At 69.5% G+C, this 46,295-nt stretch carries 46 protein-coding genes and 4 pseudogenes; 40 read left to right on the top strand and 10 right to left on the bottom strand.

Features of this window, described 5'->3' with window-relative positions; all coding sequences use genetic code 11:
- From ASD25_RS11665 to ASD25_RS11655, 3 genes and pseudogenes are all read right to left on the bottom strand, one after another.
- Window positions 1–200: pseudogene (locus ASD25_RS11665) on the bottom strand (5-aminolevulinate synthase); the annotation flags it as partial.
- A gap of 116 nt (window positions 201–316) precedes the next feature.
- Window positions 317–922, bottom strand: a complete 606-nt coding sequence (gene fixJ / locus ASD25_RS11660) for a response regulator FixJ (protein WP_055829013.1) — start codon at window positions 920–922, stop codon at window positions 317–319.
- Window positions 912–2,432 (bottom strand): PAS domain-containing sensor histidine kinase, encoded by a 1,521-nt coding sequence (locus ASD25_RS11655; RefSeq protein ID WP_082560044.1) that lies wholly within the window; start codon window positions 2,430–2,432, stop codon window positions 912–914. Before ASD25_RS11655 ends, fixJ begins: the two co-directional genes overlap by 11 nt.
- 114 nt (window positions 2,433–2,546) lie before the next feature.
- Here ASD25_RS11655 and ASD25_RS11650 point away from each other — a divergent pair, with 114 nt between their 5' ends.
- From ASD25_RS11650 to ASD25_RS11590, 13 genes are all read left to right on the top strand, one after another.
- Complete coding sequence (locus tag ASD25_RS11650) at window positions 2,547–3,236, top strand: alternative oxidase (RefSeq protein ID WP_055829015.1); 690 nt, start codon at window positions 2,547–2,549, stop codon at window positions 3,234–3,236.
- Window positions 3,237–3,264: 28 nt separating this feature from the next.
- Entirely contained in the window at window positions 3,265–4,629 is a 1,365-nt protein-coding gene (hemN, locus tag ASD25_RS11645; protein WP_055829018.1) for an oxygen-independent coproporphyrinogen III oxidase, read from the top strand.
- 130 nt (window positions 4,630–4,759) lie between these two features.
- Entirely contained in the window at window positions 4,760–7,042 is a 2,283-nt protein-coding gene (locus tag ASD25_RS11640; RefSeq protein WP_055829021.1) for a nitric-oxide reductase large subunit, read from the top strand.
- A 72-nt stretch (window positions 7,043–7,114) separates the two neighbouring features.
- Entirely contained in the window at window positions 7,115–8,296 is a 1,182-nt protein-coding gene (locus tag ASD25_RS11635) for an NnrS family protein (RefSeq protein WP_055829023.1), read from the top strand.
- A 50-nt stretch (window positions 8,297–8,346) separates the two neighbouring features.
- Window positions 8,347–8,802 (top strand): YbaN family protein, encoded by a 456-nt coding sequence (locus tag ASD25_RS11630; protein WP_235561719.1) that lies wholly within the window; start codon window positions 8,347–8,349, stop codon window positions 8,800–8,802.
- 64 nt (window positions 8,803–8,866) lie between these two features.
- Window positions 8,867–10,639 carry a pyridoxal-dependent decarboxylase gene (locus ASD25_RS11625; RefSeq protein ID WP_055829026.1) on the top strand — a complete coding sequence of 591 codons (1,773 nt, stop codon included), beginning with the start codon at window positions 8,867–8,869 and terminating at the stop codon, window positions 10,637–10,639.
- Between the two features lie 47 nt (window positions 10,640–10,686).
- A complete protein-coding gene (locus ASD25_RS11620; RefSeq protein WP_055829028.1) occupies window positions 10,687–11,190 on the top strand; it encodes an SCP2 domain-containing protein in 504 nt (167 codons plus the stop codon).
- 1 nt (window position 11,191) lies between these two features.
- Complete coding sequence (locus ASD25_RS11615; protein WP_055829031.1) at window positions 11,192–12,184, top strand: peptidase U32 family protein; 993 nt, start codon at window positions 11,192–11,194, stop codon at window positions 12,182–12,184.
- The gene (locus tag ASD25_RS11610) at window positions 12,181–13,086 is read left to right on the top strand and encodes a U32 family peptidase (RefSeq protein ID WP_200943608.1); all 906 of its coding nucleotides are present in this window, start codon (window positions 12,181–12,183) and stop codon (window positions 13,084–13,086) included. The genes ASD25_RS11615 and ASD25_RS11610 overlap by 4 nt, the downstream gene beginning before the upstream one ends.
- A complete protein-coding gene (locus ASD25_RS11605; RefSeq protein ID WP_055829032.1) occupies window positions 13,083–13,418 on the top strand; it encodes a chorismate mutase in 336 nt (111 codons plus the stop codon). The genes ASD25_RS11610 and ASD25_RS11605 overlap by 4 nt, the downstream gene beginning before the upstream one ends.
- Before the next feature lie 148 nt (window positions 13,419–13,566).
- A complete protein-coding gene (locus ASD25_RS11600; protein WP_055829035.1) occupies window positions 13,567–15,627 on the top strand; it encodes a TonB-dependent receptor domain-containing protein in 2,061 nt (686 codons plus the stop codon).
- Window positions 15,628–15,973: 346 nt separating this feature from the next.
- Window positions 15,974–17,020: a copper-containing nitrite reductase gene (gene nirK, locus ASD25_RS11595; RefSeq protein ID WP_055829730.1), complete on the top strand. Its 1,047-nt coding sequence runs from the start codon at window positions 15,974–15,976 to the stop codon at window positions 17,018–17,020.
- 76 nt (window positions 17,021–17,096) lie between these two features.
- Window positions 17,097–18,299: a hypothetical protein gene (locus tag ASD25_RS11590; protein ID WP_055829038.1), complete on the top strand. Its 1,203-nt coding sequence runs from the start codon at window positions 17,097–17,099 to the stop codon at window positions 18,297–18,299.
- 286 nt (window positions 18,300–18,585) lie between these two features.
- Here ASD25_RS11590 and ASD25_RS11585 read toward each other — a convergent pair whose 3' ends face one another.
- The gene (locus ASD25_RS11585; RefSeq protein WP_055829040.1) at window positions 18,586–20,823 is read right to left on the bottom strand and encodes an adenosylcobalamin-dependent ribonucleoside-diphosphate reductase; all 2,238 of its coding nucleotides are present in this window, start codon (window positions 20,821–20,823) and stop codon (window positions 18,586–18,588) included.
- 113 nt (window positions 20,824–20,936) lie between these two features.
- Between ASD25_RS11585 and ASD25_RS11580 the strand changes: the two genes are divergently transcribed.
- Both ASD25_RS11580 and ASD25_RS11575 read left to right on the top strand, forming a co-directional pair.
- Window positions 20,937–21,575, top strand: coding sequence for a hemerythrin domain-containing protein (locus ASD25_RS11580; RefSeq protein ID WP_055829044.1), 639 nt, complete (start codon window positions 20,937–20,939; stop codon window positions 21,573–21,575).
- A 64-nt stretch (window positions 21,576–21,639) separates the two neighbouring features.
- Window positions 21,640–22,086, top strand: a complete 447-nt coding sequence (locus ASD25_RS11575; RefSeq protein WP_055829048.1) for a pseudoazurin — start codon at window positions 21,640–21,642, stop codon at window positions 22,084–22,086.
- 72 nt (window positions 22,087–22,158) lie between these two features.
- Here ASD25_RS11575 and ASD25_RS11570 read toward each other — a convergent pair whose 3' ends face one another.
- Window positions 22,159–22,866 carry a Crp/Fnr family transcriptional regulator gene (locus tag ASD25_RS11570; RefSeq protein ID WP_055829050.1) on the bottom strand — a complete coding sequence of 236 codons (708 nt, stop codon included), beginning with the start codon at window positions 22,864–22,866 and terminating at the stop codon, window positions 22,159–22,161.
- Window positions 22,867–23,106: 240 nt separating this feature from the next.
- On the opposite strand from ASD25_RS11570, the gene ASD25_RS11565 reads away from it, so the two are divergent.
- Together ASD25_RS11565 and ASD25_RS11560 are read left to right on the top strand one after the other, a co-directional pair.
- The gene (locus tag ASD25_RS11565) at window positions 23,107–23,709 is read left to right on the top strand and encodes a helix-turn-helix domain-containing protein (protein ID WP_162246619.1); all 603 of its coding nucleotides are present in this window, start codon (window positions 23,107–23,109) and stop codon (window positions 23,707–23,709) included.
- Window positions 23,706–24,098 (top strand): response regulator transcription factor, encoded by a 393-nt coding sequence (locus tag ASD25_RS11560; protein ID WP_200943607.1) that lies wholly within the window; start codon window positions 23,706–23,708, stop codon window positions 24,096–24,098. Before ASD25_RS11565 ends, ASD25_RS11560 begins: the two co-directional genes overlap by 4 nt.
- A gap of 31 nt (window positions 24,099–24,129) precedes the next feature.
- Here ASD25_RS11560 and ASD25_RS11555 read toward each other — a convergent pair whose 3' ends face one another.
- Entirely contained in the window at window positions 24,130–24,360 is a 231-nt protein-coding gene (locus tag ASD25_RS11555) for a hypothetical protein (RefSeq protein WP_156376930.1), read from the bottom strand.
- 353 nt (window positions 24,361–24,713) lie between these two features.
- Between ASD25_RS11555 and ccoN the strand changes: the two genes are divergently transcribed.
- The 9 genes from ccoN (at window position 24,714) to ASD25_RS11510 (ending at window position 33,865) form a co-directional block, all read left to right on the top strand.
- The gene (gene ccoN, locus ASD25_RS11550) at window positions 24,714–26,201 is read left to right on the top strand and encodes a cytochrome-c oxidase, cbb3-type subunit I (protein ID WP_369816578.1); all 1,488 of its coding nucleotides are present in this window, start codon (window positions 24,714–24,716) and stop codon (window positions 26,199–26,201) included.
- A 10-nt stretch (window positions 26,202–26,211) separates the two neighbouring features.
- The gene (ccoO, locus tag ASD25_RS11545; protein ID WP_055829062.1) at window positions 26,212–26,949 is read left to right on the top strand and encodes a cytochrome-c oxidase, cbb3-type subunit II; all 738 of its coding nucleotides are present in this window, start codon (window positions 26,212–26,214) and stop codon (window positions 26,947–26,949) included.
- A complete protein-coding gene (locus ASD25_RS11540; protein WP_055829065.1) occupies window positions 26,946–27,119 on the top strand; it encodes a cbb3-type cytochrome c oxidase subunit 3 in 174 nt (57 codons plus the stop codon). Before ccoO ends, ASD25_RS11540 begins: the two co-directional genes overlap by 4 nt.
- Complete coding sequence (gene ccoP / locus ASD25_RS11535; protein WP_055829733.1) at window positions 27,112–28,011, top strand: cytochrome-c oxidase, cbb3-type subunit III; 900 nt, start codon at window positions 27,112–27,114, stop codon at window positions 28,009–28,011. Before ASD25_RS11540 ends, ccoP begins: the two co-directional genes overlap by 8 nt.
- Window positions 28,008–29,498, top strand: coding sequence for a cytochrome c oxidase accessory protein CcoG (gene ccoG / locus ASD25_RS11530; protein WP_055829067.1), 1,491 nt, complete (start codon window positions 28,008–28,010; stop codon window positions 29,496–29,498). Before ccoP ends, ccoG begins: the two co-directional genes overlap by 4 nt.
- On the top strand, window positions 29,495–29,983 hold the full coding sequence (locus ASD25_RS11525) for a FixH family protein (protein ID WP_055829069.1): 489 nt from the start codon (window positions 29,495–29,497) through the stop codon (window positions 29,981–29,983). Before ccoG ends, ASD25_RS11525 begins: the two co-directional genes overlap by 4 nt.
- On the top strand, window positions 29,974–32,148 hold the full coding sequence (locus ASD25_RS11520) for a heavy metal translocating P-type ATPase (protein ID WP_055829072.1): 2,175 nt from the start codon (window positions 29,974–29,976) through the stop codon (window positions 32,146–32,148). Before ASD25_RS11525 ends, ASD25_RS11520 begins: the two co-directional genes overlap by 10 nt.
- Window positions 32,145–32,351, top strand: a complete 207-nt coding sequence (gene ccoS / locus ASD25_RS11515; RefSeq protein ID WP_055829075.1) for a cbb3-type cytochrome oxidase assembly protein CcoS — start codon at window positions 32,145–32,147, stop codon at window positions 32,349–32,351. The genes ASD25_RS11520 and ccoS overlap by 4 nt, the downstream gene beginning before the upstream one ends.
- A 110-nt stretch (window positions 32,352–32,461) precedes the next feature.
- Window positions 32,462–33,865, top strand: a complete 1,404-nt coding sequence (locus tag ASD25_RS11510; protein WP_082560047.1) for a dicarboxylate/amino acid:cation symporter — start codon at window positions 32,462–32,464, stop codon at window positions 33,863–33,865.
- Here the strand turns inward: ASD25_RS11510 and ASD25_RS11505 are convergent.
- Window positions 33,862–34,353 (bottom strand): VOC family protein, encoded by a 492-nt coding sequence (locus tag ASD25_RS11505; RefSeq protein ID WP_055829077.1) that lies wholly within the window; start codon window positions 34,351–34,353, stop codon window positions 33,862–33,864. The genes ASD25_RS11510 and ASD25_RS11505 overlap by 4 nt on opposite strands.
- A gap of 101 nt (window positions 34,354–34,454) precedes the next feature.
- On the opposite strand from ASD25_RS11505, the gene ASD25_RS11500 reads away from it, so the two are divergent.
- A complete protein-coding gene (locus ASD25_RS11500) occupies window positions 34,455–34,805 on the top strand; it encodes an arsenate reductase (RefSeq protein ID WP_055829737.1) in 351 nt (116 codons plus the stop codon).
- Window positions 34,806–34,942: 137 nt separating this feature from the next.
- Window positions 34,943–35,503: a DUF2726 domain-containing protein gene (locus tag ASD25_RS11495; protein ID WP_162252072.1), complete on the top strand. Its 561-nt coding sequence runs from the start codon at window positions 34,943–34,945 to the stop codon at window positions 35,501–35,503.
- A 21-nt stretch (window positions 35,504–35,524) separates the two neighbouring features.
- On the opposite strand, the gene ASD25_RS11490 is transcribed toward ASD25_RS11495, so the two are convergent.
- Complete coding sequence (locus ASD25_RS11490; RefSeq protein ID WP_200943606.1) at window positions 35,525–37,804, bottom strand: glycoside hydrolase family 3 N-terminal domain-containing protein; 2,280 nt, start codon at window positions 37,802–37,804, stop codon at window positions 35,525–35,527.
- A gap of 86 nt (window positions 37,805–37,890) precedes the next feature.
- Window positions 37,891–38,130 (bottom strand): DUF2188 domain-containing protein, encoded by a 240-nt coding sequence (locus tag ASD25_RS11485; RefSeq protein WP_055829083.1) that lies wholly within the window; start codon window positions 38,128–38,130, stop codon window positions 37,891–37,893.
- Window positions 38,131–38,309: 179 nt separating this feature from the next.
- Here ASD25_RS11485 and ASD25_RS11480 point away from each other — a divergent pair, with 179 nt between their 5' ends.
- The 3 genes from ASD25_RS11480 to ASD25_RS11470 are packed head-to-tail and all read left to right on the top strand — an operon-like array spanning window position 38,310 to window position 39,576.
- Window positions 38,310–38,729, top strand: a complete 420-nt coding sequence (locus ASD25_RS11480) for a hypothetical protein (RefSeq protein WP_055829740.1) — start codon at window positions 38,310–38,312, stop codon at window positions 38,727–38,729.
- A gap of 21 nt (window positions 38,730–38,750) precedes the next feature.
- Window positions 38,751–39,290: an RNA polymerase sigma factor gene (locus ASD25_RS11475; RefSeq protein WP_055829086.1), complete on the top strand. Its 540-nt coding sequence runs from the start codon at window positions 38,751–38,753 to the stop codon at window positions 39,288–39,290.
- A complete protein-coding gene (locus ASD25_RS11470) occupies window positions 39,280–39,576 on the top strand; it encodes a hypothetical protein (protein ID WP_055829088.1) in 297 nt (98 codons plus the stop codon). The genes ASD25_RS11475 and ASD25_RS11470 overlap by 11 nt, the downstream gene beginning before the upstream one ends.
- Here ASD25_RS11470 and ASD25_RS11465 read toward each other — a convergent pair.
- A complete protein-coding gene (locus ASD25_RS11465; RefSeq protein ID WP_055829092.1) occupies window positions 39,563–40,381 on the bottom strand; it encodes an endonuclease/exonuclease/phosphatase family protein in 819 nt (272 codons plus the stop codon). The genes ASD25_RS11470 and ASD25_RS11465 overlap by 14 nt on opposite strands.
- A gap of 141 nt (window positions 40,382–40,522) precedes the next feature.
- Here ASD25_RS11465 and ASD25_RS11460 point away from each other — a divergent pair, with 141 nt between their 5' ends.
- The 9 genes and pseudogenes from ASD25_RS11460 to ASD25_RS11425 all read left to right on the top strand — a co-directional run.
- Window positions 40,523–40,921 (top strand): DUF6249 domain-containing protein, encoded by a 399-nt coding sequence (locus tag ASD25_RS11460; protein ID WP_055829096.1) that lies wholly within the window; start codon window positions 40,523–40,525, stop codon window positions 40,919–40,921.
- Between the two features lie 25 nt (window positions 40,922–40,946).
- Window positions 40,947–41,507: an RNA polymerase sigma factor gene (locus ASD25_RS11455; protein ID WP_055829743.1), complete on the top strand. Its 561-nt coding sequence runs from the start codon at window positions 40,947–40,949 to the stop codon at window positions 41,505–41,507.
- On the top strand, window positions 41,497–41,910 hold the full coding sequence (locus ASD25_RS11450) for a hypothetical protein (RefSeq protein ID WP_055829100.1): 414 nt from the start codon (window positions 41,497–41,499) through the stop codon (window positions 41,908–41,910). The genes ASD25_RS11455 and ASD25_RS11450 overlap by 11 nt, the downstream gene beginning before the upstream one ends.
- A 75-nt stretch (window positions 41,911–41,985) precedes the next feature.
- Window positions 41,986–42,736, top strand: a pseudogene (gene panB, locus ASD25_RS11445) (3-methyl-2-oxobutanoate hydroxymethyltransferase); the annotation flags it as partial.
- A gap of 1 nt (window position 42,737) precedes the next feature.
- Window positions 42,738–43,021, top strand: a 284-nt coding sequence (locus ASD25_RS29350) for a 3-methyl-2-oxobutanoate hydroxymethyltransferase (RefSeq protein ID WP_235562710.1), incomplete at its 5' end; no start/stop codon positions are given.
- 92 nt (window positions 43,022–43,113) lie between these two features.
- Window positions 43,114–43,890, top strand: coding sequence for a tetratricopeptide repeat protein (locus ASD25_RS11440; RefSeq protein WP_055829106.1), 777 nt, complete (start codon window positions 43,114–43,116; stop codon window positions 43,888–43,890).
- 23 nt (window positions 43,891–43,913) lie between these two features.
- Window positions 43,914–45,344 (top strand): PQQ-like beta-propeller repeat protein, encoded by a 1,431-nt coding sequence (locus ASD25_RS11435; protein ID WP_055829109.1) that lies wholly within the window; start codon window positions 43,914–43,916, stop codon window positions 45,342–45,344.
- 33 nt (window positions 45,345–45,377) lie between these two features.
- Window positions 45,378–45,604, top strand: a pseudogene (locus tag ASD25_RS11430) (GTPase); the annotation flags it as partial.
- A 140-nt stretch (window positions 45,605–45,744) separates the two neighbouring features.
- Window positions 45,745–46,295 (top strand): annotated as a pseudogene (locus tag ASD25_RS11425) (GTPase); the annotation flags it as partial.

The following is a 46,295-nucleotide window of genomic DNA, read 5'->3' as shown; positions in this document are numbered from 1 at the left end:
AGCACGGCCGGGTGCTGGCCCATGCCGAGATAGTCGTTCGAGCACCAGACGATGACGTCCTGCTCGGACCCGTCCTCGCGACGGCGGACCGCCTTCGGGAACTGGCCGCGCACGCGCTTGAGGTCGGCGAAGACGCGATAGCGCCCCTCGCCCCTGACCTGCTCCACGGCGGTCCCGAATGCGGCCTTGTAGTCGTACATCAGGATGATCCCGCGGCGAGTGAGCCTCCTCCTCCCACCCCCGTCCCTCCGCGTCACCTCCGGTAAACTCCTGAGACCGTCGGCGCGCGGTCCTGAAGGAGGAGGGGGCCGGCGGCCTATCTGGCCAGGATCGTCATCCGGACCAGTTCGGACAGGCTGCGGGCCTGCATCTTGGTCATGACGTTGGCGCGATAGACTTCGACGGTGCGGGGGCTGATCTCGAGATCGTAGGCGATCACCTTGTTGGCGCGGCCCGCGACCAGGCCCTCGAGCACCTGACGCTCGCGCGTGGACAGGGAGGCGAGGCGATCACGCACCTCGGCGTCCTGCCCTTCACGCTCGGCGGTTCCCGCCTGGTCGGCGAGGGCCGAGCGGATCGACGACAGCAGGGCCTCGTCGTCGAAGGGCTTTTCGATGAAGTCCTTGACCCCGGCGCGGACGGCCTCGATGGCCAGCGGAACGTCGGCGTGGCCGGTCATGACGATGACCGGATGGCGCACCCCCATCTCGGACAGCCGCCGAACCATCTCCAGCCCGTTCATGTCCGGCATGCGGACGTCGGTGACGATGCACCCCGGAGCGAGGGTGTCGGCGTGGGCCAGCAAGGCCGCGGCCGACTCATAGGTTCTGGAAACCAGGTCCGCGGTGTCCAGCAGGAAGGCCAGGGAATCCCGGATCGCAGGATCATCGTCCACCACATGGACGATCGGCTCATTCGCCATCGTAAAGTTCCTCCTCGCCTACAGAACGCAGCGTAAAGCAGAATCGCGTACCGCCGCCGGGATTTGGCTCCACCCAGATACGGCCGCCGTGAGCCTCGACGATGGTGCGCGAAATCGACAGTCCGACGCCCATGCCGGTCCGCTTGGTGGTGACGAACGGCTGGAACAGCTGATCGGCGATGTCGGGGCTGATGCCCGAGCCGGTGTCGGCCACGGTGACCTGGGCGTATTCATCGGCGACGGGGTCGAGGCGGATTTCAAGCACCTTGCGCTTCGCCTCCTCCATGGCCTCGATCGCATTGCGGATCAAATTCAGCACGACCTGCTGGATCTGGACCTTGTCGGCGAGCACCAGGTCGATCTCGGGCGAGAAGCGGAACAGCACGCGGACGCCATGTTCCTTGGCCCCGACCAGGGCCAGGGCGCTGGCCTCCTCGATCAGCTTGGGCAGGCTTTCGACCCGCCGTTCCGCCTCGCCGCGGGCGACGAAGTCGCGCAGGCGGCGGATGATGTCGCCGGCCCGCAGCGCCTGGTCCCCGGCCTTGTGAATGGCGTCGCGCAGCCGGTCCCGGGGGATGGCCTCGGCGTCGAGAAGGCGCAGCGAGCCCTTGAGATAGTTGGCCATCGCCGAGAGCGGCTGGTTCAGTTCATGCGCCAGGGCCGAAGCCATCTCGCCCATGGCGGTCAGACGGGAGATGTGGACCAGCTCCGACTGCAGCTCCTGGAGCCGCTGCTCGGTCTGCTGGCGTTCGCTGAGGTCCCGGACGAAGCCGGTGAAGAAGCGCTGGTCGCCCGAGATCATTTCCCCGACGGACAGTTCCATCGGGAAGGTCGAACCGTCCTTGCGTTCCCCGACCACGACGCGGCCGACGCCGATGATCCGTCGCTCGCCGGTCGTCAGATAGCGGTCCAGATACCCGTCATGCTGTTCGCGATAGGGTTCGGGCATCAGCATCTTCACGTTTCGGCCGATCACCTCGCCGGGGGTCCATCCGAACAGGCGCTCGGCCGTGGGACTGAAGGACTGCATGACGCCGCGCTCGGTGATGACGACCATGGCGTCCGGCACGGTGGCGAGGATCGACTGCAGGTGGGCTTCGCGCGCGCGCAGATCCCGGTTCACCAGGACGGCCCGGGAGCGCATGTTCTGGAAGGCCTCGCCGCCCGCTGAAATACTCGCTCCCAGCAGGAGGAAGACCGCCGCGCCGGCTACGTCGCCCCCGGTCAGGGCGCCGGTCGACCAGGTGACGTAGAGGCCGCAGGCGAACCCCAGCACCGTCGCCACAATGCCCGGCACGGCGCCCCCGAGCGCCGCGGCCACGACCACGGCCGGGACGAAGAACAGCAGCGCCAGCCGGTCCTCCAGCCACGGCGTCAGGGCCAGGCGCAGCGCCAGGCCGCCCGCGGCGCCGAGGACGGCGGTCGCCAGGCCGTAGCCGGTATGGCGGGTCGCCAGCATCCAGTCCCAGGGGGTCCGGGCCTCCAGCGCATCCGTCGGGGTGGTCGTCATCGTGGCCTCCGCAACACCCCGTAGGTGAAACACCGGAATTTCACCAGACGCAGCCGGCGGTTACTCCACCGCCATCGGGCCGCCGGCCCAAAGTTCACTGTTTCGGAAGCCGCCATGATCGCTCCCCTCGTCGACCTGTCCGTCCACCACGCCCCCAGGGGCCTGTCCGACCGCACCGCCTGGGGCTTCGTCAAGGCGCTGCGCTTCTTCGCCGACACCTTCTTCGCCAAACGCTACGGCCACCGCGCCGTGGTGCTGGAGACCGTGGCCGCCGTGCCCGGCATGGTCGGCGCGACGCTGAATCACCTGAAGGCCCTGCGCCGGATGAAGGACGACAACGGCTGGATTCGCACCCTGATGGACGAGGCCGAGAACGAGCGGATGCACCTGATGACCTTCATCGAGGTGTGCAAGCCGACCCTGTTCGAACGCTTCATGGTCATCGCCGTGCAGTGGGTCTTCTACCTGTTCTTCTTCGGCCTCTACCTCGTGTCCGCGAAGACGGCGCACCGCGTGGTCGGCTATTTCGAGGAGGAGGCGGTGCTCAGCTACACCCACTACCTGGCCGAGATCGACGAGGGCCGCAGCGAGAACGTCGCCGCGCCCGAGATCGCCCTCCGCTACTGGAACCTGCCGGCCGACGCCACCCTGCGTGACGTGGTGCTGGTGGTGCGCGCCGACGAAGCCCACCACCGCGACGTCAATCACGGCTTCGCCAACGAACTGTGCGGCGCGGCGCCGATCGCCATCGCGCCCTGCCCGGTGCACGTCGAGCTGCAACCCAACTGGAAGGCGGCGGCGTAACAGCGAACCACAGACCGAGGCGTTCCGCATGTCGCTCCGCACCCTTCCACCCGCCTGGCGCTCCCACGCCGAGCGCAACCTGCCGCGCTACACCAGCTATCCGACGGCGGTCGCCTTCGAGACCGCCGCCGGGGAGGGGCAGGCGCGGGAGTGGTTGGCGGCGACCCGCGCGGACCAGGCCATCTCGGCCTATGTCCATGTGCCCTTCTGCAAGCGCCTGTGCTGGTATTGCGGCTGCCACACCAGCGTCTTCCACGAGTACGACAGGGTCCGCGCCTTCTTCCAGACCCTGATGCTGGAGGTGGACCTCTGGGCGGACGCCATCGGACCGCACGCTGGCGCCGCCCATCTGCATTTCGGCGGCGGCAGTCCCAACGCCCTGTCGCCTGACGACTTCCTGGCCCTTGTCCGGCACATGGCGGACCGGTTCGCCCTGCGTCCCGGCGCGGAAGTGGCGGCCGAGCTGGATCCGGGCATGCTGTCGGACGCCTTCATCGATGCGGCCGGCGAGGCGGGTGTGACCCGGGTCAGCCTCGGCGTGCAGACCTTCGACCCCGACGTCCAGGCGAAGGTCAACCGCATCCAGCCGTTCGACATGGTCGCCGCCGCCAACGACCGTCTACGCAAGGCCGGCGTAGCCGCGATCAATTTCGACCTGATGTACGGCCTCCCCGGCCAGACGCCCCAGAATGTCGCGGCCTCCACGAAGGCGGCGGTGACCCTTCGGCCCGACCGGGTCGCCGTGTTCGGCTACGCCCATGTGCCGTGGATGAAGAAGCACCAGGTGATGATCCGGGAGGCCGACCTCGCGGACGGCGACGGCCGCTGGGCCCAGGCCGAGGCCGCCGACGAGACTCTGCGCGCGGCCGGTTATGTCCGCATCGGCCTGGATCACTACGCCTTGCCGGAGGACCCCCTGGCCATCGCCGCGGCCTCGGGAGGGCTGCGTCGGAATTTCCAGGGCTACACCGACGACCCGGCGCCCGTGCTGGTGCCGATCGGTCCCTCCTCGATCGGACGTTTCGCCGAGGGGTTCGTGCAGAACGCCATCACGACCGACCGGTGGGGCCACGAGGTCGAGGCCGGACGCCTCCCGGTCGCGCGCCGCCTGGCCGTCGATGCCGAAGACGAACTGCGCGCCGCCGTGATCGAGCGGCTGATGTGCGACCTCACGGTCGATGTCGCGGAGGTCTGCCGGGCGCACGGCTTCGCCGACGTGACGCTGGACAGCGCGATCGTCGCCGCGAGCCGGCTGCAGGCCGACGGCCTGTGCGAGGTCAGCGGCCGAACCATCCGGATCCCGGCCGAGGCCCACCGCGTCATGCGCGTGGTGGCGGCCTGTTTCGACGCCCGTCTGCCGGTCGCCACGAGCCGGCACGCCCGGGCTGTGTGATCCCGGGACAACCCCCACTGGGGGAATCCCGGAGTTTGTCGGCGCACAACGTCCGGCCACGCTGATCGACGGAATGGAAGCTTCAATTGGCCGGATTCGGGACCTCCCGAGTGGCCGCAAGGATATCGCGATGACAACCAAACGACTTTGGATCGTCCTCGCCCTGATCATGGCGACATCGTTCGCCGTGCTGGGGATGATGGGACGGGAGATAAACCGGCAGGCGCCGCCGATACCGGCGCAGGTCGTGGACACGACCGGGGCGGTGCTGCTGACCCGCGAGGACATCCAGACCGGCCAGCTGGCCTGGCAGTCCATGGGCGGCCAGCAGGTCGGCTCGGTCTGGGGCCACGGCGGCTATGTCGCGCCTGACTGGTCGGCCGACCAGTTGCACCGGGAAACCACCGCTCTGCTGGAGATGTGGTCGCAGCGCGAACACGGCCAGTCCTGGGCCAGCCTGGACGTTGAACGCCAGGCGGCGTTGAAGGCCCGGGTCAAGCGCGAGATGCGCACCAACACCTATGATCCGGCGACCGACACCATCACGGTCTCGGCCGACCGGGCCGCCGCCATGCGCGAGGTCAAGGCCCACTACGTCGCCCTGCTGGGCGACGATCCGGCCCTGGAATCGCTGCGCGAGCAATACGCCATCGCCAATAACGCCGTGCCGGACGCCGGCCGCCGCAACCAGATCTCGGCCTTCTACTGGTGGGCCAGCTGGGGTGCGGGAACCCAGCGTCCCAACGACGTCATCACCTACACCTCCAACTGGCCGCACGAGCCGCTGATCGACAACGTCCCGACCCCGGCCAACATCGTCTGGTCGGTGGCCAGCGTCCTGCTGCTGATCTTCGGCGTCGCCGCCCTGGTCTTCTGGCACGCCCGCCAGCCGAAGGACGAGCACCTCGAACCGCCCAATGCCGATCCGCTGATGGGCATGAAGCCGACGCCGTCGATGAAGGCGGCGGGCAAGTATTTCCTGACCGTGATCGCCCTGTTCCTGCTGCAGGTCGGGCTCGGAGCCGTCACCGCCCACTATGCGGTCGAGGGCCATGACTTCTACGGCATTCCGATCTCGGAATGGATTCCCTACGCCGTGACCCGCACCTGGCACACCCAGCTGGCGGTGTTCTGGATCGCCACGGCCTGGCTGGGCACGGGCCTCTACATCGCCCCGATCGTCTCGGGCAAGGAGCCGCGGTTCCAGGCCCTGGGCGTCAACGTTCTCTGGGTCGCCCTCGTCGTCGTGGTGCTGGGCTCCATGGCCGGCGAATGGTTCGGCGTGCAGCAGATCTTCGACCTCGACACCAACTGGTGGTTCGGCCACCAGGGCTGGGAATACATCGACCTCGGCCGCTTCTGGCAGAGCCTGCTGTTCGTCGGCCTGCTGCTGTGGCTGCTGCTGGTGACCCGGGCCCTCTGGCCGGCGCTGCGGGAGAAGTCCCAGGCCAAGCCGGTGCTGGTGATCCTGTTCCTGTCCACCGTGGCCATCGCCCTGTTCTATGCGGCCGGCTTCATGTGGGGCAAACACACTCACATCAGCATGGTCGAATACTGGCGCTGGTGGGTGGTCCACCTGTGGGTCGAGGGCTTCTTCGAAGTGTTCGCCACGGCGGTGATCAGCCTGCTGTTCGTCCGCCTCGGCCTGGTCCGGCCGATGGTCGCCAATGTCGCGGTCGTGTTCGGCACCATCGTCTTCATGACCGGCGGCGTCCTCGGCACCGCCCACCACTGGTACTTCGCCGGCACGCCCACCTCGGTGATGGCCATCGGCTCGGTGTTCTCGGCCCTCGAGGTCGTGCCCCTGGCCCTGGTCGGCTTCGAGGCCTTCGAGAACTGGCGGCACACGAAGGCCGCCCCGTGGGTCAAGGCCTACAAATGGCCGATCCTGTTCTTCGTCGCCGTCGGCTTCTGGAACCTGCTCGGCGCCGGCGTCTTCGGCTTCATGATCAACCCGCCGCTGAGCCTGTATTACATCCAGGGGCTCAACACGACGGCGACCCACGCCCACGCGGCCCTGTTCGGGGTCTACGGGATGCTGGGCATCGGCCTGCTGCTGTTCTGCTTCCGCAGCCTGGCGCGCCGCGAGGCCTGGAGCGACACCCTGCTGGCCTGGACCTTCTGGCTGTTGAACATCGGTCTGGCGATGATGCTCTTCCTGTCGCTGCTGCCGATCGGGGTGGTGCAGGCCTTCGCCAGCATCGAGCACGGCATGTGGTACGCGCGCTCTCCGGCGGTGCTGCACTCGCCGCTGGTCCAGACCCTGGTGTGGATGCGCGTCCCCGGCGACGTGGTGTTCGGGGCGGGGGCCGTCACCTTGGCGATCTTCGCCGCCCGGCTGGTGATCGCGGGCCTCAAGCCAAGGCCCGGGACCGACCCCGCAGCCGAGCCGGCCGTCCTGCCGGCCGAGTAACGGGCCGACAGCGTACGGGGCGGGGAGGGGTTCGCCTCTCCCCGCCCTTTCTTTTTCAAAGGATTCCTGCCCGTGGCCACGACAGCCCAGTCCATCCGGCGATACGCCGGCCCGCCGGTGTTCAGTTTCGGTTTCCGGCCCTTCTTCCTGTTCTCGGCCGTCTGGGCGGCGGTCGCCGTGCCGATCTGGGTCGCGTCGATGTCGCTGGGCGACGGGACGGTGGGCGGGATGGACGGCCGCCTGTGGCACATCCACGAAATGCTGTTCGGCTATCTGGCCGGGGTCATCGCCGGCTTCCTGCTGACCGCCGTGCCCAACTGGACCGGCCGCCTGCCGGTGACCGGCCTGAAGCTGGCGGGCCTGTTCGTCCTCTGGGCCGCGGGTCGGGCGGCGGGATTCCTGCCGGCGTCTCTGTCCGTCCCCGCCGCCGTGATCGACAGCGCCTTCCTGGTCGTCTTCGCCGCGCTGATCTGGCGCGAGGTGCTGGCGGCGAAGAACCGGCGCAACCTGCCGGTCTGCCTGATGGTGTCGGTGCTGGCCGCCGCCAACATCGCCTTCCATCTGCGGGATCAGGTTCCGCTGTTCGGACCGGGCGGCGAGCGGGCCGCCGTGGCGGTCATCACCGGCCTGATCGCCCTGATCGGGGGTCGGGTGACCCCCAGTTTCACCCAGAACTGGACCCAGGCCCACGGGATCGCCCGGGGGCCGACCGCCTTCAACCGCTTCGACGCCGGGGTTCTGGCCCTGACCGCACTCGCCCTCATCGCCTGGGTCGCGGCGCCCTGGGCGTCCCTGACCGGCGCGGCCATGGTCCTCGCCGGCCTGGCCAATCTCGCGCGGCTGGCGCGCTGGCGCGGCTGGCTGGCCCGGCGCGAGGCGCTCGTCTGGATTCTGCACGCCGGCTATGCGTGGCTCGGCGTGGGGTTGATCCTGCTGGGATTGTCCGCGCTGGTCCCCGACTCCGTGCCGTTCACCGCCGGCATTCACGCCCTGACCACGGGCGCCATGGGGGTCGAGACCCTGGCCATGATGACCCGCGCCACCCGAGGCCATACCGGCCGGCCGCGTGTCGCCGACGGTTCGACCACCGCCATCTATCTGCTGATCCTGTCGGCGGTGGTCGTGCGGGTCTCGGCGCCGTTCCTGACGGAGTGGACCGTGGCCCTGCTGGCGGTCTCGGCGACGCTGTGGGCCCTCGCCTTCGCCGGCTTCGTCGCCGCCTACGGACCGATGCTGTGGCGCCGATCGCTGTGACATTGCGCCCGCGCAAGGCGGCGGCGACCGGGACGTGCGACAGGTCGGGCATGACCCGCCCTGTTTCCGACGGCTGCGATCCGGCGCTGTGCCCGACCGACCTGTGCTGTTTCGGGGAGTGCCAATGCGCCCCCTCGGCGGCCCAGGGCGACCGGCGGCGGCTGATGATGCAGGCGCTCGGGCTCGGCGCGGCCGCGCTGGCTGTCGCCGGCGTGGCCTTGCCGCTTCTGCCCACGACGCCGTTCGCCCTCGTCTCGGCCTGGGCCTTCGCCCGTTCCTCGCCCCGGCTTGAGGCGTGGCTGCGGAACCATGATCGACTGGGTCCGCCCCTGAAGGCCTGGGAGCAACGCGGCGCCATCCCGCGCGGGGCCAAGGCCGTCGCCGCGGTGAGCCTCCCCCTGAGTGGCCTGCTCGTTCATGCGTCAGGGGCCGGCCTCGCCGTCACGGCGTCGGTCGGAGTCGCGCTGGCCTGCGTCGGCGGCTGGATTCTGACGCGCCCGTCCTGACGGAGCTTGCGCGCCGACAACGACGCGGCGGCGGCTCTGCACCATCCATCCCGCAGGAGCTACCATGAACCCATCCCCCGCCGCCGTAATCGCCGGCGCCCTGTTCCCTGGCCCTCGTTCGGAAAACGAGACCTGGGTGCGCGGCGAATTCCAGGCGGTGCTGGATCAATGGTTCGACTGGCGCAAGAGCCTGTTCGCCGACGATCCCTGCCTCGTCGGGCCCGCGGACCGTCTGTCGCCCCAGCGGCTGGAACGACGCGAGATCCTGTCCCGGGAACTCGCCAATTTGTGCGAGACGCTGACGGCCGAGACGCCCACCTACACCCCCCGCTACATCGGCCACATGAAGGCCGAGGTGTCTATGCCGGCGCTGCTGGGCTGGCTGGCGGCCATGCTGCACAATCCCAACAACACCTCGCGCGAGGCCAGCAAGGTCGGCACGGTGATCGAGGCCGAGGCCATCGCCATGCTGGCGGCCATGGTCGGCTACGACCCGGCGACCGCGGAGGGCCATTTCACCTCCGGCGGCACGGTGGCCAATTTCGAGGCCGTATGGCGGGCCCGCTACCGCCTCGACCACTGGCTCAGCCTCGGCCTCTACATTGCTGAAAAGACCGGCGAACCGCTCGACGTCTTCGCCTCGGCCCACATGGGCTGGGACCGGTTCCGCGCGCTGTGGGCCGAGCACGGCCTGACCGACGCCGTGCTGCGCCGCTACAGCGCCGCCGTTGGCGTTCCGGCCAACATCTGGCTGCGGATCGGCCGCGCCTCGGGTCGCGACTACCTGGGTCCCGTGCTGCTGGTCCCGGGCAACAAACACTATTCCTGGTCCAAGGCCGCCAACCTGTTCGGGCTCGGGGAGGAGTCGTTGTGGGCCGTGGACCTCGACTCCGAGGGACGGCTCGACGTCGACGATCTCGAGAGACTGATCCTTCGGGCGGAGGCCGCGGGCCGGCCGGTGCTGATGGCGGTCGGCGTGGCCGGCACCACCGAGACGGGCGAGATCGACCCGATCGACGCCCTGCATGACCGGCTGGAACGCTGGGAAGCCGAGCGTGGCCTGCACATCTGGCGACACGTCGACGCGGCCTACGGCGGCTTTCTGTGCGCCATCCTCGGCGGGCCGGACGAGGATGTCCTGACCCCGGCCAGCGTCGCCGCGCTGAAAGCGATCGGTCGGGCGGATTCCGTGACCATCGACCCGCACAAGCTGGGCTATGTGCCCTACGCCTGCGGCGCCTTCCTGACCCGGGACACGGCCCGCTACGCGGTTTCGGCGTTTGACGCCCCCTATCTCGACCGGCCGGAACTCGGCGACGGCAAATGGTCGTCGACCCTCGAGGGGTCGCGCTCGGCGGCCGGAGCCGCCGCGGTCTGGCTGAGCGGGCGCACCATGGGTTTCGGCCCGTCCGGACTGGGCGCGTTGCTCGCCGAGACGGTGCGGACGCGCCGGGCGTTCGAGGCCGCCCTCGGGGCCGCCGTGCCGGAAGTCCGCTTCCTCGAGCCCGCCGACGCCAACATCGTCTGCTTCTCCGTGGCCCTGACCGGCGAGTCCCTGGCCAGCGCCAACCGTCGAACCACGGCGCTGTTCGACCTCATCCATCACTCGCCGGAATTCTCGGTCTCCAAGACCACGCTGGGCCCCGACTATGCGGCGGCGGTCGCACGCCATGTCGACGGCTTCGGCGGCGTGGTCGACGCCCCGGGCATGGTGCTGGTGCGCTGCGTCTTCATGAACCCCTACTGGGCCGCCCCGGAGTTCCGCGCCGCCCTGTTCCCGCCGTTCATCGACCTGGTCCGGGAGAGCCTCGGCGGCGGTCTCGAGGCGGCGGCGTGATGGGTCACGGCGGGACGGGGTGGCGATCACATCTCCCGCGGAGCCCTGTGCCCGGATGGGGCAAGGCCGCCACCGGCGTACTGATGGCCCTGCGCGGTCCGGTCGAGCGCCTGCTGACCCTCGCCCTGCGCCGGGTGGCGCGCCTCCGGCCTGACGTGTTCGAACGGCTCGGCGAGGCCGGCGACGTGGTCTTCATCGTCGCCCCCACGGACTTTCCGGTGGCTTTCCGTCTGCGACCCGGCCGCGGATCCGGCGAGGTCCAGGTGGTCCGCGGCGACGACGAGGCGCTCCACGCCGCCCGGATATCCGGGCCGCTGCTGACCCTTCTGGCGCTGTTCGACGGTCGTTGCGATGCCGACTCCGCCTTCTTCTCGAGACGCATCCGCGTCGACGGCGACACGCGGGCGGTGGTCGCCCTGCACAATACGCTGGAGGCCGCGGAACTGACTCTCGCGGACCTGCTGGGCGTCGCGCCGGCGTTCCGTGACCGGCTGAATGCGGGCCTGGCGGGGGCGCTGGACCGCCTGCGTCCGGCCGGTGCGGAGGCCTGAGATGGGATCGATCGAACTGGTCTGTCCGGCGGGGTCTCCCGCCATGCTGAGGGCGGCGGTCGAGGCCGGCGCCGACAGCGTCTATTGCGGTCTGCGGGACGACACCAATGCGCGGAATTTCCCGGGCCTGAACTTCTCGCCGGCCGAGCTGACGGACAGCGTCGCCTGGGCTCATGATCGCGGCGCGAAGGTTCTGCTGGCGGTCAACACCTTCGCCCGGGCCGGCGCCGGCGACCGCTGGCGCGCCTCGGTCGACGCCGCGGCGGGCACCGGCGTCGACGCCGTCATCGTCGCCGACCTGGGCGTTCTGGCGCACGCGCGCGAAGCCCACCCGGACCTGCGCCTGCACCTGTCGGTCCAGGCCGCCGCGGGCTCGCCCGAGGCCATCGCCTTCTACGCCGAGGCCTATGGGGTGAAACGGGTGGTGCTGCCGCGCGTCCTCAGCGTCGAGGAGATCGCCGCCCTGATGCGGGAGATCACGGTGGAGACGGAAGCCTTCGTCTTCGGCGGCCTGTGCGTCATGGCCGAGGGGCGCTGCGCCCTGTCCTCCTACGTCACCGGCCGATCGCCCAACCTCAGCGGGGTCTGCTCGCCGCCCGAGTCGGTCACCTACACCGAGGAGGAGGGGGCTCTGGTGTCGCGCCTCGGGGGGTTGGCACTGGACCGGTATGCGCCCGGCGAGCCGGCGGGCTATCCGACCCTGTGCAAGGGCCGGTTCGACGTGGACGGCGGCCTGTCCTACCTGTTCGAGGACCCGGTCAGTCTGAACGCCATGAGCCTGCTGGCCGCCCTGCGCCGCGCCGGCGTCACGGCGGTCAAGATCGAGGGCCGACAGCGTGGCAAGGCCTATGTGGCGCGGGTCGCCTCCGCCTTCCGCGGCGCCATCGACGCCCTCGACGAGGGCGCCGATCCGACGCCGTTCGAGAGCCTGCTGACCGATCTCGCCGAGGGCGGCCGCGAGACCGCCGGCGCCTACCGGAAGACCTGGCGATGATGGATCCAATTCAGCTGACTCTCGGACCTCTGCTGTTCAACTGGGCGCCCGACCGCATCCGCGACTTCTATGCGCGGATCGCCGATGAGGCCTCGGTCGACCGGGTCTATCTGGGCGAGGTGGTGTGCGGAAAGCGCGCGCCGCTCGTCGACGCCGCCCTGGCCGACGCCGCCGACCGGCTGACGCAGGCGGGCAAGACGGTGGTCTGGTCCACCTTGGGGCTGCCGGCCCTGAAGCGCGACCGCAAGGCCATCGCCGCCCTGTCGGCCGAACAGGAGATGCTGGTCGAGATCAACGACATCTCCGGCCTGCGGGGCCGGACCGGGCCGTTCGTGGCCGGACCCCTGCTCAACATCTACAACGAGGGGGCCGCGCGCGAACTGATGGCGCGCGGCTGCGTCCGGCTTTGCGCCAATATCGAGCTGTCGCTCGAGGCCGTTTCGGCGATCGCCGCGGCCTGCCCCGGGCTGGAGATCGAGCTGTTCGCGTTCGGACGGCTGCCGCTGGCCTTGTCGGGGCGCTGCTACCACGCCCGCCACCACGGCCTGCACAAGGACGCCTGTCAGTTCATCTGCGACCGCGACCCCGACGGACTGGCGCTCAGCACTCTGGACGGGCGCGAATTCCTGGCCGTCAACGGCGTCCAGACCCTGTCGCACGGCGTCCAGCTGATCGACGCGGCGCCGGCGACGCTCAGGGCGGCCGGGGTCAGGGCCCTGCGCCTGTCGCCCCACACATCCGACATGGTCGCCGTGGCGGCGGCGTTGCGCGACCGGGCGGACGGCCGGATCGAGGGGGCCGAGCTCGCCGCGCGGGTGAGGGCGTCGGGCCCGCCCGGCGCGCTCGTCGGCGGCTACCTCCGCGGCGAGGCGGGCCTCGGTTCAATCGAAGCGTCGTCATGAGAGAGCGGAAACTGGCTACCCTCCGGACCGAGCTGGACGCGCTGGACCGCCAGATGGTCAAGGCGTTGGCGCGGCGGCAGCGCGTCGTCGAGGCGATCGCCCGCCTGAAGGGCGACCCGGACAAGGTGCGCGATCCGACGCGGATCGAGGCGGTGCTGGCGAATGTGCTGCGGGCGGCCGACCTGGCCGGCCTGTCCCCCGCCATCGCCGAACCCGTCTGGCGTCTGCTGGTCGACCGCTGCGCCGATCACGAGGCGGCCTGGCTGCAAGCCCGGGCCGAGCCGCCGCGCGACAGCTGCTGCGGCTGTCAGGAGGATTCCGCCGTTCGCTGAGACCGGCCTTTGCCGGCGAAGGCCCTGGGCGCATCACCGTACAATTGCGGAGCCGGGCCGTTGCGTCAGCGCAAGGAGGCCGGAGGGGAGGGGGCCCAATTGGGCGCACGGTCCGATCCGGGCCGAACGCCCTTTTTCCGGTTTCGCCATGCTCCTCTCCACCGTCTCCGCCGCCGCCCTCATGCTTACAGCCGCGGCGCCTCAGGAGCCTTCGCACCTCGTCCATCTGGCGGCCGCGGACGAACCGGTGGCGATCGCCGACGTGGTGGTCACCGGGCGGCGCGATCCGATGGACCCGGCGGTCGCCGCCCGCGCCCGCGCCGCCGCGCAGGAAACGCCCGGCGCGGTCGCCGTGGTCAGCCGTGAGCAGTACGCGGACCATCTGGCCCTGCACCTCGGCGACGCCCTGCACGCGGTGCCCGGCGTCTTCGCCGAGAAGCGCTGGGGCGAGGAGGTTCGCCTGTCTATCCGCGGTTCCGGCGTGGGCAACTCGTCCCACAACCGCGGCGTGGTGCTGGCCCAGGACGGGGTGCCGTTCAACCAGGCCGACGGCTTCGGCGACTTCCAGGAGGTCGATCTGCTCAGCGCCCGCTACATCGAAGTGTTCAAGGGCGGCAACGCCATCCGCTTCGGCGGCGCGACCATGGGCGGGGCCATCCAGCTCAACACCCCGACCGGCCGCACCGCGCCGGCCCGCCACGAACTGAGGCTGGAAGCAGGTTCGTTCGAAACCTGGCGCGGCCACGGCGAGATCGCGCGCCAGTGGGGCGACACGGATCTGTGGGCCGGCGTCACGGTGCTCGGCGCCGACGGTTGGCGGGATCATTCCGCCCAGGCGTCGCAGCGGCTCAGCCTGAACCTGGGCCACAGCTTCGGCGAGGACCGCGAAATCCGGATGCTGGTCAGCGCCGCCGACATCGAGAACGAGATTCCCGGCGCCCTGACCCTGACGCAGGCGCTGAACGACCCGACCGCCGCCGCCGCCGCCAATGTCGCGCGGGACTATCGTCGCGACATGACATCGCTGCGCGGCTCGATCCTGACCCACTGGCGCCTGGACGGGGCCTGGACGTTCGAGGGCGGCGTCTATGCCGCGGTCAAGGATCTGGATCACCCCATTTCGGTGGTCATTGACCAGCAGAGCCGCAACATCGGCGCCTTCGGCCGCTTCGACTGGACCGGAACCTTCGGCGGACGAAACGCCGACCTGTTCGTCGGCGCCTGGCTGCGCGACGGTCGGCTGGACGGCCTGACCTTCCAGAACAACGCGGGAGAGCGTGGTGTCCGGACCGGCGACAACACCCAGCGCGCCACGGCCGCGGACATCTTCGCCGAGGGCCGGCTGTTCGTCACCGACCGACTGGCGCTGGTCGCCGGGGGAAGCTGGGGCCAGGCGACGCGCGACTATGTCGACCAAGTCAATCCCGTACGCAGCGCCTCGAAGGATTTCGACTGGTTCGCCCCCCGGGTCGGGCTTTTGTGGGAGGATGACGGCGGCCGGCAGCTATTCGCCAACCTGACCCGCTCGGTCGAGCCGCCGCATTTCTCCGCCTTAGTGCAGGCGCCGTATCCTGACTTCGTGCCGGTCGAGGCCCAGGAGGCCTGGACCATCGAAGTCGGCGCGCGGGGGCGGAAGGGCCCGCTGTCATGGGACGTGGCCCTCTACCGCATGGCGGTCGAGAACGAACTGCTGACCTTCCTGACCGCGCCGGACATCCCGGCCGCCACCTTCAACGCCGGCGATACGGTGCACCAGGGCCTTGAGGCCGGGCTGGACTGGACGATCTGGCGGGACGGAGCGCGGCGGCTGAAACTGCACCAGACCTGGGCCTGGACCGATCTGCGTTTCGATGGCGATCCCCATTACGGCGACGGCGGCCTGCCGGTCGTCCCGGAACACCATTACCATGCCGAGTTGAGCTACGACGCCGGCCGCTGGTCGGTTGCGCCTTCGGTGCAGTGGTCGCCGAAGGACAGCTGGGTCGATTACGCCAACACCCTGAAGTCGCCGGGCTACGCCGTCTGGTCGCTGAACGCCACGTTCGCCGTCGCACCCGGACTCAAGCTGTTCTTGGACGCCCGAAACCTGACGGACGAGCGCTATATCGCCAACGCCAGCGCCGTCACTGACGCCCGCGTCGCCTCCAGCGCGGTCTTCTGGCCGGGCGAGGGGCGCAGCGGTTTCGTCGGGCTCCGCGGCAGTTTCTGAATAATCGATCCAGCCTCCCGGATTCCGCCCGGCCAGGGCTGAGGGCGGATCGAGAGATTTTCAACCCGCAGGGCGCCCGCCCTGCGGGTTGAACTGCCTGGATCGGCCCGGGCGACCCTCCGTATGAACCCTTAGGGAGTGATGCGAAGGCTCAAGCGTCGCCTCCCCAAGTGTTATGTAACCTACTGTAATTGCTTATATGTCAGACCTGTCAGGAGGATTTCCTGCGACCCCCGCGCGGCCGCCGGTCGCAGGCCCTCGGAACGTTGTTCCGGCACAAAGTCGCCCCTCCGGACGGCTCCTAGACCACCTCCATTGGGGCCACAGAGAGCCCCGGGGAATGACCATGAAACTCTTTGCACTTCTCTCCAGCGTCGCCGTCCTGGCCCTGGCCGCCGCGGCTCCGGGCGTCGCCTTCGCCCAGGAGGCCGCCCAGCCCGCAGCGCCCCCGGCGCCCGCGGTCAACATCATCCGCAGCGCCACCGACCTGCCCGCGCCGCTGACCGCCAACAGCCCGCGCCACCATGTGGTGGGCCTTGAGACCACCGAGGTGATCGGCCAACTGGAGGACGGCACGAGCTATACCTACTGGACCTACAACAATAAGGTCCCCGGGCCCTTCGTCCGCGTGCGGGTCGGCGACACGGTCGAGGTCAACATGACCAACGCCGCCAACAGCGTCATGATGCACAACGTCGACTTCCACGCCGTGACGGGTCCGGGCGGCGGGGCGGCGGCGACCAACGCAAACCCCGGCGAGACCAAGTCCTTCACCTTCAAGGCCCTGCAGCCGGGCCTCTACGTCTACCACTGCGCAACGCCGATGGTGGCCCAGCATATCGCCAACGGCATGTACGGCCTGATCCTCGTCGAGCCCGAGGGCGGACTGCCCGCGGTGGACCACGAGTTCTACGTCATGCAGGGCGAGATCTACACCGAGGAAGACCAGGGCACGCCCGGCCTGCTGACGGAGAGCGTCGAGAAGCTGCTCGACGAACGGCCGACCTATTACGTCATGAACGGCGCCTTCAAGGCCCTGACCGGCGAAAACGCCCTCAAGGTCGAGGTCGGCGACAGCGCCCGGATCTATTTCGGCGTCGGCGGCCCCAACAAGATCTCCAGCTTCCACGTCATCGGCGAGATCTTCGAGAACGTCTACCGCGACGCCTCCCTGACCAGCCCGCCGGTCACCGACGTGCAGACCGTGCTGGTGCCCCCGGGCGGCGCCACGGTGGTGGACCTGACCTTCGAGGTCCCCGGCAGCTATATCATGGTCGATCACGCCCTGAGCCGCGTCGACCGCGGCGCCGCCGGCATCATCGAGGTCACCGGACCGCAGAACCCGGACATCTTCCGGGGCGCGCCCGAGGCCCACAACCATATGGAACACTAGTCGCCAGTCTGGTGTGCGACTTGCGGCCGTCGGGGATGTCCCCGGCGGCCGTCCTTTTTCAGCCGGAGAGAAGACCATGACGATCAGACGCGCCGCGGCCCTGGCCCTTGCGCTGGCTGCGGTCCCCGCGGCGGCCCTGGCCCAGACGCCGGCGGATGACACGAAGGCGCGCATCCTCGTCGAGACGCGTTTGCGCAGCGAAACGGTGGATCAGCAGGGATTCGTCGACCGGGCCCAGGCGCTGACCCTGCGGGCCCGGCTGGGCTGGCGGTCGCCGACGGCCCATGGCCTGCAGCTGCTGATCGAGGGGGAGGGCGTCGCCGTGTTGGACGACCGCTACTCCGCGCCGTCCGATCCGGTCCCGGGCCGACCCGCGGTCGCCGACGGGGAAACCCTGGAGCTGAACAGGGCCCAGGTGCGCTGGACCGGCCTGCCCGACACCGAGTTCACGGTGGGCCGCCAGCGGCTGGTCGTGGGCAATGGCCGGTTCCTCGGCAATTCCGGCTGGCGCCAGAACGAACAGACCTTCGACGCCGTGCGGCTGGCGACGACGGCGCTGAAGCCGGTCGCCCTGACTTATGTCTTCGCCGACAGTGTCCAGCGGCCGCTCGGCCATGAACATCCCCAGGGAGTCTGGAGGGGCGATATCCACCTGTTGCAGGCCGAGACGGACACGCCCGTCGGCCGGCTGAGCGGCTTCGGCCTCGCCATCGATCTCGACAACGCCGCCGCCTCGTCCTCGACCACGATCGGCGCGCGGCTGGCCGGGTCGCGGACCGTGGCCGGGAATCTGTCGCTGACATGGGCCGGCGAATACGCGGTGCAGTCCGACAACGGGTCCAATCCAGCCGACTATTCGCTTGATTTCCAGGCGGCGGCCCTGGGACTTCAGGCGCCGCGCTGGTCGGCGGGCTTGGGCTATGAGCGGTTCGACGGCGACGGCGTTTCCGGCTTCCAGACCCCCTTGGGCACGGGTCACGGATTTCTCGGCTGGTCCGACGTCATCACCTCGACGCCGGCGTTCGGCGTCCGCGACCTGTTCCTGCGCGGCCATGTCGGCGTCCCGGCGTGGGGGCGCACAGCCCGCCTGACCGCCGAAGCGCACCTATTCCACGACGCCGACGGCGCGTTCGACCTTGGTCGGGAGCTGGATTTGTCGGCCGCCCTGCCGATCGACAGCCACTGGTCGGTGGAGCTCAAGGCGGCGCATTTCGAGGGCGAGCACCCGGCCTTCGGCGACGCCGACAAGGGCTGGCTGATCCTCGAATACCGCTACTGAACGGAGGGGACATCCGCGTCCCTACGCCCCATCTTGTCATCCCGGACACCGCAGGGCGGTGATCCGGGACGCTCCGCCGCCGCGCCTGGCTCTCCCGGAAGCTGCGGCGGCAGCTATCCGGGAGACGGGTCAGGCCGAGTGCGGCCCCTGCCTGTCTTCCGGACAATCGCGCTGCGATTTCCGAGCGTCCGAAAACTCGTGCGCATTTCGCCCCGGACGCGGCTGAGCCGCGTCCGGGATAACAAGGTCTGGAACGCGGGGGAGGGGCCTTATCCGGGCGTTCCCCCTAGCCGCATTTCGAATAGCCGCACTCGAAGCAGGTGTCGCAGCCTTCCTTGCGGACCAGGCCGCCGGCGCCGCAACGGGGGCAGCAGGCCGTCGGACGCGCGGCGGCCGTCTGATCGCCCGGCGCGGCCGCGACAGGGTCGCCATGGTCGCAGGCGGCCGCGTCCCGGGCCAGATGTCGCTCGATCACGCCGCCGATCGCCGCCAGCAGGGAGGGCACATAGCGGCCGTTGATCCAGCCGCCGCCGCGCGGCTCGAACACCGCCTTCAGTTCCTCGGCCACGAAGGACACGTCGCCGCCGCGGCGGAATACGGCCGAGATCATCCGCGTCAGGCCCAGGGTCCAGGCGTAGTGCTCCATGTTCTTGGAGTTGACGAAGATTTCGAACGGCCGCGGCCCGTCCGGCCCCTCCACGTCGTTCAGGGTGACGTAGACGGCATGCGGGCTGTCGGGCCATTTGATCTTGTAGGTCGAACCGGTCAGCGCCTCGGGCCGCGGGCTCAGGCGGATCTCGGCGGGCGGCGCGGGCACGGGCGCGACGGCCGGAGCGGCGGAAAGCACGGAGCCGGTGACGGCGTTCGGCCGATAGGTGGTCAGGCCCTTGCAGCCCAGTCGCCACCCTTCGACGTAGACATCCGCGAAGTCGTCGAAAGCGATGTCCTCGGGGCAGTTCACGGTCTTGGAAATCGAGCTGTCGATCATTTCCTGGGCCGCCGCCTGCATGCGCAGGTGCTGGGCCGGGGTCAGGGTCTGGGCGGTGACGAAGGAGTCCGCGGGCGGCGGCGCGTCGCCGTGCAGCCGTTTCCACACCGTCAGGGCGTAGTCCTCGACCGCCTCCTCGCGCTTCGAGCCGTCGGGCTGAAGCACCTTGCGAGTGTAGGCGAAGGCGAACACCGGCTCGACGCCGGACGAGACATTGCCGGCCATCAGGGAGGTGGTGCCGGTCGGCGCGATCGACGTCAGGCAGCCGTTGCGCAGGCCGTGCCGGGCGATCAGGGCCCGCGTCTCCTCGTCAAGTTCGAGCAGGTTGGGCCGGTCGAGCACGGCGGGATCGTAGAGCGGGTAGGGGCCTTTTTCGGCGGCCAGTTCGGCCGAGGCGCGATAGGCCTCGCGCTTGATGACGCCCAGCCATCGCCGGGCCGTGTCCGCCGCCGCTTCGCCCCCATAGGGAATGCCGCAGAACACGAGGGCGTCGGCCAGGCCGGTGACGCCGAGGCCGAGCCGCCGCTTGGCCCGGGCCTCTTCCGCCTGGGCCTCCAGCGGGAAGCGCGAGACGTCGATGACGTTGTCGAGGAAGCGAATCGCCGTGCGGGTCAGTTCCCCCAGCCGCTCCTCGTCCAGCGTCGCCCCGGCCTCGAACGGACTGTTCACCAGCCGCGCCAGGTTGATCGAGCCCAGCAGGCAGGCGCCGTAGGGCGGCAGCATCTGCTCGCCGCACGGGTTGCTGGCGGAAATCGTCTCGACGCCGGCGAGGTTGTTCCGGTCATTGACCCGGTCGATGAAGATGACGCCCGGCTCGGCGACGTCATAGGTCGCCTGCATGAGCCGGGCCCACAGGTCGCGCGCGGGAACGGTCCGGTGGGTCTCGCCGCCAAAGACCAGCGGCCAGTCCGCTCCGGCTTCAAGGGCGCGCATGAAGGCGTCGGGCACCAGCACCGAGACGTTGAAATTCCTCAGCCGGGCCGGGTCGCGCTTGGCGTCGATGAAGGCCTCGATGTCGGGGTGATCGATGCGCAAGCAGCCCATCATGGCCCCGCGCCGCTGCCCGGCGGACAGGATGGTGCGGCACATCGAGTCCCACACGTCCATGAAGCTGAGCGGGCCCGAGGCGTCGGCGCCGACGCCCTTCACCGGCGCGCCCGACGGGCGGATGGTCGAGAAGTCCATGCCCACGCCGCCGCCCTGCTGCATGGTCACGGCGGCCTCGCTCACGGCCTGGAAAATGCCGCCCAGATCGTCCGGGACCGTTCCCATGACGAAGCAGTTGAACAGGGTCACGGTGCGGCCGGTCCCGGCCCCCGCCATGATCCGGCCGGCGGGGAGGAACTGGAAATCCGACAGGGCGTCGGCGAACCGGTCCCGCCAGTGCCGTCGCAGCTTCGGCGTCTCCGCTTCAGCTATGGCCGCCGCCACCCGCGCCCAGGTCTGCTCGACTGTGTCGTCGCCGGACCCCTCGGCCGGCCTGAAGCGGTATTTGCTGGACCATATGTCGGCCGCGAGCGGGTTGTCGAACGCCATGGGGGAATCTCCTTCCCCCGGAGACTCGCCGATTCTGCCCGCCGGGAGATTGTCCGGGCGCAACGACGGACCGGTCCGCCTTCGTCATCGGGACGCATCAAGGAGATGAGTCCATGCCGTCGCAGTTCCGGCGTCCCGACCTGATTCCCGACGCTGATCCCGGCGTCCTGCGGCGCTGGGGCGTCGCCGACTGCGATCGGGTCGACCGCGGCGCCCTGACCCGCAGCCTTACCCGCCTGCAGCACGACGAGGTCGCGCCGCCGTCGGACGTCGCCCGCCTGGTCCGACACATCCGCGACCGCTACCACCGCGCCCTGGTCGAGGTGATCGGGGACGCGGTGGCCCTGGCGACGGCCTGCGAAACGGCGCACAGCGGCGAGGAGATCTGGCCGCACGGCCTGTCCGACCGGTTGATCGAGGTTCTTGAGGCGCTCGAACACCACCAGCAGCGCGAGGACGCCGTCGTCTTCCCCATGCTCCTGGCGGAAACGCCGCGGGCGGCCGGGGCGGCGAGGATCATGGAGGCCGAGCACGCGCGGATCCGCCGGCTGCTCGACGCCCTGCACAGCCTCACCCGGGGCTTCGAGGCTCCCGCGGGCGCCTGCGCCAAATGGCGGGTCCTGCTTGTCCTGTGCTGCAAGATCAATGTCGACATCCGCGAACAGATGCGACTGGAAGAATGCGAGCTGTTTTCAGCACACATCCGGGATACTACGGAGGACAGTGTTTGTTCAGCCGCAATGTTCCGGTGACGACAAAGACTAGAACAAGGCCATGCCGCGAACATCTCGCGCATTCACCTTTAAGGTCCAAGTCATGTTCCTGAAACTCCTCCCCATGGTCTGCGCCGCCGCCGCGCTGATCGCCGCCGCTCCCGCCGTCGCCGGCGAACACACGGTGCAGATGCTGAACCGCGGTCCCGGCGGGGCGATGATCTTCTCGCCGGCCGTGGTTCAGGCGCGGGCCGGCGATACGATCCGCTTCGTGCCGACCGACCCGGGCCACAACGCCGAAACCATCGCCGGCATGATTCCGGCCGGCGCGACGGTTCAGCGCGGCCCGATGGGACGGGAATTCGTCCTGCGGGTGACCCAGCCCGGCGTGTATGGCGTGAAGTGCGCGCCGCATTACAGCATGGGCATGGTCGCCCTGATCCAGGTGGGCGCGGCCGGTTCGAATCTGGAAGCCGTCCGGACGGCCGTGGCCCGCACGCCGCCGATCGCGCGCCGTCGGTTCACCGAGATGCTGACCCGCGTTCGCTAAGCCGGAAAGGCTGAAGGCCGACCCTCGCGGGTCGGCCTTCAGCCGCTGTCCGGGAGACACGGAGCCGACGGTTCAGCCGACGCCGTTCTCAGCCAGCTGGCTCAGGGCGCGAGGATCGCGCACGATGATCCGGCGCCGGGCGCTGCCCGTCACGCCGCGCTGATCCAGGGCCGCCAGGGTCCGGCTGACCGTATGCAGGGTGGAGCCCGCCATCTCGGCGAGATCCTGACGCGTGATCGGAAAATCGATCTCGATCTCGGCGCCGGCGCCGGTGGGCCGGCCCGCCTTCTCCATCAGACGCAACAGGGTGCGCGCGATCCTCTGCTCCACCCGTTCGCCGGTCATTTCTCCCATCCGACTCTGCAGGTCCATCAGGCGCGTTCCGGCCGCCGCCGTCGAACGCAGCCCGATCTCGGGGAACTGACGGATGAGCTGACGGAATGCGGGAATGGTCCACCAGATCTCGATACTGTCGACCACGGCGACCGCGTCCGCGGGGAACGCCTGGTTCATGAGGGCGGCGACGGTGCCGTACATCTCTCCGGGGCCGATGAAGCGCAGCACCGCCTGTCCGCCATCGGCGCGGGTCTGGACGATCTTGACCCGTCCCTCCAGCAGGCTGTGGCCGCTGACGCCCGGATCGCCCTGGGCGAAAACGCGGGTTCCGGCCGGAAGCCGGCGAACCGAGCCCGCGGCGACGACGGCCTGCAGCGCTTCGGCGTCCAGACCGGCGAACATCTCCGAACGCCTCAGGATTTCGATATCGAAGGCTACGGGCATGGCGCGCCTCTGCGACCGACGGGAGTGACGGCCATCTTACCAGAGCCCTGCCCATGCGCTCCGTCGACTCCGGTAAACCCCCTAGGGGGCACTCCCGAATATCGGCGGGGAGGGGGCGGGCCCTAGAGTGAGGGCTCAAGTTCACCGGACCACCCCATGCCCGCTCTCCGCATCTGCGAAATCACGGACCAACCGATCCCAACGCCGCGCGAGGAAACGCCGGATTGCCATCTGTGCGCCGTGTTCGCGAACGCTTCGGCCGCCCCGCGATCGCCGTTCGCACCGGGCGAGCACCTGTTCCGGCAAGGCGATCCGGTGCGGCTGGTCTACCGCGTCCTGAAGGGGGCGGTGGTGAGCTACCGGCTTCTCAGCGACGGGCGTCGCCAGGTCACCGGCTTTCACCTGCCCGGGGACTTCGTCGGCCTCGAGGCCGGCGTCGAACACGCCACCACCGCCGAGGCCCTGAGCGCCGTCCACGCCTCGGCGATCGAGCGCGTCGAGCTGGCCGAGCGGGCCGTAACGGATATCGGCCTCGCCCGCGCCCTGTGGCAGATCACCGTCCGCGCCTTCCAGCGCAGCGAGGACCACGCCCTGATCCTGGCCCGGCAGGGCGCGACCGAACGCGTCGTCGCCTTCCTGCTCGATTTCGCGGCGCGCCAGGGACATCCGGAGTTCATCGACCTGCCGATGACGAGGCAGGACATCGCCGACCATGTCGGTCTGACAATCCACACGGTCTCGAGGACCCTGTCCCAGTTGCAGACCGCCGGCCTGATCGAGGCCCGTTCCACCCGGCACGTGCGTCTGCTGCAACGTGACCGCCTGGACGGCATCTGCGCGTGACCGCGCTCCTGTCCACCTCCGCGCCGCGTCCGGCCGTCTTCCTCGTCGACGACGACCCGGCGGTCGCGCACGCCGTGCAATTCTCCTTCGACCTCGAAGGGCTGGACGTGCGCAGCTTCAGGGACGCTGAAAGCCTGCTGGCGTCCGGGAGTCTGCCGAAAAAGGGTTGCCTCATCCTCGATTACCATCTGCCGGGCGTGGACGGGCTGGAGCTTCTTGACCGGCTCCGCGCCAACGACGTGCGCATGCCGGCGGTTCTGATCACGACCAATCCGCGCCCGCACCTGAGGGCGCGGGCGGCGGCGGCGGGCGTTCCGATCATCGAGAAGCCTCTGCTGACGGACGCCCTGTTGACCGCGGTGCGCAGCGCGCTCGCCCACATCGACTAGGCGAACATGGCGACCGCGCCTGGCGGTGCGGTCAACCGCGCTTCCGGATTCGGACGCTCCGCCCGGATCGGGCCTCCTGCAGCCTCGGGCGGCCGTCCAGCAGCATCACGCCGGCGGCGATGACCCCCGCGGAGGCGAGCAGGCTCCCCGCCGAGGCGACGCAGAGAATGCAGTGGCGGGAGACGGGTCCGCAGAGGGCCGCGGCGACGGCCATGTGATCGGCGGCCGCGACGGTGCAGGCCGCCGCGCCGGCGAAGAGCATCGCGCCGATCATGATCAGGCCGACGCCAATTGTCCGTGAATTCCGGGTACCGCTGTGCCGCATTTTTGAACCTCGCGACTGTTTGAGCCACGATTTTCCAGCCACGGCTTTGCGTCAGCGCAAAGCGGCGCACGGGGAGTCGAGGCACGCAGGGGCCTCTCTCACCGGGGCCCAGCCGAATGCCGATCACCGTCTCACAGGATACCGATACGCCAGGCGACGTGGTCGCCCTGTACCTGTTCGTGGGCGTTGCGGCGGTGGTGGCCCTGCTCGCGACGGCCTTCACCGACGACGCGGCCTTCCGCTTCCACGGCTATTTCCTGATGGCGGCTTCGGTCGTGGCGCTGGCCGCCATGACCATAGGCATCGCACATGGACGTTTCCGGTCGGATCCCGCCCGCTATGAGGACGGGGTGATTCGCGCCGGCGTGATCGCCACCATGTTCTGGGGCGTCATCGGCATGACCGTCGGCGTCTTCATCGCCGCCCAGCTTTCATGGCCCGACATCTTCTATTTCCCCGAGCACGGCTGGCTCAACTTCGGCCGTCTGCGGCCCCTGCACACCTCGGGCGTGATCTTCGCCTTCGGCGGCAACGCCCTGATCTGCACGTCCTTCTGGGTCGTCCAGCGCACCTGCAAGGCGCGACTGGCGGGCGGGGTCTGGCCGTGGTTCGTGTTCTGGGGCTACCAGCTGTTCATCGTCCTGGCCGCCACGGGCTATGTCGCGGGCATCAGCCAGTCGCGCGAATACGCCGAGCCGGAATGGTACGTCGACCTGTGGCTGACCATCGTCTGGGTCGCCTATCTGTTCGTCTTCCTCGGCACCATCTGGAAGCGCAAGGAACCCCACATCTACGTGGCCAACTGGTTCTATCTGGCCTTCATCGTCACCATCGCCCTGCTGCATCTGGTCAACAACGCCGCCGTGCCGGTCGGCCTGCTGGAGGCGCGCAGCTATTCGGCCTTCGGCGGGGTCCAGGACGCCCTGGTGCAGTGGTGGTACGGCCACAACGCCGTGGGCTTCTTCCTTACCGCCGGCTTCCTGGCGATGATGTACTATTTCGTGCCCAAGCGGGTTGAGCGGCCGGTCTATTCATACCGCCTCTCGATCGTCCACTTCTGGTCGCTGATCTTCATCTACATCTGGGCCGGGCCGCACCACCTGCACTACACGGCCCTGCCGCAATGGGCGCAGACGCTGGGCATGACCTTCTCGATCATGCTGTGGATGCCGTCCTGGGGCGGGATGATCAACGGCCTGATGACCCTGTCGGGAGCGTGGGACAAGCTGCGCACCGACCCCGTCGTCCGCATGATGGTCGTGGCCATCGCCTTCTACGGCATGGCGACCTTCGAGGGCCCGCTGATGTCCATCCGGACGGTCAACGCCCTGTCGCACTACACCGACTGGACCATCGGCCACGTCCACGCCGGCGCCCTCGGCTGGGTCGGCTTCATCACCTTCGGCGCCATCTACTGCATGGTCCCGTGGCTGTGGAAGAAGGACCGGCTGTACTCCAACGCCCTCGTCGAGTGGCATTTCTGGATCGCGACGACGGGCATCGTTCTCTACATCACCGCGATGTGGGTCTCCGGTATCATGGAGGGCCTGATGTGGCGCGAGTACACGCCCGACGGCTTCCTCGCGAACAGCTTCATCGAGACCGTGTCGGCCAAGCACATCCAGAACGTCATCCGCACCGTCGGCGGCCTGATGTTCCTGGGCGGCACGCTCATCATGTCCTACAACCTGTGGCAGACGATCCGCATGCCGTCCTCGCGCACCGCCGCGAACGTGCCCGCGACGACGATCGAGCCGCAACTCCTGCCGGCCGAGTGAGGATCGCCCCATGTGGAAGAAGCACGCGAAATTCGAGCGTCACTCGCTCTGGCTGGTGATCGGCATCACCATCGTCGTCTCGATCGGCGGCCTCGTCGAGATCGCCCCGCTGTTCTGGGTCGAGAGCACGATCGAGGAGGTCGAGGGGGTTCGCCCCTACACGCCGCTCGAGCTGGCCGGCCGCGACATCTACATCGGCGAGGGCTGCTACAGCTGCCACTCGCAGATGATCCGGCCCCTCCGCGACGAGGTCGAACGCTACGGCCACTACAGCCTCGCCGCCGAGAGCATGTACGACCACCCGTTCCAGTGGGGGTCCAAGCGCACCGGGCCGGATCTGGCGCGCGTGGGCGGCAAATACTCGAACGAATGGCACCGGGAGCACCTGACGGACCCGCGCGCCGTGGTGCCGGAGTCCAACATGCCGCCTTACCGGTTCCTGGCCGACCAGGACCTGGACCAGCACGCCATCCGGGCGAAGCTGCGGGCCATGCTGGCGGTCGGCGTTCCCTATACGGCGGCGCAGATCGAGAACGCCGAGGCGGATCTGAACGCCCAGGTCGATCCGTTCGCGAGCGAGACCTCCGAGCTGCGCGGCCGCTACGGGCCCCGGGTCGCCCAGGGTGATTTCGACGGCGACCCGTCGCGCCTGACCAAGATGGACGCCCTGATCGCCTATCTTCAGCAACTCGGCACCCAGGTCGATTTCCGGACCTACCAGGCCGAAGACCCGGACAACATGCGATGAGCGGGCTCGACTACGAAACCGTGGCGCGGTTCGCCCAGCAGGGCGGCACCCTCTATTTCGGCGCCGTCTTCGTGGCCGGGTTGATCTACGCCCTGTGGCCGAAGCACGGCGAAGACTTCCGCCGCCTGTCCCACCTGCCGCTCGAAAAGGACGAGGATGACCATGTCTGAACGCGAGCGCGACGAACATTCCGGCGTCGAGACGACCGGCCACGAGTGGGACGGGATCAAGGAACTGGACAATCCGCTGCCGCGCTGGTGGCTGTGGGTCTTCTACGGCTCCATCGTCGTGGCCATCGCCTACTGGGTGCTGATGCCCGCATGGCCCGGCCTCAGGGGCTACACCCCCGGGCTCATGAAACAGTCCGACCGCGTCGACCTGGTCGAGCAGCTGGCCGCCCTGCAGACCCAGCGGGGCCGGGGCGAGGCCCTGCTGATGTCGGCGTCGCTGGAGCAGATCGAGGCGGATCCCGACCTGCAGGCCCATGCCCTGGCGGTCGGCCAGTCGGTCTTCGGCGACAACTGCGCCAGCTGCCACGGCGTGGGCGGCGGCGGGGCCAAGGGCTATCCGAACCTGCGCGACGACGTCTGGCTGTGGGGGGGCACCCTGGCCGAGATCGAACACACCATTCGCGTCGGCGTCCGGTCGGCCCACCCCGAGACGCGGACGTCGCAGATGCCGGCGTTCGGACGCGACGGCATGCTCAACGCCGCCCAGGTCTCCGATCTGACGGAGTATGTCATGGCGCTGTCCGGCCGCGAGGCCGACGCCGCGGCGGTGGGCCGGGCGCAACAGCTGTACGCAGACAACTGCGCCGCCTGTCATACGCCGACGGGCGTGGGCGACCGCATGCTGGGAGCGCCGAACCTGACCGACCGGGAATGGCTGTTCGGCTCTGACCGGGACTCCATCCGGGCCCAGATTCACAACGGCCGAAACGGGGTCATGCCGACCTGGGAGGGCCGTTTCTCGCCCGCCGTGATCAAGGCGCTGGCCGTCTATGTCCACGTCAACGCCGGTGGCGGCGAAGCCTCCGGCGCGAGTGAAGCCGCCGCGCCATGACCATCATCATCGACCGGACCCGCGAGCGGCCGGCGACGGCGGGTCCGGTCTCGGTCGCCGAACGCCAGCGCGAGAAGGCGCGACCGAGGGGACTCTATCAGCCGCGGATCCCGATCTACCCCAAGCTGGTCCACGGCCGGTGGCGGTGGATCAAATGGGCCCTGCTGATCGTGATGCTGGCGATCTACTACATCACGCCGTGGATCCGCTGGGAGCGCCCGGGGGGCCTGCCGGACCAGGCGGTTCTGGTCGACTTCGACGGCGGCCGCTTCTACCTGTTCATGATCCAGCTGTGGCCGCAGGAGGTGTATTTCATCACCGGCCTGCTGGTGATCGCGGCCCTGGCGCTGTTCCTCGTGACGGCCCTGTTCGGGCGGCTGTGGTGCGGCTACGCCTGCCCGCAGACGGTGTGGACGGATCTCTACATCCATATCGAACGGATGTTCGAGGGCGACCGCAACGCCCGCATGCGCCTCGACGCGGCCCCGATGTCCTTCAACAAGCTGTGGCGAAAGGCCGGCAAGCACGCGGTGTGGATCGGCGTCGCCTTCGGCACGGGCGGAGCGTGGATATTCTACTTCCATGACGCGCCAACGCTGATCCGCACCTTCTGGGTCGGGACCGCGCCGATGACGGCCTATGTCTCGTGCGCCATCCTGACCTTCACCACCTATGTCTTCGCCGGCCACATGCGCGAGCAGGTCTGCACCTATATGTGCCCGTGGCCGCGCATCCAGGGGGCCATGCTCGACGACCAGTCGTTCCAGGTCACCTACCGCTACGACCGCGGCGAGCCCCGCGGCCCGCACAAGAAGACCGAGTCCTGGGAGGGCCGCGGCGACTGCATCGACTGCAACCAGTGCGTCGTGGTCTGCCCGATGGGCATAGACATCCGCAACGGCGCGCAGCTGGAGTGCATCAACTGCGGCCTGTGCATCGACGCCTGCAACGAGATCATGGACAAGGTCGGGCGGCCGCGCGGCCTGATCGCCTATGACACCGACGCGGCCGTCACGGCCCGGAATGTCGGCCTGAAGCCGAAGCACCGCCTGGTCCGGCCGCGCACCCTCTATTACGGCCTGGCGCTGATCCTGGTCGGGGGCCTCATGATCTGGGGCTTCAGCACGCGCGAGCAGATCGGCGTCCATGCCCTGCGGGACCGCAACCCGGCCTGGGTCCGGCTGCACGACGGCGCGGTCCGCAACGGCTACACCCTGAAGATCGCCAATCATGGCTTCGAGACCGCCACGGTGGAAATCCGTTACGCCGGCGTTCCCGGAGCGGCGCTGAGAATTCCCGGTCAGCCGGGCGCCGATCCGCTGCGCGTCCAGGTCGAGCCCAATCGCGTCACCCCGTTGCGGATCTTCGTCACCGCCCCGGCCAATCAGGTCGCCGAAGGCAGCCGGGACGCGGCTTTTGAAGTCCGCTCGGGCGGCGAGACTCAGACCGTCCGGACCGCCTTCGATTACGGGAGCCAGATGCGATGAACGTCCCGAAATCAGGCTCGAAACCACCCTTCACGATCAAGGGCTGGCATGTCGGCGCCGCCGTCGTGGCCTTCTTCGCTCTGGTGATCGGGGTGGACACCGGCTTTCTGGTGCTCGCCTACCGGTCGCACCCCGGGCAGGTGGCGCCGCGGCCCTATGAAGCCGGCCTGATCTACAATGCGGAACTGGCGCGGCTGCGAGCACAGGAGGTGCTGGGCTGGCGCGCGGGGGCCGAGGCGCGGACACGGGGGCTGGAGGTGTTGATGCAGAGCCGGGACGGTCAGCCGCTGACCGGACTGCGGGTTTCGGCTACCCTTGAGCGCCCGGCGACCGAGCAGGGACGCACCGAACTGATCCTGCAGGAGAGGGCGCCGGGCGTATACGCCGTCGATCGCACCCTGAAGGGGACCTGGGACGCCCGCATCGTGGCCGCCGGCGGCTCGGGCGCGCGGTTCATCGCCGAGCGGAGGCTGACATGGCCCTGACCTTCGACGCCGCCAGCTCGCCGGACATGTCGGCCTTCCTGCGGCGGACGGACGACGGGCGCGCGAGCGTGGATCTTCTGGTGACGGGCGCGCGCTGCGCCGGCTGCATCTCGAAGATCGAACGGGCGGTGTCGGGCCTCCCCGGCGTCGAGTCCGCCCGGCTCAACCTGTCGACCGGACGGCTCGCTGTCGGCCTCGCCAACAGCGCCGTCGATCCCGCCCGGATCATCTCGGCCCTCGACCGGCTCGGCTATCCGGCGACGCCGTTCGACCCCGGCGCGGCCATGGTCCAGCGCGACCGCGAGGGACGCCGTCTGATCCTCGCCCTGGCCGTGGCGGGCTTCGGCGCGATGAACGCCATGATGTTCTCGGTGCCGATCTGGGCCGGGCTGTTCGACCAGGAGCTGGGTCCGGCCACCCGCTCCATGATGATGTGGATGTCGGCGATCGTCGGCGCGCCGTGCGCCATCTTCGCCGGCATGCCCTTCTTCCAGTCGGCCTGGCGGTCGCTCCGCGCGGGCCGCGCCAATATGGATGTCCCGATCTCGGTCGGGGTGATCCTGACCCTGGCGATCAGCTTCTCCGAGACGATCCTCAACGGCCGCGACGCCTATTTCGACGCCGCCGTCTCCCTGCTGTTCCTGCTGCTGATCGGACGCTGGCTCGACCATGTGCTGCGGGCGAAGGCGCGCAGCGCGGCCGGCGACCTGCTGGCCCTGCAGGCCCCCGCCGCCTGCGTCGTGGATGCGCCCGGCCGCGAACGGTCGGTTCCGCTCGGCGACATCCAGCTAGGCGACATCCTGCGCGTCCGGCCCGGCGACCGCATCCCCGTGGACGCCGTCCTCGAGTCGGGTGAGGCGCTTCTCGACAACAGCCTGCTGACCGGCGAGAGCGCTCCGGAGCGCGTGCGGCCGGGGCAGCTGTGCCGCGCCGGCGCCGTCAACACCGCCGGCCTGCTGACGGTGCGCGCCAGCGCCCGGTCGGAGGACTCCACCCTCGCGGCCATCGCCCGGCTGGTCGAGGCCGGCGCCCAGTCGCGCTCGCGTTATGTCCGACTCGCGGATCGCGCCGCCGCCCTCTATGTGCCGGTGGTTCATGCGGCGGCGCTGGCGACCTTCGCCGGCGGCTGGGCCCTCGGTCTCGATCCCCGGGAAGCGCTGATCCGCGCGGTCGCTGTCCTGATCGTCACCTGCCCCTGCGCCCTCGGCCTCGCCGTGCCGGCGGTGCAGGTGGTGGCCTCGGCGCGGCTCTTCCGCCGCGGCGTGCTGGTCAAGTCGGGGGCCGCGCTGGAGCGGCTGGCCGAGATCGATCACGTCGTTTTCGACAAGACCGGCGTGCTGACCGAGGGGCGTCCGGCGCTGGTGGGCGCGCCGCAGGCGGTGATCGCCATGGCGGCTCCGCTGGCTCGCGCCTCCAGCCACCCCATGGCCCGCGCCGTCACCCGCGCGGCGGGCGAGGGGCCCGTGGCGACGGACGTCGTCGAACACGCCGGCCTGGGCGTCGAGGGGCTGATCGACGGGCGCCGCGCCCGCCTCGGCCGGGCGGCCTTCGTCGGCGCCTCGACCCTGAGATCGGGCGAAACGGAACTGTGGTTCGGCTTCGAAGGCGAGACCAAGGTCCGGCTGCAGTTCTCTGACGTCGTCAGGCCGGACGCCGCCGCGACGATCAAGGCGCTCGGCGCCCGCGGGATCACGGTGGAGATTCTCTCCGGCGATCAGGTCGGGGCGGTCGGCGCGGTGGCCGACACGCTCGGCGTGACGGCATGGAAGGCGGGGATGGTGCCGCAGGAGAAGGCCGAGGCGATCGACCGCCTCGCCGCCGCGGGCCGCAAGGTGCTGATGGTCGGGGACGGGCTGAACGACACCGCCGCCCTGGCGCGGGCCCACGCCGCCATCGCGCCCGGGTCGGCGCTCGAGGCGAGCCAGAACGCCGCCGACCTGGTCCTGACCCGGGACGCCCTGATGGCGGTGGTCGAGGCGATCGACGTGGCCCGTTCGGCCCGCCGCCGGGCGCTGGAGAATTTCGGCTTCGCGGCCCTCTACAACCTGGTCGCCGCGCCCGCCGCCATGCTCGGCTTCGTCAATCCGTTCGTCGCCGCCCTGGCGATGTCGGGGTCGTCGCTGGTGGTCACCCTTAATGCGCTTCGGGTCAGGGGCGGGCGATGAACATCATCTTCCTGCTGGCGCCGTTCTCGGTTCTGCTGGGGCTGCTGGCCGTGGGGGCCTTCGTCTGGACCCTGCGCTCCGGCCAGTACGACGACATCGAGGGGGATGCGGCCCGCATCCTGATCGATGACGACGCCGATCCTGACGGCCCGGCGCCCTGTGGCGATGCCGGGACGAACCGGCCGGAAGCCGACGACGCCTGAAAGGCTCCGCTTCCGGGCCGTCAGGTCACAGGCGGATGGGAATACGGCGGCGAGCCCTCTAGGCTGGGTCGGGGAATCGCGGCTCCTGGTCCGCGACGAGGGAAAACGCCATGGCCCGGAAACCCGCCGACAAGGCGCCCACGCCGCGCACGCCTGCGCCCGCCGCGGTCAAGGTCGCGCCCGGCGTCGCCGTGGATGCGACCGCGCCGACGCCGCCGAAGAAGACGCCGATCTGGACCCACCTCTATGTCCAGGTGCTGGTCGCCATCGGGCTGGGCGCCTTGATCGGCCATTTCTGGCCGACGTTCGGGGAGAGCCTGAAGCCGCTCGGCGACGCCTTCATCCGCCTGGTGAAGATGATCATCGCCCCGGTCATCTTCCTGACCGTGGCCACCGGCATCGCCCACCTCAGGGACCTCGGCCGGCTGGGCAAGGTGGTGGGCAAGGCCTTCGCCTATTTCCTGACCTTCTCGACCCTGGCCCTGATCATCGGCCTGGTCGTCGCCAATGTGGTGCGGCCCGGGGCCGGGATGAACGTCGATCCGGCCACCCTCGACCCGGCCGCAGTGGCCCAGTACGCCACCAAGGCCCACGAGACCTCGATCGTCGGCTTCCTGATGAACATCATTCCCGAGACGGTGGTCGGCGCCTTCGCCGGCGGCGAGATCCTGCAGGTGCTGTTCTTCGCCATCCTGTTCGGCATCTCCCTGGCCGTGATCGGCGATCGGGCCCAGCCGGTCATGGCCGTGCTGGAGAGCGTGTCCGAGGCCTTCTTCAAACTGGTCGCCATCCTGATGAAGGCGGCCCCGATCGGGGCCTTCGGGGCCTTCGCCTTCACCATCGGCAAATACGGCATCGAGTCGGTGATCAACCTCGCCGCCCTGGTCGGCACCTTCTACCTGACCTCGGCCCTGTTCGTGGTCGTGGTGCTGGGGGCCGTCGCGGCCTTCAACGGCTTCTCGATCTTCAAGCTGATCCGCTATCTCAAGGAGGAGCTGCTGCTGGTGCTCGGCACCTCGTCCTCCGAAGCCGCCCTGCCCAGCCTGATCGAGAAGATGGGCCGGGCCGGCTGCGACAAGTCGGTGGTCGGGCTGGTCGTGCCGACCGGCTATTCCTTCAATCTGGACGGCACCAACATCTACATGACCCTGGCGGCCCTGTTTATCGCCCAGGCCTGCGGGGTCGACCTGTCGCTGGGCGACCAACTGCTGCTGCTGGCCGTGGCCATGCTGAGCTCCAAGGGGGCGGCGGGGGTCACGGGGGCGGGCTTCATCACCCTGGCCGCGACCCTGGCCGTGGTGCCGTCGGTGCCGGTGGCTGGCATGGCCCTGATCCTCGGCGTCGACCGCTTCATGAGCGAATGCCGGGCCCTGACCAACTTCATCGGCAACGCCGTGGCCACCATCGTGGTGGCGAAGTGGGAGAAGGGTCTGGACCGCGAGGCCCTGGACCTGGCGCTCTCAGGCGCGCCCGGCCCGGTCGTGGCCGGCGCCGTGCAGGCGGACGAGGACTAGCCCCGCGCGGCGCGTTCCAGCGCGGCGATGTTCAGCCGCTTCATGTCCATCATGGCCGCGAAGACGCGTTGGCGCACGGCCGGGTCCGGATCGGCCAGAAAGCGGTTCATGGCATAGGGCACGATCTGCCACGACAGGCCGTAGCGATCCTTGACCCAGCCGCACTGCTCGGCCTCGGGCACGGCGGACAGGGCCTCCGTCAGGCGGTCGACCTCGGCCTGGTCCTCGCAGTCGATCTGCAGCGAAATCGCCTCGGTGAAGGTGAAATGAGGCCCGCCGTTCAATGCCGTGTAGCGATTGCCGGCGAGGGTGAATTCGACCAGCAGGACGTCGCCGGCCTTGCCGGAGGGATAGTCGCCGGGGGAGCGGATGACGGCGTCGATGCGGGAATCCGGAAGCAGCGAAACATAGAAGCTCACGGCTTCCTCGGCCTGTTTGTCGAACCAGAGGCAGGGGATGACCTTCTGGCGGGGCGGGAGGGCGGTCATGGCACGTCTCCTTTGCTGATCGACGTCTTATATTAAACTATCTGGTTAAATGCAAATGGCCCGGCTTGCGGTTCCGGGGCGAGGTCGCCACACAGGCGGCCATGACTCCGACTCTCTACGGCATCCCCAACTGCGACACCGTCAGGAAGGCCCGCGTCTGGCTGGCCGAACACGGCGTGGCGCATGAGTTTCACGACTACAAGAAGGCCGGGATTGACCGCGCCCGGATCGAGGGCTGGGTGGCGGAACACGGCTGGGAAGTGGTGCTGAACCGCGCCGGCACGACGTTCAAGGCGCTGCCGGACGCTGACAAGGCAGACCTGAACGCTGCGAAGGCCGTGGACCTGATGCTGGCCCAGCCGTCGATGATCAAACGGCCGGTGCTGGATCTGGGCGGCCGGACCCTGGTGGGATTCAAGCCCGATCATTACGTGGCCGCTCTTGGTCGCTGAGCAGTTCGCCTTCGCCCCGTTAGCCTTATCGTTTAAGCCCTCTGCAATCCGCCACGCGCACGCTTGAGGCGACGAAGCTCGCGCAAGAGGTGTGATCGATGTCGGATCAGCAGACCATTCTCGTCGTCCTGATTGTCATGGCGGCCTTCCTCGCGGGGATGAAGGCCTCCCGTTTGATGGCCCGCCGTGAACGCCGGGGCTGGCGGAGTGCGACCGGGCCGACCCGGCCGGCGGTCTCGCGTTCTGAGGGCCGGGCTCCCGATGCGACCGAGCAGCTTCGCACAGTGATGTCTGCGACGTTCAAACCCCGCCGCCTGATGTCCGCCGACGAGGCGCGGGTCTTCAAGGTCGCGGAGGCCGTGGTTCAACGCCTGAATCTGAAATGGCGGGTCATGGCCCAGGTCAGCCTCGGCGAGGTGTTGTCCTCGGGTGATCCGGCGGCCTATGCGACGGTTAACAGCAAGCGCGTGGACATTCTGGTGATTTCCGGTTCGGGCCATCCCGTCGCCGCCATCGAATACCAGGGCAGCGGGCATTATCTGGGCACCGCCGCCGCCCGGGACGCGGTCAAGAAGGAGGCGCTGCGGCGTGCCGGTGTCGCCTATATCGAGGTGACGCCCGGCCACGACGTCGCCGAGCATCTGGCCCGGGAGTTCATGCGGGTCTCGGCCGGTAAGGACCTCGGCCTCGCCGCCTGACCGGGATCCGGAGCAACCCGGTCAACGCACCAGGTTGAACGTCGCCGCCGTTCCCGACTGAGCGTCGGCGCTCAGCCACACGTCGAACAGCCCCGGCTCGACCGTCGGCCGCAGGTCGGGCCCGAGGAAGCTCAGCTCCGGGAACCTCAGCGACATCGTCACCTCCAGCGCGCCGCCCGCCGGCACCGTCACGCGACGGAAATTCTTCAGCAACCGAACCGGCTGGGTGATCGAGGCCGCCTTGTCGCGGATGTAGAGCTGCACGACCTCGGACACCGGAAGCGCGCCCGTGTTCGTCAGGGTCACGGTCGCGCTGATCTCGCCGTTCCAGGCCATGGTCGGCGCCGATAGCCGGACGGGCGAATATTGCACCGTCCCATAGGTCAGGCCGTGTCCAAACGGATACAGCGCCAGATGCGGCGCCTCGCGGAATTTGGAGGTGAACTCGGTGTCGGTCGGCTGCGACGGCCGGCCGGTGGTCTTGTGCGCATAGTAGAAGGGCGACTGACCGGAGCGGTACGGGAAGCTGACCGGCAGCCGGCCCGTCGGCGCATGGTCGCCGAACAGGATGTCGGCGACGGAGTTGCCGGTTTCGGAGCCCAGGAACCACGTCGCCAGAAGGGCCGGGGCGTCCTTCACCGCGCCCGCCAGCTCCATGCCGCGGCCGTTGCGCAGCAGGACCACCACGGGCTTGCCGGTCGCCGCCACGGCCTCGGCCAGCGCCAGTTGCGGCGTGGGAATGCCAATATCGACGCGGGACTTGGACTCGGCCGACATCTCCTGCGACTCGCCGACGGCCAGCAGGACGACGTCCGCCTGGGCCGCCGCCATCACCGCCGCCTCGATCCCGCCGGCCAGCGGCGTCTCGACGTTTGAACCCTTCACCACCGTCAGGCTGGAGCCTGGGCCCAGCGCCGCCCGCAGCCCCTGTTCCAGCGACACCGCCAGCTTGGGATCCTTGAAGATCGACCACGGCCCGAACAGGTCCGTCGCATCCGCCCCGAACGGCCCGATCAGGGCATAGCGTTTGCCCGACTTCGGCAGGGGCAACAGGCCGCCTTCGTTCTTCAGCATCACGATCGACTTGCGGCCCGCCTCTCGGGCGAGCGCCAGATGCTCGCGGCTGCCGTGCACCCGCCTCTCCATGCGGACGTCCGAACCGCGATACGGGGTCTCGAACAGGCCCAGCGCCGCCTTGGTCATCAGGACCCGCCGCACCGCCTCGTCGACGCGGGCGATGGGCACGTCGCCCGACTGGACCAGTTCGGGGATGTGCTTGAGATAGAGCCCGCTCTTCATCGACATGTCGACGCCGGCCATCAGGGCCAGCCGCGCCGCGTCGCGCCCGTCCGCGGCGTAGCCGTGGGCGATCAGCTCCTGCTCCGAGGTGTAGTCCGACACGACGAAGCCGGCGAAGCCCCACTCGCCCCGCAATATGTCGGTCAGCAGCCATTTGCTGCCGCTGGCCGGGACGCCGTTCAGGTCGTTGAACGCGCTCATGGTCGACAGGGCGCCGGCGTCGAAGGCGGCCTTGAACGGCGGCAGATAGACCGACCGCAACTCCAGCTCGCTCATGTCGGTGGAATTGTAGTCCATGCCCGCCTCGGCGGCGCCGTACGCGGCGAAATGCTTGGGACAGGCCAGCAGGGACGACCAGGCCTTCAGGTCATCGCCCTGGAAGCCCCGCGTCCGCGCCGCGGCGAACAGATTGCCCAGCAGGACGTCCTCGCCCGCCCCCTCGACCACCCGGCCCCAGCGTTGGTCGCGTCCGACGTCGACCATGGGGGCGTAGGTCTGGTGCACGCCGGCGGCCCCGCCCTCGACGGCGGCGGCGCGCGCCGTGCGCATGGCCAGGTCCGTATCCCAGCTGGCGGTCTCGCCCAGCGGCACGGGGAAGGTGGTGCGCAGGCCGTGGACGATGTCGGCGGCGAACAGCAGGGGGATGCCCAGCCGGCTGTCCCGGACGGCCATCTCCTGCACCATCCGGGTGTTCTCCGCCCCCACGCCGTTGAACAGGGCTCCGATCCGCCCCGCGCGGATGTCGGCGGCGACGGCGGCCTGGTCCGCGTTGAAGTCGCCCGGGTTCACGCCCTCGGGCCGCCAGCGGAAGGGATCGTTCAGCAGGTTCAGCTGGCCGGCCTTCTCCTCGATCGTCATGCGCGCGATCAGGGCGTTGACCCGGTCCAGATCCGCCGCCGCCCGCGCCGCCGCGATCCGCGGCGCCATGACCATCCCCGCCGCCATCGCGCCTCCGGCCAGGAGCATGCGGCGGGTCGGGGCGGCGAGGGGGGCGTGGAGCATGTAACCGGTTCCGCTGACTGGGGCGGCCAGACCTAACGGCCGGGGTGGGCCGCGCCTAGCCCGGTCCGATCACAAGCGGTTGCGGGTCAGCCCTCGACGTCGATCTCGGGCCGGTCTTGGCCGTCGGCGCGCTCGGTGATCCAGCGGCCAGAGGAGTCGGCGTATTCGATCAGGGCGTCCTCGTCCGGCACCTTCTGCTCGCGCGCCACGGCGACAGCGGCGGCCCGCGCCGAGTCATGGGTCGGATAGGTCTCGGAATAGGTCCCGCCCGACTGATAGGCCCAGCCCCCGTCGTGTTCGACGATGCGATAGGTGATCTGGACCATGGCCGGGCTCCCGTGGGGACTGAGTGTCCGCCAGCGAACGCGAGGCCGCAAGATGGGTTGCGCGTCCCGACGGCGAGGGGGGCGCAAAAAGTCCCGGCCGTCGCATCCGCTGGCGGGATCGGCGACGACTACCCTATGAAAGCGTGGACACGGCGTCCGGCGCATGAGGGGTGACGATCATGGAAGACCTGTTCCGTTCTTACTGGTGGCTGCTGTTCCCGCTGGCCTGGTTCGTGTTCGGCGGCTTCTCCAGCTTCCTGAACTACCGCCGGCAACGGGATGCGTTGAAGCTGATCCAGACCTATGCGGAAAAGGGCCAGGAGCCGCCCGCCGCCCTGCTCGCCCTGATCGAAAAGCCGATCGACGGCTCCGGAATGTGGGACTCCTCGAGCGACAACAGCGGCGGCCGGTCCGGCGACGGCGCCTGGTTCTCGGTGGTGCTGTTCGGCGTGATGGCGGTCGGCTTCGCCTACGCCAGCTGGTCAGACATCTACGGAGCCGGCGAAGCCTTCCTGATCGTCAGCTTCGTGCTGGGGGCGCTCTGCCTGGCCTCGCTGGTCTCGGCCCTGCGCAGCGGCGGACGCGGTCCGCGGGCCTGATGCGGCCCGGGAACGCGCGCCATGGGGGGATTTCACAGCGACGCCGAGCTGGTGAGTCATGCGCTCGCCGGCTCGGACGCGGCCTTTTCGCGGCTGGTCGAGCGGCATCAGGCGGCCGTCCGCGGCTTTCTGCGCCGCGCCCTGGGCGGGGGCTGGGCCGAGGCCGACGATGTGGCCCAGGACGCCTTCCTCGCCGCCTGGCGGTCGCTCCGGTCGCTCAGGGACCCGGGCGGGGTCCGCGCCTGGCTGTGCGGCATCGCCTGGCGCAAGGCCCAGGACCGGATCCGCAGCGCGCGGCGCGGCGCGGCGCGCGACGGCGTGTGGCTGGAGACGGTCGACCTCCCCGCGGGCGTGTCGCACGAGGACCGGCTGGCCCTGGCCGCCGCCATGGCCGAACTGGCCCCGGACGTTCGCGCCTGTGTCGCCCTGTGTCTCGCCGACGGCTGGTCGCACGGCGAGGCGGCCATCTCCCTGGGCTTGCCGCTCGGCACGGTGAAGTCGCATGTTGCGCGCGGTCGGGCGCGGCTGCTCAAAGCGCTCGGAGGAACCGATGACGCCTGAACAGAAACTGCAGGCCCTGTTCGCCGCCGAAGCGCTCCCGGCGCGCGACTACGCCTTCCAGGCGCGGATCGCGCAGCGGCTCGCCCTGCGCCGGGCGTGGATGACCGTCGCGGCCCTCGTGCCCTGGGTCGTCGCCGCCGTCGCCATCCTGTGGGCCCTGATTCCGGTGGTCGGTCCGCTGACCGAGGACATCGGCGCCCTGATCCCCGCCGCCGCCATGCTGGCGGGCGTGGCGGTCAGCGCCGCGGCCGCCCTGGCCCTCGCGCGCCGGTTCAGCGCAGCCTGACGGTAGCCGCCACGCCGAAATGATCCGACGGGTACTCCCCGTCCGTCGGCTCGGCCCCGATCACGGCCGCCCGCACCGGCGCGAACCGGGCCGTCTCGGCGAAGACGTGATCGATGACCCGGGGCGGATGGTTCTTCGCCGGGTTCAGCGTCGTCGGCGCCGTCCCGCGGGGCAGGGCGCTGAAGAACCGCTCGCCGGTCAGCACCGCCAGCCCGGCGTCCTCCTGCACCGCGTTGAAGTCGCCCGTGACGATCAGCGGCGTCCCGTCCTTCGGCAGCCAGCTCATCAGATCGGCCAGCTGGCGCGCCCGCACGGCCTGGGCGTCGGCCTGCCACGCCAGATGGGTGTTGACGACATCCACGGCCCGGCCGCCCGCGTCGACCCGGACGCGCAGCGCCGTGCGATAGTCGTCCAGCGGTTCCAGCGTCTTCCAGTCGTGCGCCAGCACGGGCAGGCGGCTCAGGATCGCATTGCCGTACCGGCGGGGCGCGCCTTCGGCGTCGGTCGAGACGAAATGCATCTCATAGCCGCCCAGGGCGTCCGCGATCGTCCGCGCCTGATTGGGCAGCCCGACGGCGGCGTCTTCCAGCACCTCCTGCAGGGCGATGACGTCCGGGCTCTCCGCCCGGATCGCGGCGATCAGCAGCGGCAGTCGCGCGGCCCAGTCGCCCTGGTTGTGCCAGATGTTGAAGGTGACCAGGGTCAGCGCCGCCCCTCGCACCTCCGTCACCGCGCCCGTCCCGGTCGCGCAGGCGGTCAGGGGGGCCGCGGCCAGTCCGGCCAGAAGGAGGCGGCGGTCGATCATCGGCGTGTCTCCGGTTGCGGGGCCCGCCTTCGCCTTACAAAAGTTTCACCTCGTCGTCCGCATCCATGGAGCGTCTTCACAGCCTCTTGTCGTCAGAAGGCCGAGGCATCACGCTCCGGTTTCGAGAAAAGGGGACATCCCATGAACCTGACGCCCATACTGATCGTACTGATCATCTTCACCGCCATTACCGCCGTCATCTTCGGTCCGAGCTATCTGAAATCCCGCGAGAAGCGCGATATCCAGACGACGGTTCGTCACGCGATCGACAAGGGCCAGCAACTGCCCGCCGACCTGATCGACGCCATGACGCGCGACGTGGCCAGCAAGCTTCCCTCGCGGACCCGCGACCTGCGTCGCGGCGTCATCTGGCTGGCGGTCGGCGTCGGCCTCACCGCCTTCGGGTACATGACCCAGTTCGGCTGGCACGACCACGATGTCGAAGGCGTAGCAGGCGGCCTGATGGGCATCGCGGCCATTCCCGCCACCATCGGTCTGGCGTTCATCATCCTGAGCTTCTTCAACCCGAACAAGGAGTAAGCCCGAGCGGACAGGGGGATTGATGATGACCCAACCTCTGATCGACCGGCACGACGTCGAGCTCGCCGCCCTTGCGGCGGCGGGCGGACGGCGGGAGTTCGGCGAGCTGGTGCGCCGCCACGGTTCGGCGGTGCGCGGCCTGCTGCGGCGGATGGGGGCCCAGCCCTCGCTCGCCGACGACATCGCCCAGGACGCCTTTATCCAGGCGTTCGAGCGGTGCGCGGAGTTTCGCGGCGAGGGCACCTTCGCCGCCTGGGTCAAGCGGATCGCGGCGCGTCTCTACATCAAGCGTGTTACGAAAGAAGCCCGCTACATTGCTGAAGTTGAACAGGAAGAAGTCGCGCCCGCCGCCGATCAGGCGGGCCTGATGGATCTCGACGAAGCCCTGAAAGGCCTCAGCGAGCCTGAACGACTGTGTGTCTCCCTTTGTCACGGGGCCGGCATGGCGCATCCCGAGATCGCCGCCGCCCTGAATTTGCCACTCGGCACGGTGAAGTCTCATGTCAAACGTGGTCTGGATAAACTCCGCGCGCGGCTACAGCCGCGATCCGCGACAGCCCTGGGGGGAGCGCAGCATGTCGGCTGACGAGTTCGATCCCGAAATCGAGCGCCTGTTCGCGCGCACCCCGCATCTGCCCGACGCGGCCCTGTTCAACGCCCGGGTCGAACAGCGCCTGCAGAAGAGCTCCCAGGTTCGCGTCTTCGCCCTGGGGCTGGCCGGCGTCGTCGGCGGCGTCGTGGCGGTCCGCGAGACCATGAGCGTGAACCTCGGCGTCGGCGACGGCGTGGTCGCCGGCGACGCCCTCGGCGAGGGCATTCGCTCCGCCTCGCTCAGCGTCCAGAGTTCGGTTCAGGGGGCGCTCGACCAGTTCGGTCTGGGCGGCCTGGAACTCGGCTCCATGGGCGGAATGCAACTGTTCTGGATCGCCGCCGGAGCCCTGATCGCCCTGGCCGCGGCCGGCGTGATGAAGCTGTCGCAGGATATGTGAGTCTGTCCCCGTCGTCCTCAGGGATGACGGGGACAAGCCCCATCGCTATCTAGGTCTCCGAACAGGAGGACCGCCATGTCCAGCCAGAAGCAGGAAACCGTCCGCCGCCTCGCCGCGCCGGACATCCGCAACCGCAAGGGCGGAGAGCCCATCGTCTGCCTGACGGCGTATGACGCCCCCACGGCGGCCCTGCTGGACGATCATTGCGACCTGCTGCTGGTCGGCGACAGCGTCGGCATGGTCGTGCACGGCCTGCCCAACACCGTCGGAGTCACCCTCGAGATGATGATTCTCCACGGCCAGGCCGTCATGCGCGGCTCGAGGAAGGCCATGGTGGTCATCGACATGCCGTTCGGCAGCTACGAGGGCGGCAAGGAGCTGGCCTACGAAAACTGCGCTCGCGTCATGAAGGAGACGGGCGCCCAGGGCGTGAAGCTGGAAAGCGGCCCGACCGTCGCGGAAACCATCGCCTATCTGGTCCAGCGCGGCATCCCGGTCATGGGCCACGTCGGCCTGCGGCCCCAGGCCGTGCTGACGGACGGCGCCTTCAAGGCCAAGGGCCGGACCGACGAGGARCGKCTKCGGGTCATGTCGGARGCCGAGGCCACSGCTGACGCMGGRGCCTTTTCCATCGTCATCGAGGGCGTGGCSGAGGGYCTGGCGCGCGACATCACCGCCGCCGTCGACAAGCCSACCATCGGCATCGGCGCCTCGTCCGCCTGCGACGGCCAGATTCTGGTGACGCCCGACATGCTGGGCCTGTTCGACTGGACGCCGAAATTCGTGCGCACCCTGCGCCAGACGGTCGAGCGGCTGGGTGTGCCGCNCCATCGTCATCGAGGGCGTGGCCGAGGGTCTGGCGCGCGACATCACCGCCGCCGTCGACAAGCCGACCATCGGCATCGGCGCCTCGTCCGCCTGCGACGGCCAGATTCTGGTGACGCCCGACATGCTGGGCATGTTCGACTGGACGCCGAAATTCGTCCGCCGCTACGCCGATATGCGCGGCGAGATCGACCGGGCCGTCGCCGCCTACGCCGCYGACGTGAARGCCCGCCGTTTTCCTGCCGAAGTCGAGACCTACTTCTCGAAAAAGCCCGYTACGCCSTAAGGGCTGCGTTGCGGCGGGCAGGCTGACCCTCTAGGGTCCGGCCGGATTGAATTTCAGCGGCCTCGGCGCCGTTTTCTGGGGGCGACGTATCCGTGGTTGATGTCTTCGAGCAGGTCGAGGAGGAGCTCCGCTCCGACCGCTACAAGCGGCTCGCCCGCACCTGGCTGCCCGTTGTCGGCGGCGTGCTACTGATCGCCCTGATCGCCGCCCTGGCCTTCTGGGGCTGGGACAGCCTGCAGACGTCGAAGGCCGACAAGGCCTCGGTCGCCTTCGATCGCGGCATGCAGTCGCTCCAGGCCAACAATCCGGTCGGGGCCGACGCCGCCTTCACCCAGGCGGCGAAAGACGGCAACGGCGCCTACAAGGCCCTCGCCCTGATGCAGCGCGCCGCCATCGCCGTCGACGCCAACCGCATCCCCGACGCCATCGCCCGCTTCGACGAGGCGGCGAAAGCCTCCGGGGACCCGCTGCTGGCCGACGCCGCCGCGCTCAAGGCCGCCTGGCTGGCCATGGACAGCGAGACTCTGGCCCAGATCGAGGCCCGTCTCGCGCCGATCGCGAAGGACGGCCGTCCGTTCAGCCCCTTCGCCCTCGAGGCCCTCGCCATGGCGCGCCTCCAGAACGGGCAGGTCGCCCCGGCCCGCGAGGCGCTGGTGCTGCTCAAGAACGGTCTGGATACGCCCGAGATCGTCAGCCAGCGCGCCGACCTGACCATCGCGGCCATCGATTCCGGCGCCGCGGCCAACCTGCCGGCCATCGTTCGCGCCCAGGCGGCTCTTCCCGTGGCCCCGCCCGTGAGCGCGGCCCCCGCCGCCCAGCCGGGCGCGCCTGCTCCCGCCGCGCCCGCAGCCGCACCGGCCCGCCCGTGATCCCCGTTTCCAGGACGTCCGCCATGAATCGCGTGCTCAAAGTCGCTCTGCTGGGCGGTCTGGCCGTCTCCCTCGCCTCCTGCGGCACGGTGCGCAACGCCCTGCCGTTCGGCCTCGGCGGCTCCAAGGACCCCCAGGCCACCGCGTCCGAGGGCCAGCGGATTTCGGTCCTGGAGTTCGAACAGCAGCTGGCGCCGTCGGCCGCCCTGTCGGGGCGTGACTTCTTCCTCCCGGGTCCCCAGGCCGCCACGGCCTGGACCCAGCCCGGCGGCAACGCCGAGAATTCGGTCGAGCACGTGATCGCGGCTCCGGAGTTCGCGGTGGCCTGGCGGCGGGGCGTCGGCGCCGGCTCTTCGCGCACGCGTCAGGTGATGGCGCCGGTCGTGGCCGACAACGGCCGCGTCTTCGTGCTGGACGGCGAGTCCACCGTGTCGGCGCTCGACTCCGGCACGGGCGCCCAGGCCTGGAAGGTCAATATCAAGCCCGATGAACGCGAAGGCGGCAGCCGCGGCTTCCTCGGCTTCGGCGGCACGGGCGGAACGACCGGCGGCGGCTTCGGCGGCGGCGTCGCCGTGGGCGGCGGCAAGGTCTTCGTCGCGTCCGGCTATCGCGTCGTCACCGCCCTCGACCAGGCCACGGGCGCGGTCCTCTGGACCACGCCGGTGGATGTGCCGATCCACGGCGCCCCGACCGTGTCGGGCAGCCGGGTGTTCGTGGTCGACGTCGAAAACCAGATCCAGGCCTTCGACACCACGACCGGCCGTCAGGACTGGTCCTACCGCGGCATCCCGGAGCCGGCCCGCATCATGCGCGCCTCCAGCCCGGCGGTCACCGGCGACACCGTGATCGCGCCCTTCTCGTCGGGCGAGGTCGTCGCCCTGCGCGCCTCGACCGGCCAGGCCGTCTGGCAGCAGGTGCTTTCGCGCACCAGCCGCACCAGCGCCCTGTCGGAGATCCGCGACATCGCCGGCCGTCCGGTCATCAGCCGCGGCACGGTCTACGCCGTCAGTCATTCGGGCCTGCTGTCGGCCCTCGACCTCCGCACCGGTCAGCCCAAATGGGCGCCCCTGCCCATCGCCGGCGTCAATGCGCCCCTGCCGGCCGGCGACGTCGTCTATGTCGTGTCCAAGGACGGCGAACTGACCGTCATCAACCGCGACACCGGCCAGATCTACTGGAGCCGCGACCTCAACGAGGGCCGCGTGCGTCAGGAGGGCGGCTATTTCGGCTTCTTCGACCGCACGGTGCGGCCGGAATGGTCGGGTCCGCTGCTGGCTTCGAACCGGCTGGTCCTGACCAATTCGGACGGCGAACTGGTCGCCTTCGATCCCAAGACCGGAGCCCAGACGGCTTCGCTCCGGCTCGGCGCCGGACCGGTCTATCTCGCGCCCGCCGCCTACAATGGCGCGCTCTACGTTCTCACCGACAAGGGCGACCTCGTCAGCATTCGCTGACACCGGACCCTCAATCTGCGTTAGAAGGCCGACATGGCTCTCAAAGTCGCCATCGTCGGCCGCCCCAATGTGGGCAAGTCGACATTGTTCAATCGTCTCGTCGGCAAGCGCCTCGCGCTCGTCGATGACCGCCCGGGCGTGACCCGCGACCGTCGCTACGCCGACGGCAACATCGGCGACATGGATCTGACGCTGATCGACACCGCCGGCTATGAGGACGTCACCGACGACAGCCTCGAATCGCGGATGCGCGAGCAGACNCTTCCTTGTCGCTGATCGCATCGCTGCGGGGCGGTACGGAGAGATAGACGTTGCGGTTCTCGCTCTTCAGCCGCTGGGCCAGTTCGGCCAGCCGCTGTTCGGCCTCGGGCGAAAGGGCGCGGGCATCCGCTATGCGGACGGCAACATCGGCGACATGGATCTGACGCTGATCGACACCGCCGGCTATGAGGACGTCACCGACGACAGCCTCGAATCGCGGATGCGCGAACAGACCGAGGCGGCGCTGGAAGACGGCGACCTGATCCTGTTCATGATGGACGCCCGCGAGGGCGTGACCTCGCTGGACCAGATCTTCGCCGACCGCCTGCGCAAGCAGCACAAGCCCGTCATCCTGCTGGCCAACAAGTCCGAGAGCCGCGAGAGCGGCGGCGGCATCGGCGAGGCCTATTCGCTCGGCTTTGGCGAGCCGGTCGCCATCTCGGCCGAGCACGGCGAAGGCATGGCCGATCTCTACGCCGCCATCGTCGCCGCCAGCGCCGACATCTTCATCGAGGAGGTCGACGAGCCCGACAAGCCGATCCGCATCGCCATCATCGGCCGCCCCAACGCCGGCAAGTCGACCCTGATCAACCGCCTGATCGGCGAGGACCGCATGCTGACCGGCCCCGAGGCCGGCATCACCCGCGACTCCATCTCGGTCGACTGGGAATACGAAGGCCAGAACATCCG

The organism is Brevundimonas sp. Root1423, from assembly GCF_001426805.1.
The sequence above is the reverse complement of the archived record's forward strand: the minus strand, read 5'-3'. Positions and strand labels throughout refer to the sequence as shown.

Bases quoted from the DNA above. Each gene is read 5' to 3' on its own strand.
- ASD25_RS11490 (WP_200943606.1), bottom strand. From the start codon at position 37,804: ATGCTCCACGCCCCCCTCGCCGCCCCGACCCGCCGCATGCTCCTGGCC.
- ASD25_RS11435 (WP_055829109.1), top strand. From the start codon at position 43,914: ATGAATCGCGTGCTCAAAGTCGCTCTGCTGGGCGGTCTGGCCGTCTCC.
- ASD25_RS11640 (WP_055829021.1), top strand. From the start codon at position 4,760: ATGACAACCAAACGACTTTGGATCGTCCTCGCCCTGATCATGGCGACA.
- hemN (WP_055829018.1), top strand. From the start codon at position 3,265: ATGTCGCTCCGCACCCTTCCACCCGCCTGGCGCTCCCACGCCGAGCGC.
- ASD25_RS11540 (WP_055829065.1), top strand. From the start codon at position 26,946: ATGAGCGGGCTCGACTACGAAACCGTGGCGCGGTTCGCCCAGCAGGGC.
- ASD25_RS11495 (WP_162252072.1), top strand. From the start codon at position 34,943: ATGGCGGCCTTCCTCGCGGGGATGAAGGCCTCCCGTTTGATGGCCCGC.
- ccoS (WP_055829075.1), top strand. From the start codon at position 32,145: ATGAACATCATCTTCCTGCTGGCGCCGTTCTCGGTTCTGCTGGGGCTG.
- ASD25_RS11505 (WP_055829077.1), bottom strand. From the start codon at position 34,353: ATGACCGCCCTCCCGCCCCGCCAGAAGGTCATCCCCTGCCTCTGGTTC.
- ccoO (WP_055829062.1), top strand. From the start codon at position 26,212: ATGTGGAAGAAGCACGCGAAATTCGAGCGTCACTCGCTCTGGCTGGTG.
- ASD25_RS11525 (WP_055829069.1), top strand. From the start codon at position 29,495: ATGAACGTCCCGAAATCAGGCTCGAAACCACCCTTCACGATCAAGGGC.
- ASD25_RS11615 (WP_055829031.1), top strand. From the start codon at position 11,192: ATGGGATCGATCGAACTGGTCTGTCCGGCGGGGTCTCCCGCCATGCTG.
- ASD25_RS11630 (WP_235561719.1), top strand. From the start codon at position 8,347: ATGACCCGCCCTGTTTCCGACGGCTGCGATCCGGCGCTGTGCCCGACC.
- ccoN (WP_369816578.1), top strand. From the start codon at position 24,714: ATGACCATAGGCATCGCACATGGACGTTTCCGGTCGGATCCCGCCCGC.
- ASD25_RS11570 (WP_055829050.1), bottom strand. From the start codon at position 22,866: ATGCCCGTAGCCTTCGATATCGAAATCCTGAGGCGTTCGGAGATGTTC.
- ASD25_RS11470 (WP_055829088.1), top strand. From the start codon at position 39,280: ATGACGCCTGAACAGAAACTGCAGGCCCTGTTCGCCGCCGAAGCGCTC.
- ASD25_RS11655 (WP_082560044.1), bottom strand. From the start codon at position 2,432: ATGACGACCACCCCGACGGATGCGCTGGAGGCCCGGACCCCCTGGGAC.
- ASD25_RS11465 (WP_055829092.1), bottom strand. From the start codon at position 40,381: ATGATCGACCGCCGCCTCCTTCTGGCCGGACTGGCCGCGGCCCCCCTG.
- ASD25_RS11585 (WP_055829040.1), bottom strand. From the start codon at position 20,823: ATGGCGTTCGACAACCCGCTCGCGGCCGACATATGGTCCAGCAAATAC.
- ccoP (WP_055829733.1), top strand. From the start codon at position 27,112: ATGTCTGAACGCGAGCGCGACGAACATTCCGGCGTCGAGACGACCGGC.
- ASD25_RS11555 (WP_156376930.1), bottom strand. From the start codon at position 24,360: ATGCTCTTCGCCGGCGCGGCGGCCTGCACCGTCGCGGCCGCCGATCAC.
- ASD25_RS11605 (WP_055829032.1), top strand. From the start codon at position 13,083: ATGAGAGAGCGGAAACTGGCTACCCTCCGGACCGAGCTGGACGCGCTG.
- ccoG (WP_055829067.1), top strand. From the start codon at position 28,008: ATGACCATCATCATCGACCGGACCCGCGAGCGGCCGGCGACGGCGGGT.
- ASD25_RS11590 (WP_055829038.1), top strand. From the start codon at position 17,097: ATGACGATCAGACGCGCCGCGGCCCTGGCCCTTGCGCTGGCTGCGGTC.
- ASD25_RS11455 (WP_055829743.1), top strand. From the start codon at position 40,947: ATGACCCAACCTCTGATCGACCGGCACGACGTCGAGCTCGCCGCCCTT.
- ASD25_RS11575 (WP_055829048.1), top strand. From the start codon at position 21,640: ATGTTCCTGAAACTCCTCCCCATGGTCTGCGCCGCCGCCGCGCTGATC.
- ASD25_RS11450 (WP_055829100.1), top strand. From the start codon at position 41,497: ATGTCGGCTGACGAGTTCGATCCCGAAATCGAGCGCCTGTTCGCGCGC.
- ASD25_RS11500 (WP_055829737.1), top strand. From the start codon at position 34,455: ATGACTCCGACTCTCTACGGCATCCCCAACTGCGACACCGTCAGGAAG.
- ASD25_RS11625 (WP_055829026.1), top strand. From the start codon at position 8,867: ATGAACCCATCCCCCGCCGCCGTAATCGCCGGCGCCCTGTTCCCTGGC.
- ASD25_RS11475 (WP_055829086.1), top strand. From the start codon at position 38,751: ATGGGGGGATTTCACAGCGACGCCGAGCTGGTGAGTCATGCGCTCGCC.
- ASD25_RS11510 (WP_082560047.1), top strand. From the start codon at position 32,462: ATGGCCCGGAAACCCGCCGACAAGGCGCCCACGCCGCGCACGCCTGCG.
- ASD25_RS11580 (WP_055829044.1), top strand. From the start codon at position 20,937: ATGCCGTCGCAGTTCCGGCGTCCCGACCTGATTCCCGACGCTGATCCC.
- ASD25_RS11600 (WP_055829035.1), top strand. From the start codon at position 13,567: ATGCTCCTCTCCACCGTCTCCGCCGCCGCCCTCATGCTTACAGCCGCG.
- ASD25_RS11480 (WP_055829740.1), top strand. From the start codon at position 38,310: ATGGAAGACCTGTTCCGTTCTTACTGGTGGCTGCTGTTCCCGCTGGCC.
- ASD25_RS11485 (WP_055829083.1), bottom strand. From the start codon at position 38,130: ATGGTCCAGATCACCTATCGCATCGTCGAACACGACGGGGGCTGGGCC.
- ASD25_RS11520 (WP_055829072.1), top strand. From the start codon at position 29,974: ATGGCCCTGACCTTCGACGCCGCCAGCTCGCCGGACATGTCGGCCTTC.
- ASD25_RS11460 (WP_055829096.1), top strand. From the start codon at position 40,523: ATGAACCTGACGCCCATACTGATCGTACTGATCATCTTCACCGCCATT.
- fixJ (WP_055829013.1), bottom strand. From the start codon at position 922: ATGGCGAATGAGCCGATCGTCCATGTGGTGGACGATGATCCTGCGATC.
- ASD25_RS11610 (WP_200943608.1), top strand. From the start codon at position 12,181: ATGATGGATCCAATTCAGCTGACTCTCGGACCTCTGCTGTTCAACTGG.
- nirK (WP_055829730.1), top strand. From the start codon at position 15,974: ATGAAACTCTTTGCACTTCTCTCCAGCGTCGCCGTCCTGGCCCTGGCC.
- ASD25_RS11650 (WP_055829015.1), top strand. From the start codon at position 2,547: ATGATCGCTCCCCTCGTCGACCTGTCCGTCCACCACGCCCCCAGGGGC.